Source organism: Arthrobacter sp. ISL-48 (assembly GCF_018613805.1).
GTDB lineage: Bacteria > Actinomycetota > Actinomycetes > Actinomycetales > Micrococcaceae > Arthrobacter.
Genome location: NZ_JAGGPL010000002.1, coordinates 56,778 through 111,782, shown reverse-complemented (window position 1 = coordinate 111,782; position 55,005 = coordinate 56,778). Strand labels below are relative to the sequence as shown.

The following is a 55,005-nucleotide window of genomic DNA, read 5'->3' as shown; positions in this document are numbered from 1 at the left end:
AAGACCCGTCAACCCTCCTGCAGATGTCCCAGCAGGCCGGTGCCAGCTGGTTCGCGATCGACGGCGACAAGTGGAAGGTTAATCTGCAGGACGACGCGACCATGAAGGCCGTCGACATCATCCAGCAGCTGGTGGACAACGACCTGGTGGCCCACCAGACCTACAAGGACAGGCCCGCCTTGTACTCCTACTTTGACAGCGGCCAGCTCGCCACCGTGCCGTTGGCCTGGTGGTCCATGACCGGTTACCAGACCAACTTCAAGGCGTCCCTGGGACAGTGGCAGGCAGTGGACGTCCCGCAGTTCAAGGACGCAAAGCAGTTTGTGAGCTCCGGCGTGGCCGATCCCGGCTTCGTCCCCGTCGGCTGTGAACATCCCGCCGCCGCCGTTGAATACGTGAACTGGGCCTCCACCTCGAAGGACGCCATAGAAGCCGGCAAGAACCAGAAGACTGGCTCCGTGGGCGTTCCCACCAATCTTGCCGATGTGTCCGCCTACACGGCGAACGTCGTCCCGGACAAGATTTTCGGATCCCAGCCGGCCGCTGAAGTTGGCGCCGTGATTGCGAAAGCCCAGAATGCCGCCGTCGGCAAGTTCGAGCGCGGGCCGGACTACGACGCCTGGTTCCCGGAGATGCAGGACCAGTGGGGCAAGGCCATGGCCAAGCAGATCACCCTGAAGCAAGCGATGACCAACGTCCAGGCCTTCATCGCGAAGGATCTTGACTCCAAGGGCATCAAATACGAGGTCAGCAAGTAACCATCCGGTTCTCTTCGGAGATCCGTAACAGAGAGGAGACGCGGATGTCTTCCAGAGTAGAAGTCCGTAAAAGCCTAGACGGCGCAGAACAGAAGCCCTCCAGGCAGGCACGGGCAGGTGCCTCCGCGTCTCCCCGGTTTTCGTGGCGCACGAAGCAGCGGATCAAGGGGGCGTCGTTCACGTGGCCGTTTGTCATCGGATTCGCGGTGTTCACGCTCCTGCCTGTGGTGGTCGGACTAGGCCAGAGTCTTTTCTCCTCCAAGACCTCCGGTCTGGGCTTCGGTGCGGCCACGGTCAGCTTCGCAGGGTTCGACAATTTCGCCCGGGGACTCGTGGACCCGGTCTTCTGGGACTCAATGCTCCGGGTGAGCATCTACGCCGTCGTGATTGTGCCCGTCATCCAACTAATCAGCCTCACATTGGCGCTTCTGATCGACGCAGTGAAGCGCCGGGTGGCCAACCGCTTCCGGCTGATTCTCCTGATTCCGTACATGATCCCCGGCATTGTGGCCATCATGATCTGGCTCTACCTGTACAGCCCGGTGGTGGGACCCCTCCGGCCCTTCTTCGGCTTGTTCGGGGTGCACACCGACTTTTTCTCCGGCAGCATGATCTGGGTGTCGATAGGCAACCTGGCCGTCTGGGGCTCCATCGGCTTCAACATGCTGATCCTCTTTGGCGCCCTGCAGGCAGTCCCGCGCGAAATCTTCGATGCAGCCCGGGTGGATGGTGCCTCGGAATTCCGGATAGCCATGTCCATCAAGGTGCCATACGTCCGGGGGTCGCTGGTCCTGACCGGCCTCCTCTCGATTATCGGAACGCTCCAGATCTTCAATGAGCCAACGCTGTTCCGATCTATTTCGCCCGAGTCCATCACCAAGGACTTCACTCCCAGCATGGTTATCTACAACCAGGCGTTCCAGGTTGGCAACCTGAACTACGCGGCCGCCCTTTCCATTATCCTGGCAGCGGTGGTCGGGGCTGCCTCGGTGATCATCTACCGCCTGACAAACAAGGTCGAATCATGACACTCACTTCATCGCCTTCAAAGGCCCTGGACACGAAAAAAGACACCAGGAAGATTGAGCTCAAGGCTCTTCGCCTCCGCAAAAGGCAGCTCAGGTCCATGGACAATGACGATCCGTCCGAACTTTCGGGCAAGCGGGGAAGGTCCAGCTGGATTGTCCTCGTTGGACTGGTCCTGTTTGCGCTTTACTCCGTAGGACCTGCGTGGTGGCTTTTGATTTCCGCCACCAAGTCCAAGGAGGACCTCTACACTACGGACGCGATGTGGTTCGCGGACTTCAAGCTGTTCGACAACCTGGCCTCGCTCTTCACGTACCAGGACGGGATCTTTGGTACCTGGCTGTGGAACTCGCTGCTCTACGCCTTTGCCAGTTCCATAGGCCACACAGTGGTTTCGATGGCCGCGGGCTACGGACTGGCGATGTACGCGTTCCGGGGCAAGGGAACCACCATGGGCTTTATCATCGGCTCGTTCCTCATTCCAGGCGCCCTGCTGACCATTCCGTCGTACTTGCTCTTTGTACAGATAGGAATGTACGACACCATCTGGGCGATGATCATTCCCGCGTTCTTCAGCCCCTTCGCTGTCTATTTGGCAAAGATTTACGCCGAAGGTGCCGTCCCCAGCGAACTCCTGGAGGCTGCGCGGATCGACGGCGCCGGCGAATACCGGATCTTCTTCCAGATTTCCTCACGGCTCATGACCACCGCGGGCGCCACCATCTTCCTGCTGCACTTCGTGGGCTCCTGGAACGGCTTCTTCGGGCCCCTGGTCTACCTGCGGGGAGCGGACAAGTGGCCCGTCATGCTGGGCCTGTACTCCTGGCTGCAGCGCGGCACCGATTCCACTGTGGACCTCACTGGCCTGGTGATCACCGGATCCCTGGTGGCAACCATCCCTATGGTGATCCTGATGATCGCCATGCAACGGTACTGGCGGTCCGGCGTGGCCATGGGAAGCCTGAAGTAAGAGCGGACGGCATCCGGCCGGTCACCGTTACCACACTCCAAGCCCCCAATAAAAGTCAAATGACGCCCAGACGCACGGTAGACTAGGGAAGCCCTCCGGCACGAACCACAGAAAGTCCACCACATGAATACAGCCATATTGGAACGCCCCACGGTCGGTTTGCCCACCCTGGAGGCCACAGAACTGCCGTCCATCGACCTGCACTTTTCCACCGCGGACGAGATGCATGAAGGACTGGAAAACGCTGTGGCCACGCTGATCCAGACAGCTGCCAAGGACGCCGCCTGCGGCATCCTTGTGACCCGTCTGCACCCGGGACGCTACACCGTAGCCCTGGACGAATCAGTGCCCTTCGGAGAGACGTACGAGAACATCGCCGCGTAGTTCCCAGCATTAGCGCCCGCCGAAAACACCGGTGCACGCAAAAGTCCCCGCCGCCCGGCACCTCCCTCCATGAGGGAAGCGCCGGACGGCGGGGACTTTTTTACTTCGCGCGTTATCCCAGGGATTAACTCCGTCGCACCTGCACGCCGTCTGATTTAAGGAAGAGCTGCTTTTCTGCCGGATCGGCCGGCACGAGCCACAGGACGTTCCCGCTCTTCGACACTTCTTCCACAACACCTGCCGCAATGACATGCGCGTGCTTGATGATTTCCACCTGGTCCCCGACCGTGAGCGTTCCCCAATCCGAGATGGCGGCCGAATGGGAATTGCGCCTCGACAGGACTCCCCCGCGTGCTTTCATGTGAACTTCTACCCCTTTGTATACGTTCTGCGCCACAGCCTCTTTGATGTGACTCTTACTACACCTTCAGTTCTACTACACTTCCCGCGCCCAAATTGTCTGTGTCGCCACATATTTCGAGGCGGGCCGCCTACACTGATCCGGCTGAATAATGTTTCCCCTCATGCCAGGATTCCGACGGCGGATTCGGCTGCTGCCCGCACTTCGCCAGAGGCCACCAGCCGGTCAGCCGTTTCCAGTTCCGGCGAAAGGAACCGGTCAGTCCCCGGGCCTTCGACGACGGCGCGCAGCGCACCGATGACGGCGGCACCTGCGGGTCCAGGCGTGAGCTTTCCGCCGGACAGTTGCGTGCGAATATCGATGGCGCGCGCTGAGGTCACGAGTTCGATGGCCAGCACGCGGCGCAGGTTCTCCACCGCTTTGCGCAGCTTGCGTGCAGCGTGCCAGCCCATGGACACGTGGTCCTCCTGCATGGCCGAACTCGGAATGGAGTCCACCGACGCCGGAACTGCCAGCCGTTTGTTGTCGGAGACCAGGCCTGCCTGGGTGTACTGCGCGATCATCAGCCCCGAATCCACGCCGGGATCCGCAGCGAGGAAGGCGGGCAGGCCATGGGAACGCGCCGGGTCCAGCATCCTGTCCGTCCTGCGCTCCGCGATGGAACTCAGGTCGGCCACGGCGATAGCCAGGAAGTCCAGCACATAGGCCACGGGTGCACCGTGGAAGTTGCCGTTGGAGCTCACCCGGCCGTCCGGCAGGACCACGGGGTTGTCGATCGCGGCGGCCAGTTCACGGGAAGCCACCAGGCAGGCGTGGTCCACGGTGTCGCGGACAGCACCGGCCACCTGGGGGGCGCAGCGCAGCGAGTAGGCGTCCTGGACCTTGGTGTCGTTGATCCGGTGCGAGGCCACGATCGGGGAGTTGGACAGGACCCGGAGCATGTTGTCCGCGGAGGCGGCCTGGCCCGGGTGCGGCCGGAGGGCGGCGTGCAGCTCGGGCAGAAAGACCTGGTCTGTGCCGAGCAGCGCCTCAACGCTCAGCGCGGCGGTGATGTCCGCCGTCGTCAGCAGTTGCCGGATGTCCGCGATGGCCATCAACAGCATGCCCAGCATGCCCTCGGTGCCGTTCACCAGCGCCAGGCCCTCCTTCTCGGCGAGGGTGACCGGCTCGATGCCATGGGCGGTAAGTAGCTCCGCTACGGGTGATTCACCGCGTCCGCCGTACTGCACGCCGTCGGGACCTTCCGCCTGGCCCTCGCCCATCAGCACCAAGGCACAGTGGGACAGCGGTGCAAGGTCGCCGGAGCAGCCCAGCGAGCCGAATTCCCGGACCACCGGGGTGATGCCGGCGTTGAGCACGTCCACCATGGTCTGCAGCACCACCGGGCGGACCCCCGTGCGCCCGGAGGCGAGGGTCTTGGCGCGCAGGAACATGATGCCGCGGACCACTTCACGCTCCACCGCCGGTCCCATGCCGGCCGCGTGGCTGCGGATCAGCGACTTTTGCAGCTGGGTGCGCAGCTCGTTTGGGATATGGCGGTTGGCCAGCGCACCAAAACCCGTGGAGATGCCGTAGGCGGGAACCTCGCTGTGGGCAAGGTCGTCGATGTGCGCGCGGACCTTGGCCACTGTGTCCAGGGCTTCCTGGGAGATGGTCACCTTGGCGTTGTGGCGGGCGACGGCGACGACGTCCTCGGGCGTTATGCCGCTGGAGCCAAGGGTGACGGTGAGCGGTTCGTGGGTGGTGAGAGTCATTGCTACTGGCCTTCGTTCATGGGGATGCGGACGCCGCGTTCCTGCGCGACGTCGAGGGCGCGGGGGTAGCCGGCGTCGGCATGGCGGATGACGCCCATGCCGGGGTCGTTGGTGAGGAGGCGTTCGAGTTTTTCGGCGGCGAGGTCGGTGCCGTCCGCGACGGCGACCTGGCCGGCGTGGATGGAGCGGCCGATGCCGACACCGCCGCCGTGGTGGAGGGAGACCCAGGTGGCGCCGGACGCGGTGTTGAGCAGGGCGTTCAGCAGCGGCCAGTCCGCGATCGCGTCAGAGCCGTCGGCCATGGCTTCGGTCTCGCGGTACGGGGAGGCGACAGAGCCGGAGTCAAGGTGGTCGCGGCCGATGACGATAGGGGCCTTGACCTTGCCGTCCTTGACGAGCTGGTTGAAGAGCAGACCTGCCTTGGCGCGTTCACCGTACCCGAGCCAGCAGATCCGTGCCGGCAGGCCTTCGAACTCCACGCGCTCGGCGGCGGCGTCGATCCAGCGGTGCAGGTGCCTGTTCTCCGGGAAAAGCTCCTTGATCGCCGCGTCGGTGACTGCGATGTCTTCAGGGTCGCCGGAGAGCGCAACCCAGCGGAACGGGCCCAGGCCTTCGCAGAACAGCGGGCGGATGTAGGCGGGAACGAAGCCCGGGAACTCGAAGGCCCTGGTGTAGCCGCCCTTGCGGGCCTCGTCACGGATGGAGTTGCCGTAGTCGAAGACCTCGGCGCCGGCGTCCTGGAACTCCACCATGGCCTGGACGTGCTTCGCCATGGAGGCCTGCGCCTTCTTGGTAAACCCTTCCGGATCTGCTGCGGCCTCGCGGTGCCATTCCGCCACGCTGATGCCCTCGGGGAGATAGCTCAGCGGATCGTGGGCGGAGGTCTGGTCCGTGACGATGTCCACGGTCAGCTCGCCGGCGTTATGGCGGCGCAGGATCTCCGGGAAAACCTCCGCGGCGTTGCCCACATAGCCGACGGACCAGCCGCGGCGCTCTTCCTTGGCCTTCTGCACCTTGGCGATGGCGGCGTCGAGGTCCGTTTCCACCTCGTCCAGGTAGCGTTTGCCGGCGCGACGGCGCAGGCGCGTCTCATCGACGTCGACAATCAGGCAGGCGCCGTCATTCAGGGTGACGGCAAGGGGCTGCGCGCCGCCCATCCCGCCGCAGCCGCCGGTCAGGGTCAGGGTGCCGGCGAGCGTGCCGTCCTCGTCCCCGGTGAGTTTGCGGGCGATGGCCGCGAAGGTCTCAAAGGTGCCCTGCAGGATCCCCTGGGTGCCGATGTAAATCCATGACCCGGCGGTCATTTGGCCGTACATCATCAGGCCTTCAGCCTCGAGCCGGCGGAACTCGGGCCAGTTGGCCCAGTCACCCACCAGGTTGGAGTTGGCCAGCAGCACCCGCGGCGCCCACTGGTTGGTGCGGAACACGCCCACCGGCTTGCCGGACTGGACCAGCAGCGTCTCGTCCGCCTCCATGGTCTCCAGGGTGCGGGTGATCGCGTCGAACGCGGCCCAGGACCGGACGGCCCGGCCCGTGCCGCCGTAGACCACCAGGTCATCCGGGCGTTCGGCGACCTCCGGGTCCAGGTTGTTCATGAGCATGCGGAGCGGGGCTTCCGTCTGCCAGCTCTTGGCGGTGAGCTCGGTGCCGCGGGCTGCTTTGACCGGGCGGGCACCGGTGGTGAAATCGGCGGGTGCCATGGTGGCTCCTTTTCGTCTCAGGGGAAATCCGATGGAAGTTCTGTATCAACTAAAGCCCCTTCGCACCCGGCCGGACAGGGCTTTCAGCAGGGTGATGTCCGGGATTCCAGACGCCTGCCCTTCCCCAACCCAGGTAGCACTAACCGTCGTTTTGCGGGTCCGGAACAACAGTTAGCGCCACCTGGTTGTAGGGGTGGACTGGCGGGCTACTTGGTGGGGCGGCCGTGGATGCGGACCGAGAGCTCGTCCGCTACTTTCTGCACCCTGGCCGCGAGCGCAGGCCACTGGTCCGCCGGCAGTTTCTCCTCCAGGAACGTCACGGCGACTGCCGCCGTCGGCCAGCCCACGTGGTCTGTGACGGCGGCAGCGATTGAGCCGAAGCCTGGCGTCACTTCGCCGTGTTCGGTGGCGTAACCACGCTGCCGGACGTGATCCAGGTGGGAGGATAGGGCCGAGTATTTCATGATGGCGCCCTCCACCTCGTGCCGGGCTGTGAACGCGGCGGCGTTCGGGTAGAGCGCCCGGACCTGCGACTTGGGCAGCGCGGCAAGGATTGCCCGGCCGCTGGCGGTGAGATGGCTGGGCAGCCGGACCCCGACGTCGGTCACCAGGGACGGCCTGTTCTTGGCCCGCTCCTCCACGATGTAGAGGACGTCGCGGCCGTGGAGCACCGCCAGGTGCGCGCTTTCGCCGATCACATCCACCAGGGATGCCAGCAGCGGCCGGCCCAGGCGGGACAACGGCTCCTGGCGCGAATACGCCGAACTCAGTTCGAAGGCGCTGATACCCAGCCCATACCGCTGCTCCTCATGCAGATGGAGCACAAAACCGTTCGCCTCCATCACGCCTAGGAGGTGGTAGACGCTTGAGCGAGGGAGGCCCAGTGACGTGGCAATGCTCGACGCCGCCATCGGCCCCCGCTTCGAGGCCAGCAGTTTGAGGATACGCAGGGTGTTTTCGGCAGCCGGAACCTTGGAGGCCAGTTTCGCCGTCAGAGTCGATGCAGCGCGCGCCGCACCGGAGGCAGCCGGGAAGCCCGGGGTATTGATGGTGGTTGAGCTTGGCATTTTCCTCTTCGCTTCGGGGGAGGTGTCCGGCATCCGGTACTTAAGGATGCACCCCGCCAGCCCGAGGATAGGCCAAATTGGCAATCATCTGTCTGTGATTGGAGACAGAGCTTCCCTTTGTTCGAGGTTTCAGCTGGCGCTGAGCTCCCCCTCTAAAGCCGGGGTCACAACAGTGGCGGGTACGAGCCTTGAGAGCATCTTCGCGCTTGCGGCTTCGACGAATCCTGCGAACAGCGTCTTTTCCTCCGCCAGTTGCTCTGGATGCCACTGCACGCCCAGGCAAAAGCGATTGTCAGGGTATTCGATGGCTTCAACAACCTGGTCTTCGCTCCAGGCAGCTGCAATCAGCCCCTCACCGAGGCGGTCCACGGCCTGGTGGTGTGACACTGGAACACCATCGAGGGAAGCCGTGCCGAGAAGTCCGCCGAGCCGGGAGTCCGGCCTGATTTCCACCTGGATGGCGTTGAACTGGTGCCCGCCCAGCTGATAATTGGCATTACCCACGACATCGGGAAGATGCTGGTGCAGTGTTCCGCCCAGCGTGACATTGAGCAACTGCTCACCCCGGCAAATGCAGAGAAGCGGAACGTCCTGGCGGAGGGCCTCCAGGATGAGGGCCTGCTCCCATTGATCGCGTTCCGGCCTGGGCTGGTCTGTTTCCGGATGCGGCTCCTGGCCGTAAAGCCCTGGATCAACATCCCATCCCCCAGGGATCAACAGACCGTCCAGCCTGCTGACGAGGTGCTGGATCATGTTCCCGAGGGTCGGCTGCGGTGGAAGGAGGACTGGTACGCCGCCCGCCTCGAGAATGGGTGTCAGGTATGTTTCGGGGAGGAACGCGGCGCGGACTGTCCCGCAACCATCAGTGACTGCCTTTTCCAGATACGTGGTCAGCCCAATGATCGGCTTGATCGCCGCGTCGGCGTTCACGTTCATGCGGGTTGGTCCTTCCATGGGGCGTCTTAGATCAAGGCTACGAAGAGGATGTGTACACCGTGTTTCGTCATCGTCACTTTTGCGTATCATTGCCTCCGCTCGGCCTGCAGGTAACGCGCAGATCAGGCTCCGGAAGTCGCGCCGGGGACAACCCTGAAGCGCCGGTTTGCAAGGGACGGCACCTTCACGCGGACAGCATTCAGGCGCTCTATCTCCACGTTGGCGAACACCACGCCCGGGGTTTCGCCGGCGTTGGCCAGCACCACTCCGAACGGATCCACGATGATGGAGTAGCCGGTTGCGAGTGGTCCGGTCTGATTCGCCGTGACGACATATGAGGTGTTCTCGATGGCCCGCGCCCGCACGAGGGTGTTCCAGTGGTCTTCCTTCCCCGGCCCCGTGATCCACATGGCGGGAAGCAGGAGGACGTTGGCCCCAGCGTCGACGAGGTAGCGGGTGCTTTCCGGGAACCGGAGGTCGTAGCAGGTGAGCATTCCCAGGGTCAATTCGCCGAACTGGAGCAGAGAAGGCGCCATGATCGGCCCGGGGCTGATGCCGTCGCTTTCACGGTAACCGAAGGCGTCATAGAGGTGGACCTTGCGGTAGGTACCGGAAACCACACCGCTTGAGTCAATCGAGACCAGCGTGTTCCAGGGCAGCCCGTCCGTGCCTGCCTCTGTTGTTCCCACCACTACTGGCAGGCCAAGCTCCTTCGCTCGGCCTGCTATCCCGGAGATAAAGGGGCCGGCGAGGCTTTCGGCGACAGACTTCAGGACTGCGGGGGGCTCAGTACTGGCGTAGAGGCTTGACTCGGGAAGCACCAGCAGCTCCGCCGCCCCGTCAACGGCTGCCTCCATCAAACGGTGGATGGCCCGGAGATTGTGTGCCTGATCTGTTCCGGCACTGAATTGACCTGCTGCGATGCGCATGGTGCTGCCCTTCTCGGTGTGCGCCGGGAATCTGCCCGTTCGCTGCCGGCTCGCCGCCGTCGGCTGGTCTCGTTCCTGATGTCCGCCTCAAGCGTCCCACCGGGTCCAGAGAAATTGAAGTGCCGTTCCGGCTTCGCACTTGACGCGGCTTTAGGCCTGATTCAAGGTTAACAAATAAGCATGCTTATTAATATTTCGAGGGGCCATTATGTGCGGCATAGCGGGCGAGATGGCCTTCCGGGGGGAGAGGGCAGATCTGCGTGCAGTGGAACGGATGACAGATTCCATGGCGGAAAGGGGACCTGACGGCGAGGGAGTATGGAGCAACGGCTGGGCAGCACTGGGGCATCGGCGCCTTAGCATCATTGAGCTTTCCGAAGCGGGCGCCCAGCCCATGATCGATGAGGGTGCGGGGCTGGCCCTGGTTTTCAATGGCTGCATCTACAACCACCACGAGCTACGCAGGGAACTCCAACAACACTATTTCTTCGATTCCACGAGTGATACGGAAGTGATCCTCAAGGCCTACCGGCACTGGGGAGAAGATTTCGTTGACCACCTTGTAGGGATGTTCGCGGTTGCGCTCGTAGACAACCGGCGGAACCAGCTGGTTCTCGCCCGGGACCGGCTGGGCATCAAGCCTCTCTATGTGGCACAGTCCGGTTCACGATGCAGGTTCGCTTCAACCCTGCCCGCGGTTCTCGCTGCTGGAGGAGTAGACACCGACATCGATGACACAGCTCTTCATCATTACCTGAACTGGCATTCCATTGTGCCCGCGCCCCGCACCATCCTGCGCGGGGTGCAGAAACTTCCTCCGGCTACGGTCCGGGTGCTTACCTCCGACGGCGGCCAGCGCGACAGGGTTTACTGGCAGCCTGACTATGTTCGCAGGCCTGAACATGCGCTGTGGACTGGTCACGACTGGCTCGATGCCGTCCACGCAGCCCTGCGGACAGCGGTTAAGCGCCGGCTGGTCGCGGACGTTCCCGTAGGCGTGCTCCTGTCCGGCGGCCTGGACTCGAGCCTGCTCGTGGCCCTGCTGGCCGACGCCGGCCAGACAGGACTGAGCACATTCAGCATCGGTTTCGACGGCGCCGGCGGCGAAAGGGGGGACGAGTTTGAGTACTCGGACCTCATTGCTGAGCGGTTCCGCACAAATCACCACCGCCTCCATATCCCGGTGTCGGATTTCGCGCCAGCGATCGCGGAGGCTATCGCTGCCATGCCGGAACCTATGGCCAGCCACGACGTCACGGCCTTCTATCTGCTGTCCAGGATTGTGTCAGAGCACGTCAAAGTGGTCCAGTCCGGGCAGGGCGCCGACGAGGTATTCGCTGGTTATGCCTATCACCAGCCGGCGGGTGCTGTCCCCCGGGAACGTGCCCTGGAAACCTTCACGCTTGCCTTTGCGGACAGAAGCCATGCCCAGATGATGGAGGCGGTGGAGCCGGAGTGGTTGTGTCCTTCGGACGTCAGCACGCAACGGCTGGCAATGGAGCTGGCCAAACCCGGCGCCGAGACGGCGCTCGATGCCATCCTGCGCCTGGACACCCATGTGTTGATGCCCGACGATCCCGTCAAACGGGTGGACAGCATGACCATGGCGTGGGGGCTGGAAGCACGGGTTCCCTTCCTTGACCAGGACCTTGTTACCTTGGCCGCGGCCTGCCCGCCTGAACTCAAGGTGGCTCAGGGTGGCAAAGGAGTGCTGAAGGACCTGGGCCGGAGGTTGCTCCCTTCCGCCGTTGTCGATCGGCCCAAGGGATATTTCCCCGTCCCGGCGCTTCGCCACCTGGATGAGCCATTCCTCGGCATGGTCCGCGATGCGTTGCATGCTCCCGAAGCGAAACAGCGCGGACTGCTCCGCTCCGACTATGTAGAAGGGCTCCTGGGAAGCCCCAACCAGCAGTTCACGCCCGCCAAGGGCAACATCCTGTGGTCTTTAGCGGTGCTGGAGATGTGGCTGCAGCACCAAGGAGTTGCCGGCTGACACCATCCTCGTTGCCGGGCGCACCGGGATAATGGTCCTCATGCAACCCGAATGGAGCCCCCGTATCAGCTGGACCGACCTGCCCGGCCCGGTGCAGGCAGGAATCGAGGAGATTCTCGGCGCTCCCGTGGCAGAGGCTGCCGGTCAGCAGGGAGGGTTCTCTCCGGGCAGCGCGGACAGAGTTCTCACGGCCACCGGCCGCAGGGCTTTTGTCAAGGCGGTGGGTCCACAGCCGAATGAGCAGTCGCCGGCGATCCATCGGAAAGAAGCAGCTATCGCAGCGGTTCTGCCTGACAGCGTGCCCGCTCCATCGCTGATCGGAACCTTCGACGACGGAGCATGGGTTGCGCTTGTCCTCACCGATGTGGAAGGAAGGCATCCGCATGTCCCCTGGCACTCCGCGGAACTGTCGCTGGTCCTGGACGCCCTGCTGGAACTGTCACGCACACCGGTCCCGCCGGAGCTGGAACATTTGCCGAGGCTGGAACACGAGCTAACCGAGGCATTCCAAGGGTGGACCCGTATCAGGGAGAGTACGCCGGATGACTGTGATCCCTGGATCCTCGCGAATCTGGACACCCTGGAACAGCTGGCAGGATCGGGATTGAGGGACCTGGCCGGTGAGTCGCTGGTGCATACTGACATCCGCGCTGACAACCTCCTCATCACCGCGGACAACGAAGCCATCCTCGTGGACTGGCCTTGGGCCACTGTTGGCGCACCATGGGTGGATGCCGTCACGGTGCTCGTGAACGTTCGGGTCTTCAATCCTGCCTTCGATGTTGATGCCATGCTCGATTCCCATGCCGTCTTCACCACTGCAACGCCGGAAAACGTGGACCGATTCCTGTCCGGCCTGGCCGCGTACTTCATGGACGCCGCCCGGCAACCCCCACCGCCCGGCCTTCCCACCGTCCGGGCATTCCAGCAGCGGCAGGGCGAAGCTGTGATCCATTGGCTGCGTGAGAGGCTCGCCTCGTCGGGTTCTGGTTCTGGTTCTGGTTCTTTGCGCTGACTGTCCATGGAGTTGGATAGAGTGCCCGCTATGGACGATAAAGACAGACTGCACCACTATCTGCGCGTCAGGCGGGACGACCTCTTGGGCAAGCTGAACGGGCTGAGCGAGTACGACGTCCGTCGGCCGCTCACGCCCACCGGCACCAACCTGCTGGGGCTGGTCAAGCACGTGGCAAGTGTGGAGCTCGGCTACTTCGGCGAGGTTTTCGGCCGTCCCAGCGGGCGGCACCTCCCGTGGTACGACGACGACGCCAGCCCCGACGCCGATATGTGGGTGACCGCAGCCGAAACGCGGGAGGACATCGTTGAACTGCACCGCTTCGCCGCTGCGCACAGCGATGCGACTATTGAGGCGCTGCCGTCTGATGCCCCCGGGGTGGTTCCATGGTGGCCGGAAGAGCGGCGTCACGTGACCCTGCACCAGATTCTGGTCCACATGCTTGCTGAACGGGCCCAGCACCTGGGCCACGCTGACATCCTTCGCGAACTCATCGACGGGACCGCAGGCCAGCGCCCTGGCGACCCCAACCTGTCACTTCGCAGTTCGGAAGAATGGGCCGCGCACCGTGGCTCCGTCGAGTCCGCCGCGGTGGCAGCTTTCAATACGGCGCAGCAAGAAGCAGCGAGCGGGCGCCGGGAGGAAACGGAAACTGTCAGATCTTGACAACCACCTTGCCACGCACGCGTCCCTCGTGAAGGTAGTCAATAGCGGCCGGGGCTTCGGCAAGCGGGTAGACCTTGTCGATTGCAGGCTTGACGCTGCCGGCTTCAATCAGCGATGCCAGGGCTTCAAGATCGCGGTGATTCTCAGTCGATACGAGGCCTTTGAGTTTCTGGCCGGAAAACAGGGAGGCCAATGGCGCACCGAGTGCCCTCTCGAATCCGCCGGTCAGTTTTCCGCCCGCTTCGCCGCCGACGATCACCAGCGTCCCCCGCGGTGCGAGTGCTTGCCGAAGGACGGACAGCGGCCGGTTGCCCGCGGTGTCCAGAATGACGTCATACAAAACCCCGGTGCCGGCAAAATCGTCCCGGGTGTAATCGATGACGTGGTCGGCGCCGAGGGATCGAACGAGCTCCACCTTTGCGGTGCTGCAGACTCCGGTGACCGCCGCCCCGAAGGCCTTGCCGAGCTGCACAGCAAACGATCCCACTCCCCCGCCTGCTCCGATGACCAGCACGTTCTGGCCTTGGGTGACCTGCCCGGCGTCCCGGACGGCCTGCAAGGCAGTAACAGCCGAAATGGGGGCTGCTGCCGCTTCCTCAAAAGTGAGGTTTGCGGGCTTGCGTGCCAGCCTGCCCTCCTTCGCACAAACGTACTCGGCGAAGGAACCGTCACACGTGCCAAATACTTCATCGCCGGCCTGTAAGCGGGTCACGCCGGCCCCTACTGCCTCCACGACGCCGGCAACTTCCCGGCCCCGCACGGGCACCTTGGGCTTTTTCAGCCCAAAACCAAAGAGCCGGACCAGGTACGGCAGGCCGGTCATCAGGTGCCACACACCCTGGTCGACCCCCGCTGCCCGGATGCGGATAAGCACCTCGCCGTCGCCGGGCACCGGGCGGGGGATGTCCCTCAGCTCAAGAACGTTCGAATTTCCGTACACGTCCTGAACGATTGCTTTCACGATGGGTCTCCTTCATGGTGCGGGAACTGGAACACGTCCTCGAGTGGCACGCCGAGCACGTGGGCGATCTGGAAGGCCATTTCCAGGGATGGCGAATACCGGCCCTGCTCGATGGCAATGACTGTCTGGCGGGTGACGCCCACACGTGCGGCAAGTTCGGCCTGCGTCATTTCCCCGCGCTCGAACCGCAGGCGGCGGATGGAGTTGGTGACGCGCGTCGGCTTCACCACGGCTGGAAACCCCTGCGGTAGGCAACGATCTTGGCCACGGAGCCGAGGATCGCCGACAATACGAACGTCAGGTAAATTACATTCGCGATCCAGAAATAGTCCAGCTCGGCCATGGCCATCAGCAGCGCTGCCACTCCCCCAATGACCACGAAAGACTGTCCGATGTACTCACCAAACCTGTAGATCTCCTTGTCCCGCTGGTCTTTCCTACCGGCCTCCCTGGGCGTGAAAATGCCGATCAGGGCCTGCAGGGCGATGGACGCGGCGATGGAAGCCCCGACGGTCCACAGCATCGGCGCTACGTAAGGAACCTCGGCGACGGGCATGGTTCCGGCCAGGCTCAGGACAATGACCACGTACCCGCCATAGGACCCGATTGCCAACACCCCCATGATCCAGGCGGTCTTCTCTTCGAAGGACATTTCCATTCCCGTCATTTTCGAAAGAATGTAAAGCAAAGCTGACATTCCCTAATGTAAAGAAAGTTTGACATCGTGTCAAGAGTCTTAGACCATGACGGGCGGGAGCCGAAAGATTGCCCGTCCAGTCTGAGATGAAAGACACCAACGCCCCGTGAGGCACATCACGTCGGCCGCCCAAGTGGTCTGCTGGTATGCGGTCCCCCTCCCAATGACGAGAAGGTATTCGCATGCAGCAAGCACCAGCCGCCAGGCAAGACGCCGCAAGGCAAGATACAAGGCCGGGCGCAACCCAGCCCACCGCCGCCGTCGGAAGTGTCCTGAACCGGGGACTGAACGTCCGGCACATCCGCTTTATGGCACTCGGATCGGCGATCGGCACGGGACTGTTCTACGGCTCGGCCTCAGCCATTCAGAAGGCGGGCCCGGCCGTCCTGCTCGCGTATGTCATTGGAGGCGCGGCGGTGTTCATGGTGATGCGCGCGCTCGGTGAAATGGCCGTCCGACATCCGGTCTCGGGCTCGTTCGGGCAGTACGCCAGCCGGTACCTGGGTCCGCTGGCAGGGTTTGTGACCGGCTGGACCTACGTCTTTGAGATGGCGATTGTGGCCATAGCGGACGTGACGGCGTTCAGTATCTACATGGGCTTTTGGTTTCCCCAGGTGGACCGCTGGATCTGGATCCTGGCAGTCATCTGCTTCCTCGCCGCACTAAATCTGCTCAGCGTCAAGGTGTTCGGCGAACTGGAGTTCTGGTTCTCGCTGATCAAGGTGGTGGCCATCATCGCTATGATCGCCGGCGGCGCGGCCATAATTCTCTTCGGTTTCCAGGCGGGCGGCTCAACGGTGGCGCCGGGTCTGGGGAACCTTGTGGAGCATGGCGGGCTCTTCCCGAACGGCTTTGAGGGGCTGCTGGCCTCATTCGCAGTGGTGATGTTCGCCTTCGGCGGGATCGAAACCCTCGGCATCACCGCAGGCGAGGCTGCGAATCCCAAGAAGGTCATCCCCAAGGCAGTCAACACGGTCCCCGTCCGCGTCCTGCTCTTTTACGTCCTGACCCTGGGTGTCCTGATGAGCCTCTTCCCCTGGAACGAGATCGGCACCAACGGCAGCCCGTTCGTCCAGATCTTCAGCGGCCTGGGTATCCCTGCAGCGCCGCACATCCTCAACGCCGTGGTGATCACAGCGGCTCTGTCCGCCATCAACAGCGACATCTTTGGTGCCGGCCGCATCCTGTTCGGGTTGTCTGGCCAAGGCCATGCACCGGCAGTCTTCGGCAAAGTCTCACGCCATGGGGTCCCCTGGATGACGGTGGTGATGATGGCCGGCATCCTCCTGGTGGGCGTCGTGCTGAATGCGGTCATTCCCGAGGACGTCTTCATCCTGATTGCCTCGATTGCCACGTTCGCAACAGTCTGGGTGTGGGTCATGATCTTGGCCTCGCATGTGGCCATGAAACGGGAGATTGCCCGGAACGGTCTTCCGGCGTCGGAATTCCCGTCCCCCTGGTGGCCAGCTGCGTCGGTCCTGACCATCGCATTTATGGCACTGGTCATCGCCGTCCTGGGGGCCTTCGAAGACACCCGCGTGGCGCTCTACGTTGGGGCCGTATGGCTGGGACTGCTGCTGCTTGCCTACCGGTTCTGGGTCAAAGGCAACGGACGACGCCGGGCTGAACTCGTGGACGAGACGTCACCGCTGCCGGTGGTTTTCCCAGCCCGCAGCGGCCAGTAGTCCTGGACCCAACCAGTTCAACTACGGCAGTTTCTGCCTGCCCCGGCCGGAGCTGGCAAGTCCTAGTTGCGCGCCCGGAAGGCGCGTAAATAGGACTCACCACGGTTGCTCAGACGGCGGCGACGGCCAACCGGACAGCAGCGGGCATCGGCGTGGTGGGCCGGCCGATCAGTTCCCGGAGATCGGAGCCGGTGACGTGCAGGTCGCCGCGGGCGATGCCGAGGTCCGAATCCGCGAGGATGTCGGCGAAGGGCTGCGGCACGCCGAATCCGGCCAGGAGGCCGGCGTAGTCGTCGGCCGGAAGGTCCTGATAGGTCACAGGCTTGCTGGCCGCGGCGCTGATTTCCTGCGCGAGTTCTGCGAGCGTGAACGCATGGTCCCCGCCGAGTTCGTAAATCTTGCCGGCCTGGTTTTCGGCAACAAGGACTGCTGCGGCGGCCTCGGCGTAGTCGGCGCGGGACGCAGCGCTGACCTTGCCGTCGCCGGCGCTTCCGGCAAGGGCACCCTGGGCCAGTGTGCCCGGAAGCTGGTCGGTGTAGTTTTCCAAGTACCAGCTGTTGCGGAGGATAGCGAACGGCACCCCGGAGTCCCTCAGGATGGCTTCGGTTTCCTGGTGCTCCGCCGCCAGCTTCATGCCGGTGGTGTCAGCATTGGCGATACTTGTGTAGGCAACAAGTTCGACTCGCTCGGCTTTGGCTGCCTCAATCACCGTGCGGTGCTGGTCAACCCGCTGGCCGACCTCACTGCTGGAAATGAGGAGGACTTTGCGGGCGCCTTTCAGTGCCTGAGCCACGGACGCGGGATCCGCGTAGTCCATCGGCTTGACCTGGACGCCGCGGGCCTCGAAGTCGGCCAGTTTTTCGACAGACCTGCCGGTGGCAACGATTTCCGATGCCGGGATATTGCGGTGCAGCAGGGCTTCGACGACGTGGCGGCCAAGCTGTCCGGTTGCTCCGGTGATGACGATGCTCATGGGTGTTTTCCTTTCACCGTTTGTATGGGTCATCATGCACAACGGGCCGCAGTGCAAAATACTTCCTAGAAGAGAGTACGCACTTATAGGTAAGGTACATACCTTTTGGTAAGATATGTCCATGGAAACGGATACACTGCCAGTCCACCTACCGCCGGACCTTGCCGACGGCGTGTTCCCGGCAGGGTGCCCCAGCCGGACGGTCCTCGACCACATCACCAGCAAATGGGGAGTGCTCGTCCTGGTGGCCCTTACGGAGGGCGAGCACCGCTGGAGCGAACTCAGGCGCCGGGCCGACGGCATCAGCGAAAAAATGCTGGCACAGACACTCAAGACCCTGGAGCGCGACGGCCTGGTGCTGCGGAAGTCCCAGCCAGTGATTCCGCCCCGAGTGGACTACAGCCTCACGGACCGGGGCCAGGAACTGTCCGCCTTGCTGGTTCCCCTGGTCACTTGGGCCTACGACAACGCCGACAGCATCCTCAAGGGTCAGCGGTAAGTTACCGGCCAGGGGTGAACTAACGGCAAGGGCTGACCCCAAAAGCACCCAAGTAGTGGGCCTCCGTCAAAACGAGTACCTGTTACTGGTGTGACTGGTGTGAATAACGCCTACGGTAAATGTAAGGTGCCAGCCAGGAATAGGAGGACCATCCTCTGCTGGGAGCGTTCCGGCAACCGCACCGAAGTGAGCGGCCCTGCGCCGCTTTCAAGGAGTGGTTCGCATGGTGAAAGCGCGTGTCCAGGACCTGGCCAGCATGGGCCGGCCAGTCAGACTTTCCACACTCATCGGCAAGGCCTGGGCCCGCGTCCTGGTGACCCTGGCCCCGAGGTGCCCCTACCGAATGGGGGATGCCGTGGTGGGAGAGGATCCATTCAACGGCCGGCATGAAGGGATCGTGACGTCCCGCCGCGGCTCCTCGGTGGAACTGGGAACCGCGGCGGGGGTCTTCTTCTACGACCACCGCCATTTGAGGCGGCAGGATTAGCCGCTCCGGGAGGTCGGGCGATACTCCCGCAGGATGTGAGAGAGCGTCCGCCCAAAACCCGCAGGATGTGAGAGAGCGTCGGCCCAAAACCCGCAGGATGTGAGAGAGCGTCCGGAGTTAGCGCGCTGACCAGCCGCCGTCCATGGTGTAGCTGGCCCCCGTCACCATGCCGGCGTGATCCGAGGCCAGCCACGCCACCAGGGACGACACCTCCTCCGGCTCCACGAGCCGCTTGATCGCGGATTCGGTGAGCATCACTTTGGCCAGGACCTCCGACTCGGGTATGCCGTGCACCAGTGCCTGGTCTGCGATCTGCTTCTCCACCAGCGCCGTGCGAACGTAGCCCGGGTTGATGCAGTTGGACGTGACGCCGTGCTCCCCGCCTTCGAGCGCGGTCACCTTGCTCAGCCCCTCGAGGCCGTGCTTGGCGGAGACGTAGGCGCTCTTGAAGGGGGAGGCACGGATTCCGTGCACGGAGGACAGGTTGATGATGCGGCCGAAGCCGTTGGCGTACATGTGCGGCACGGCAGCCCGGATCAGCAGGAACGGCGCCTCCAGCATGAGGGCGATGATCCGGCGGAACTCCGCGGGGTCGAAATCCTCGATGGGGCTGATGCGTTGGATCCCGGCGTTGTTCACCAGGATGTCGCAGTCCAGGCTCAGGGTGGCGAGCCTGTCCACGTCCAGCAAATCGACGGCCCAGGCGGTGCCGCCCACGTCGTCGGCCAGTGCGGCGGCACCAGCCGAGTCGACGTCGGCCACCACTACCTTCGCCCCGCGGGCCGAGAGCTCCCGGACGCACGCGGCGCCGATTCCGCTGGCGCCGCCGGTCACCAGGGCCTTGCGGCCGTTCAAACTGTTTTCCATACCAATCCCGGTTCCCATCGTGTATCAGCAGCCGTAGCAGCTCAGCGTGAGCCGGCCGGGAGGAGTCCCTCGCGGGCGGCGTCGGCCTTGTCCACTTCCTCCAGGGCGATGCCCTTGGTCTCCTTCAGGCTCAGCACCGCCACCGAGGTGATGGCGCAGGCAACCAGCAGGTAGATGGCTGTGGGTAACCACGAACCGGTGTCCTTGAGCCACTGGGTGGCCAGGAGCGGAGCCAGCGAACCGGCGAAGATGGACGTCACCTGGGAACCAAGTGAGACCCCCGAATAGCGCATCCTGGTGGGGAACAGCTCGGCCATGATGGCAGGCTGGCCGGCATACATGAATGCATGCAGGCACAGGCCGATGGTCACGGCCAACACGATCACCACGGCGTTGCGGGTATCGAACATGGGGAAGGCGAAGAACGGCCAGGCAGCGCCGGCGATAACACCGAACAGGTACACCGGCTTCCGGCCCACCCTGTCCACGAGCCGGCCAATCTGCGGGATGACCAGGAAGTGGATGACATGGGCGATCAGGAGCGCCAGCAGGAGCGAGGAGGTGTCGTACTTGTGCACGCTCTTGAGGTAGACGATGGCGAAGCTGACCACGAGGTAGTACATGATGTTCTCCGCGAAGCGCAGTCCCATTGCCTGGAGGATGCCCTTAGGGTACTTGCGGACCACTTCGAAGACGCCGTAGCTGACGGCCTGCTCCTTCTCCACCAGCGCCTTGGCCTCCAGGAAAATTGGCGCTTCGGTGACGTGGGTTCGGATGTAGTAGCCCACGAACACGATCACGGCGGAGAGCCAGAACGCTACCCGCCAGCCCCAGCCGAGGAAGGCTTCTGGGCTGAGCGTGGTGGACATGACGAACAACACCAGCGTTGCCAGCAGGTTGCCCACCGGCACGGCAGCCTGCGGCCAGCTGGACCAGAAACCCCTGGACTTGTTGGGGCTGTGCTCCGCAACCAGCAGCACGGCCCCGCCCCATTCGCCGCCCAGCGCGAAGCCCTGGATGAAGCGGAGGGCCACCAGCAAAGCGGGTGCCAGGTAGCCGATGTCAGCGAAACCGGGCAGGCAGCCCATCAGGAACGTGGCCACTCCCACGAGGACGATGGTCAGCTGAAGGGTGGGCTTGCGGCCCAGCTTGTCGCCGATCTGGCCGAACACGATGCCACCCAAAGGCCGTGCCACGAAACCAACCGCGTACGTGAGGAACGCCTGGATGATGCCGTCCAGCTCGTGTCCAGTGGCCGGGAAGAAGTACTTCCCGAACACCAGGGTTGCGGCCGTGGCGTAGAGGAAGAACTCGTACCATTCCACCACTGTGCCCACCATCGAGGCGGCCACGATCTTCTTCAGCCCGGACCCCTTGGATGCGGGTCCGGCGGCATTGTCTGCCGAGCGTTGCTCTACGCTCATGGGTTTCTCCTTAGTGTCCACATTGACACGTGCTGTGATCCACAGCACTAATGGCTCCCTCGAGTATTGCTGCACAAACATGCACCTTCAATGCCCAAAATGGCACCAGTTGTGTGCACAATTGCAGACATGAACGCCAACCCCGATGACCTGTTGGTCCTGCTGGAGGTCTCCCGCTCCGCCAAATTTACGACGGCGGCACAGGCCCTGGGACTGAACCACACCACCGTTTCACGGAGGATAGCCGCATTGGAGAAGGCTCTGGGCGGCCGGGTCCTGGCCCGCGCTGCCGGCGGGTGGGAGCTGACGGAGCTTGGCACCGCGGCCGTACGGGTGGCTGAACAGGTGGAGGCGGCGGTGAGTGCGCTGGGGCCCGCGGGGAAGGCTCCTGATCCGGTCAGCGGCGTCGTCCGTATGACGGCCACCGACGGCTTCAGCGCCTACATCGCAGCGCCCGCTGTGGCGGGTCTGCGGCGGCAACATCCGGGGCTCAGCGTGGAAGTCGTGACGATGACCCGGCGTGCACTCCAGCAGCGGTCCGGGCTGGACATCGAGGTGGTGGTGGGCGAGCCCCAGGTCCACCGGGCCGAGGCCATCCGGCTCGGCGAATACATGTTGGGGATGTACGCGTCGCGCTCCTATCTCGCCGAGAACGGAACCCCGGCCAGCGTGGCGGAACTGACTGAGCACCCGCTGGTCTACTTTGTGGATTCCATGCTTCAGGTTGACGACCTCGATGCACCCCGCCGGCTTGTCCCGGCCATGCGCGACGGACTGACGTCAACAAATGTCTTTGTCCATGTGGAGGCCACCCGTGCCGGTGCGGGCATCGGCTTCCTACCCTGTTTCATGGGCGATCTTCACGGGGACCTGGTCCGGCTGCTCCCTGCCGGCTTCGGCGAACTGCTCCCCTATTGGATGGTGCTGCGGCCCGACTCGATGCGCCGCCCCGCCGTGGCCGCCGTCGTACAGGCACTCCGGGACCAAACCGTGGCGCACCGTGAGGCACTCCTGGGAAGGACCCCGTCGACTGCTCCGTAACCGCCGTTTTCGGCCACAAAAGGGCCGCTACGGAGCAATCGGTGCAGGGTCGTGGCGGACCGGGGACCCCGCGGCGAAGGCGCGCACCTGGGCGTCGTTCCAGAGATGGGCCGGGACCGCTCCGCCCAGGAGCCGCCGGGCCAGCTGCGGGTCGCCGTCGAACGGTACATCGCTGCCGGCCATCACCATATTTCCGTAGCGCCGGCCCTTGAGCATGGCCGGATCCGCGATGATGACGGTGTGCTCAAAGGAGGCCGCAATAGTGGCGGCGTCCTCACGCGCGTTTTTCAGGTCCGGGGCGTCGCCGGAGTTCACCACGTAGATGCCGCCCGGCGCCAGGACCCGCCGGACGTGGTTGTTGAACTCCTGAGTGGTGAGCGGCCGGGGTGTCAGCGCCCCGGCAAAAACGTCCCTGATGATGAAGTCGCGGGTGTCAGAGGTGAGCGTCTCGGTGACCTCGCGGGCCTCACCCACCCGCAGGCGGAGCAGCGGAGCCTTGGGCAGATCGAACCAGCCGCGGACGTATTCAGCCAATTTTCCGTCGAGCTCCACCACTACTTGCCGGGCGTCAGGGTAGGCGGCGTGGAAGTACCGCGCCAGGGAGCAGGCGCCGCCGCCCAGGTGGAGTCCCCGCAGGCGTGCCGGCTCCCCAGCCTTCGGCCTGGGTGGCCAGCGTGATTCGATGAGCGCCGCCATCCAGCGCATGTATTCGAAGTCCAGAAAGAGCGGATCGGCGAGGTCGATGTGGGAGCTCATGACGCCGTTGATCTTCAGGAGCCAACCGTTGGAGTTGTCCTGGTCCGCGATCAGCTCGCAGTCGCCGGTATCGATGTAGTAGACGCCCTCAACCGGGCCGTCGGGCCGGGTGCCCTTGGGTACTTCCACCACTCCCGCCACCGGGCGTGCGCTGTTCCGTGCCCCTGACCTGCCGCGTTTTGCCACTATCTGTGTCCCGCTTCAGTCATGGTTCAACACTAGTTCACGCTAGCTGGCTGGCGACGCCCCTTCGCCCTCCCTGATCCGTTTGACCACCGCGGTGGTGGAGCGCTCAGCTACGTAGTCCAGAATGGCCACGCGTCCGCCGTAGTCCTCCACTGCCGGCGTTTCCTCCAGCATCTCGGGGGTGTAGTCCCCGCCCTTGGCATAGACCTCGGGCCGGAGTTGGCGGATCAGCGGAGTGGCGGTGGGGGTATCGAAAACCGTGACGTAGTCCACGCAGCTCAGCGCGGCGATCACCGCGGCTCGGTCCGTCACGCTGTTAATGGGCCTGTCGGGTCCTTTGAGCCGGCGCACCGATTCGTCGCTGTTAAGTGCCACCACCAGGACGTCTCCCAGCTGTTTGGCCTGGTTGAGGTACCGGGTATGGCCGCTGTGCAGGACATCGAAGCAGCCGTTCGTCAGCACGATGCGCTGGCCCTGGGACCGGTGCACCTCGACCTGGCGTTCGAGCTCCTCCGCGCTGAGCGCCATGTCCGCGAAGCTCTCCAGGTAGCGGCTCAGCTGGACTGTGCTGCAGACGGACGTCCCCGGCTGGTGCACCACAACGTCCGCGGCGGCCTGGGCCAGGTCCAGGCTGGTGGTCAGGGGCAGCCCGGCCGTTCGGGCCAGGGTCAGGGCAGCTACAAATGTGTCACCAGCCCCGGAAGCTTGCTTTTCGGCGGCTGGCCGCGCCCATGTCCGATGCGAGCCGCCGTCCGCCGAGAAGAGCAGGGTACCGTCCCGGTCCAGTGTGACCACCACGGCCCGGGCACCCGTGGCCTCCAGCAGCGCCTCCCGGTGCCGGCTGACGGCCTCCACCCGCCCGGGGCCGCTGGGCAGGCGCAGGTCAAGCATCCCAGTGGCTTCCTGGGCGTTCGGGGTGACGAGATCAGGACGCAACGTTGCCCACGGGCGGGGGTCATGGGCATCGATCACCGTTAGCGGCCGCGCGGCCGTTGTGCCTGGGGCGACTGTTGCCCCGGCACCGCCGGTCACGCGGGCAGTTTCCGGCCCTGCGAGTTCCAGCCCGGGGAGCGCCTCGCCGAGGCTTCGGCGTACTGGGTCAGCGAGCACGCCGGTTCCGTAATCGCACACCATCACCGCGTCCTGATGTTCGACGGCGGCACGGACCGAGGAGGCCAGCGCTGCCAGCGCCTCCTCCGGGACAGCTGTGGCCGCATCGTCAATCCGCAGCATCACCTGTCCGCCGCTGCTGATGCGGGTTTTGGTGGTGGTAATCATGTCAGGATGATCGTGCAGGTGCGTTACGTCTATGCCCGCCTCCACCAATTTTCTCCGCAGCATCACCCCGGCGTCATCCGTGCCAATGATGCCCGCCACGGAAACCCGGGCCCCCAGTGCGGCGAGGTTCATGGCGGTGTTGGCGGCACCGCCCGGAGCGTATTCCCGGGCGGTCACGTCCACCACCGGCGCCGGCGCCTCACGGCACATGCGCTCGATGTTTCCGCTCCACCAGCCATCCAGCATCACGTCGCCGATCACCAGGACGGCCCGGCTTTCAGCCGCCAGCCTCCGCGGCAGCCACTCGGACAGTGCCCGCTGGCCGGTAAGTTCACCCCGCGCGGAGGGTTGCTGCAGGCTCATTGCTGCTCCTAGTCCTGGTCCTGCGGGGGCGGCGCGGCATACGGGGGCGGCGCGGCGACGTGGACCACCTTCACGCGCGTGAATTCATCCAGGAGCTCGGGCCCGTAGCCAAAGCCATGGCCGCTCTCGCCTCGCGGCTGGGCTGCGCCGCCAGGAGCGCCACCGAAAACCTCGTTGATCTTCACGGTCCCCACGGGGAGGGCCGCGATGGCTTGCTGGGCATGGGCGATACTTCCCGTCAGCACAGTGGCGGCCAGGCCGTAGCGGCCGCTTCCCGCCAGCTTTAGGCCGTCGTCGAAAGTTTCCACCACCTGCACCGGCGCCACCGGACCGAAGGTTTCCTCCGTCATCACGTCCATGTTGTCTGCGCAATTCAGCAGTACCGTGGCGGGGTAGAAGGCACCCGGCCCGTCGGGCACCCGGCCGCCTTCCACAGCCTTCGCCCCAAGCTTTACGGCCTGCGCCACCTGGGCATGGACGGAATCCCGCAGGCGCGCATCCACGAGCGGAGCCACGGTTGCGTTGGCGTTGCGGAGCGCTGCCTCGGCCTCCAGCGCCGCGCAAAATTCAGTGGCGATGGCCTCATGGACGTAGATGCGTTCCACGGACGTGCAGATCTGGCCGCTGTTACTGAAAGCCCCGATGGCCGCCTGCTCGGCGGCCCACGCAGGATCAACGTCGCGGTCCACCAGCAGGGGATCGTTGCCGCCGTTCTCCCGGATGACGTGGGCGCCGTTAAGGACCGCGGCCTCGGCTATCTTTGCCCCGGAAGCGCTCGAACCAACATGGGCAATCACATCCACCCCGGCCTGGGTCAGGAGAGTCCCGACGCCGGCTCCTCCGGAGACGGTGACGAGAACGCCCGGCGGAAAGGACGGCGCCAGTACTTCCCCAAGGAATTCGCCCAGGCGGGGGCAGCGCTCGCTGGGCTTATGGACCACGGTGTTGCCCGTGACCAATGCGGCACCGATCAGTCCGCAGGCCACGGCCACGGGGTCGTTCCATGGGGTGAGGACGACGGCGACGCCACGTGGTTCGGCCAAGGTGTAGTCGGACGCCAGCTGATTTCCCCGGAGGCTGTGTCCGCGGTGCACGGGACCCAGTTCGGCGTACTGCTCCAAGGTGGATACCCCGGCCGCGATCCCTGCCAGGGCCTCCTCGACCGGCCGCCCGGTTTCACTGCTGTTGAGTCCGGCGAGTACCGGTGCCGCGGCCGCGAGGGCTTGTGCCGCCGCCCGCAGGCACGCGCCCCGCTCCGCCGGCGACGTGGAGGCCCACCCTGCTGCGGCACTCCGGGCCGCTTGCACGGCGTGGGTTGCCGCACCAGGCTCCGTTTCCAGGACAGTCCACAGGATTTCCCCGGTGCGGGGATCCCTGATGGTGATGGTGCCGGGACCCTCTGTGTGGTTGGTACCGGTTGGCGGTTCAGCCGTGGTTGTCATGGCAGTCGTATGCATGGAACTCCTTCCGTACGCACTTCTCCTGTGCCGTTCCTTACACCTGGTTCTGTACCCCTTGCTCCGTACCCCTTGCCGGGGCGTTTACACACAGTTCCTCACGGCCAGGAGCCTTCCTCCTCGTGGCAGATCAGCATTTCCCGGACCTCGCAGCCCGTGGGTTGGGAAAGCACGAAAAGGATGGCCTGTGCCACGTTGCCCGGGTTGTTGAGCCGGGAGTCGTCCTGGGGTTTGTACTGCTCGGTCCGGTCATCAAAGAAGTGCGTCTTCATGCCGCCGGGGATCATGGTGGTCACACCGATTTCCCCGCCGGTCTCCGCGGCCAGGGCATGGCTGAAGCCCACCACGCCGAACTTGGAGGCGCAGTACGCCGTGGCATCGGCCACCGCCCTCTTGCCCAGGGTGGAAGCGACAGTCACCACCCGGCCGTGGGAGGTTTTCAGGTAAGGCAGGGCAGCCCGGACCACGGAAACCGTCCCCATCAGGTTGACGCCGATCACCTTCTCCCACTCGTCGGCGGCGACGTCCGCCAGCTTGCCGCAGCGGTCGATTCCGGCCGCGGTAACCACGGCGTCCAGCCCACCCAAGGACTCTGCGGCATCCTGGACGGCCTGTTCCACCGACGGGCGGTCCGAAACGTCCACTTCGAACGCTTTCACGGCGGCGACAGTGCTGATATCGCGGTCCAGCACCACCGGCGTGCCGCCGGCCTTAAGGACGGCCTCGACGACGGCGGCCCCCAACCCGGAGGCACCTCCGGTGACGAGGATCCGGCCGGGCCAGGATGTCTCTGTGTTCATGGTGTTCCTTTCGCTCAGGACTTCTCGTGAGGTCTTTTGTTGGGAACTTCTTGTTCGGGACTACTTTGCGGGGAGATGTGCGGTAAGCGCGGGCTTTAGCTGACTTTGGCCAAAGCGTCCGCCAGGCCAGTGGTGGAGCGGGCCGGATGGTAGGGGACGGTGACGCAGCGCCCGCCCCAGCTCTCCACCAACTCGGCTTCCGGAAGGCGGGCTCCCCGGTAGTCGCCGCCCTTCACCCAGATGTCCGGGCGGAGGCGGTCCAGCGCGGTCTCCGGGGTGTCCTCGCCGAAAATCATCACGGCGTCCACGCATTCCAGCGCCAGCAACAGCTCGGCCCGGTCCTGCTGGTTCATGATGGGGCGCTGCTCGCCCTTCAGGCGGCGCACTGAGTCATCCGCGTTCAGGCAGACAATGAGGCAGTCGCCCAGTTCGCGCGCGGCGGCGAGGGACCTGACGTGGCCTGCGTGCAGCAAGTCGAAACAGCCTCCGGTGGCCACCACCATGCCGCCGTTCTCCCGGACGCTGCGGGCCAGCAACAGTGGCTCGGTGGTCCGGTGCCTCCGTTTGCCCGGCGAAGGAGGATCCGGTAATGACGCAACACCGCCGGCCGCCAGGAAGTCAGCGGCCTCATGAACTGCCAGCATTGCGGCATCCTCAAGGTCGCGGCCGCCCACCAGATGGACGGCCAGGCTGGCGGCCAGCCTGTCACCCGCCCCGCAGGGATCAGCCACCTCAACCCGGGGCGCCGGAACCCGCCGGGGTGCCCCGCCACGCTGCCGCAGCAGAACAGCCCCGCGCTCCCCCGTGGTTACCAGGACGGCGTGGCTGCGCCACATGTCCAGCAGGATTCCGGCCACTTCACCGGCTCCGTCCGAGGAGTCTCTCCCGACTGGCCGGGAGGATGTGTTGCCCGTCCCCTTGGGCGCCTGCGAAAGCTTGTGCGCCTGCGAAAGCTTGGGCGCCTGCGAAAGCTTGTGCGCCTCCGAAAGATTGGGCGTGACCACCGAGACGCCGGGCACGGGAGCCTCACCCGCGGGATGTGGATCCCAGACGATGGGCACATCATCGGCCAGCCGCGCCAGGAGTTCCCTCAGCTGGGGGTTGGCTGCCAATCCGCGGCCGTAGTCGGCGACAATGATCGCTTCGGCGTTCTCCACGGCCCGCAGCATCGCGGAGGTGACGTCCGGCACCGGCGTCCTGCCGCAGCCCTGGTCGAAACGGACCACTGGGTGCGATCCGGCCCGGACCCGGGTCTTGACCGGTGTTGGAAAGCTGGTGGGACCGGACACGATCCGGACGCCCGAGAGTGCCTCCTCAAGCTGCCGGCCGGCGTCGTCGTCTGCCAGAACCGTCACGAGGGTGACGGGCCAGCCGTCCTCGGCCAGCATTCGCGCCACCAGACCGGCTCCGCCGGCACGGCGCCTGATGCCAGAAACGTCGACCACCGGCACCGGGGCATCGGGGCTCAGGCGTGTGGCCTCGCCGGAGAGGTCCACATCGAGGAGAACATCGCCCACCACCACGATCCTCATGGCCTGCTATCCCATTCACTTGCAGACATGCCGGCGCTGCGCCGGCTGACCTCCAGGTCGAAGGCCCGGCAGATGCTGTGCAGGGCAATCAGGTGACCCTCCTGGGCATTGGCATTGAGGGCGTCGATCATCACCGCCTCGTCGCAGGCTGTTGCCAGGGCGTTGGGCCCCGGGCCGGTCAGCGCCCAGGTGGTGATGTTGAGCCTGGAGGCTGCTTCCACTGCCCGCAGCAGGTTGGGGCTTTTGCCGCTCGTGGACAGCAGGACCAACACGTCCCCGGACCGGCCGTGGGCACGGACCTGGCGGGCGAACAGCTCGTCGTAGCCGTAGTCGTTAGCAATGGCCGTCACCGCCGAGCTTTCCGCGTGCAGCGAGATCGCGGAAAACGGGATACGTTCGCCGTCGAACCGTCCCACCAGTTCAGCGGTCAGGTGCTGGGCCTCGGCCGCGGATCCGCCGTTGCCGGCGGCCAGGAGCCGTTGCCCCCGGAGCAGCCGCTGCGCGAGCTCGACGCCCCAGGCCGCCAGCGTGCCGGACTGGCTGCGGAGGGACTCCAAGGCAGGAAGGACGTTGTCCAGGTGCAGACGCACGGCATTCGCGGACGCAGGGTCCACGAAGGCTGGACTGCCTTGTGCGGAAGGCAGCGGGGAAGGCGCCCGGGAAGGCAGCGGTGAAACACGGCCGGGTGGGCGGGCGTCGGGAAGCGCAACGGCCGGGAGATCGGCCTCACGAAGGGACCATTCGGCAGTCACAGCGCAGCTCCTTCCATCGGGACCCTGCCGGCCGAGATTCCTGCGGCCGCCAGCTGATACGCCTTTTCAGTTTCGGCGGCCACCCGGTCCCACGAATACCGCGAGCTCGCACGGTGCTGCCCGGCCGCCCCCAGTTCGGCCCGAAGCGCCGGATCGCCCAGCAGGAGGGCCAGCGCCGACGCGATTGCCTCCGGGTCCCGCGGCGGCACGTGCAGCCCGGTGTTGTGGTCCACCACAGTGTCACGGAGGCCGCCCACGGCCGCGGCCACCACGGGCACGCCGCAGGCCATCGCTTCCAGCGGAACGATGCCAAAAGGCTCATACCAGGGGGAGCAAACCACAGCGTCGGCGCTCCGGAAGATCCCGGGCATGGCGGCCCGTGGCACCTGCCCCTGAAGTGACACTTTGTCCGAAACGCCCAGTTCAGCGGCTAGGTCCAGGAGCCGCCGCACTTCCCGGTCGGAGTACAGGGCACTCGAGTCGCCGCCGCCGCCCACGATGAGGAGTTCGACGTCGTCGAACCCGGCGTCGCTGAGGAGCGGAAGTGCCCGGATCACCAGGTCCACACCCTTGCGGGGAACCAGCCTGCCGACGGAGAGAATGCGGTGGCTGCGAGGCTTTGGGTCCGAGGATCCGGTGGCGGAAAAGAGGCCAAGGTCCACGCCGCATGGGGCAATCGATATTTTGCCGGTCTTGATGCCCATGGATTTGAGTTCGAACACCTCATCTGAGCAGGTGGCGATAATCCGGTCTGCGGAGCGTGCCACGCCGGGCTCAAGCCAGCGGCGCTCAGGGGGGCTGGTGTCTTCAAGGCCCTGGTGCCTGCGCTTGACAGTGCCGAGTGCATGGAAGGTCTGGACGACGGGGACGCGGTAACCTGCGTTTTCCCTGCGTGCCGCATCGAGTGCTGCCAGCCCGGACATCCAGAAGTGGCCGTGGACCACGTCCGGTGGCCGCTGGCCCCAGTCCCGGGCGATGCCGTCCGCCAGCTCCCCCATGAAGGGAAGCAGTTCATCCTTGGGGATGTGGCAGGCCGGTCCGGCCTCCACGTGCACCACTTCCAGCCGGCGCCCCACTTTCACCCTGTACGGAAGCTCCGTTGCATCCCTCCGGGTGTAGACGGTGACGTTGTGGCCCCGCTTGGCCAGCGCAGCTGACAAGGCTGCGACATGGACGTTCTGGCCGCCGGCGTCCACCCCGCCGAGTGCCGCCAGCGGGCTGGCGTGTTCTGAAACCATCGAGATCTTCAAGGGGTGTTCCTCTCTCGCGCCGGAACAAGGATCTGCTCTTCCGGACGTTCGTTATCGGAGTGCCGCGGACGGGCGCGCAGGTCTGCCAGGAAAACATCCCAGCGGTCCAGGAACTTGCCCAGGCCGTAGCGTGCCAGCGCCGCCTCCCTGGCCGCGGCGCCCCGCCGTCGTGCTTCTTCCGGGTTGGCAACCAGCCGCCGGGCGCAGCGGAGCAACTCGTCGACGTCAGCCGAAACGGCGCCCGCTTCCGGTGGCACCGCCCGCGGCGCTTCGGTGGTGGCCAGGGCAACGACGGGCATGCCCAGATGCATGGCCTCCAGGAGGGACAGGCCCAGGGACGTCCAGCGCATGGGATGCACGTAGACCCGGCAACGGGCCAGTTCGCGGTGCAGTTCGCTGGTCTTCAGGTCCCCGCGGGAGGTGAGCCGCAACTCCTCGACTCCCGCGGCAAGGGCCAGCCCCTCTGTCTTCATGCCGAACACCTGAAGCGGGGCGACGGAGGCGAAGGCGGGAAGGAGGTCCGTCCCCGTCACCCTTCCCCTGCGCACCGGTTCGTTAACCACGATGCCCAGCTCCGGCAGTTCGCCCGTGTAGAGCTGCCCGGGGTCCGGGATCCCATGCTCGATCACCAGGGTCGGGACCGAGCCGCTGTCCCAGGCGAGCCTGTTGAAGTGCGTCACGTGCACCAGGGGGATGTCCGACCGGTCCGCAAGCGGATGCCGGGTGAACGGGAAATCGCCCTTTGGCGTGTTGTGTTCCACATACACGGCCGGCAGGTCGGCACCCGGCTGCCGTCCCAGTGCCCTGGCCGTTTCGGCGATTTCCTCCGGACGCTGAAGAACGACGGCGTCCACCTGGTCGGCGTCGAGGTCCGCCAGTGTCACTTCCCGCACTGAGTCCGGCCAGTCCCTGCCGGCACGGCCGAGACCCCAGGGGCCACCCTCCGGGAGGACAGGCAGCAGGTATTCATGGGGTCCCCGGACAAAGGCGTCCGTCCAGGACCCGTGGACATGCCATAGCAGGATTCTCATCGGTCGCGGGCCTTTCTCCTGGTACTTACGTGGGTACTGAAGGACGAGACACCGCCGATCAGCCGCTCCACCGCCTGTACAACCTCCTCGGGTGAGACGGAGTCCAGGCAGGGGTGCCCCGGGACGGGACAGACACGGGCCCTGGTGAGCCGGCACTCGGCGTTTTGGTCGCCGAGGAGTTCAAGGGGAACGCCGTAGGGGGCCCAGCGGACGGCCGGGACCACCGGGGAAAAGAGGCAGGCAACGGGAGTTCCCACGGCCGCGGCCAGGTGGGCAGGCCCAGTGTTACCGGTGACCACGGCGTCTGCCCGGGCAAGGACCCCGGCCAGGGTGGCCAGGTCGGTGCGCCCGCCCAGGTCAAGGGCCGACGGGCCCGCCACGGTAGCCGTCAGCGGCGTTTCGTCCGGACCGCCAGTCACCACCACCCGATGACCGGCACCTTCGAGGAGCTCGACGGCGGCGGCGTGGTGCAGGGGCGGCCAAGCTCTGGCCGGGACCGCGCTTCCCGGGTGGACCACCACATACGGGCCGGCGCCCACCAACTCCTGCACGTCCGGAACCGGACCCACCCGCAGCTTTCCGTCGTCGCCCGCCGGCAGTCTGAAGCCGGCTGCCCGGGCGATCCCCAGCGCGCGCTCGGCCTCTGGCTGGTCCTCGGGGAAGTCTTCCCCGGGCTTCAGCCTGACATCCAGTAAAGAGCCACCGTAGTCAGTGGAGGCGCCACTGATCCGCTCTACGCCCGCCAGCCGTAGCAGCAGTGCCAGTGGCAGCGGGGACTGATGGAAGGACGTCAGGATTACCGCCTCGGTGATCCTGGAGTTGCGCACGTAGTCGATCAACCTGTCCGCGTGCGGCCCCGTCATTTTGGGGGCAGGGTTCACGATCCACGGGCAGTCCCAGCTGTACACCTCAGCGACGCCGGGCAGCATGGCCGCCGCACCCTCGCCTTGGCGGCCGCACAACATCACCACGTGGTTGGGCCGGCTTCCGTCCGGCTGCCGGCCGTTGGCCACGGCGCGCACCGCCGGTCCAGCCAGCAGCACGTCGCCAAGGCTGTCCTGCCGAGCCACCAGGACACGTCCCATCAGGTCCCCTCCAGCAGCATGCCCACAGCCTGGGCGAGATCTTGTGCCACGAGCCGGGACTCGCTGACTTCCTCGGCCCGGGTCACTGGTGTAGGGACCAGGACTCCCGTGGCTCCTGCGGCCTCCGCCGCCCGGATGTCAGTGCCGATGTCCCCGATTAGTGCCGCCTCCGATGTTTCGATGCCGAGTTTCCGGCAGGCGCTCTGCACCATACCCGGCGCCGGCTTGCGGCACGCGCAGCCGTCCTCCTCTGAGTGCGGGCAGATCTCCCACACGTCAAAAGGCCCCAGGAGCTCCTCCACCTTTGCATTGACGCTGTCCACGTCAGCGGCGGTGATGACGCCGCGTGCCACGCCGGACTGGTTACTCAGCACGCCCGTCGCCAAGCCCCGCGCCCGGAGTGAATCCAGCACCTCCTTGGCGCCCGGCATAGGACGGACCAAGCCGGGATTACCGTTGTAAGGCACATCGACCACCAGGGTTCCGTCCCGGTCGAACAGAACAGCCCTGAGTTGAGGAGTTGCGGAGCTTCCCATACCCACGTTGTTCCCCTGTGCTGCTGCTCCTAAACAGCCTGGGAAGCTTTTCTCCGGATTACCGCGCCATATCAGTGCAGGTCAGGGCCGAAAGCGTCCGAGTGCGGCCCTGCAGCCGGACGTGTCAACAGGACCTGGAGGCCCTTCGCCTGACGTTGACGCGGGAACTGGCGTGGTGCGGCGACCCATTCATAGACAGCCCTGACCCGGCCATTCTGTGGGCCACGGACGGCGACGTTCTCTGAGCCGCGGAATCGGATTCTGCAGAGTCGCTGGCCTCGAGGAGCCTACGTTGGAGGTCAACGAGGACGCGGGCCAGACGGCGCGAAACCTGCATCTGTGACATTCCCAGCCGCTTGCCCAACTCCACCTGCGTCTCTTCGCAGAAGTACCGTCGGTACAGCAGCTCCCGGTCCGCGGAATCCAGCTCCTGCATGGCGTCCCGAAGGCATGCCAGTTCTTCCAGCCGCTCTATGGGCATGTCAGGTGAGGCGAGCATCTCGCCGATAGGGGGCGAGTCGCCGTGGGCATCGACGGCGTCGAGCGAGTCCGGGTGCAGGCTGCTGGAGGCGCAGATGGCCTCCTGCGCCTCGGCTGCGTCCACGCCGAGATGCTGGGCAAGTTCAGAGACCCTAGGGATTCGGCCCAGCGTCTGCGCCAGCTCGGGTTCCGCACGGAAAATGCGGGAGCGAAGATCCTGGATGTGCCGGGGCGGCCTGACCACCCAGCTGCGGTCCCGCAAATACCTCTTCAGTTCGCCGGTGATGGTGGGCGCGGCATAGGCGGGAAAGCTGTCACCTTTGGTCTGGTCGAAGCCACGAGCAGCCTTCACAAGGCCGAGATAAGCCACCTGATTAAGGTCGGCGCGCTCCCGGCCGCGGGCTTCGAAACGCGCAGCCAGGGCCTCAGCCAGGTCCAGGTAGGCCAGGACCAGCTCGTTTTCGAATGTTTGTCGTAGCCGTCCGCTTTTGGGAACCGAAGCTTGCGGAGAATGATCCGGCGGCAGCAGCTGGATGGGTGAAGTTTCCATGGCAAGTGCAGCAAAAAAATCAGGCATTGTCGGTGGTTCCTTCGGGTCGGGGGGCCGAAAGCCTGCGGCAAGACTTAGAAGTAGGAGAACATAAGCCTGCTTATAAAACAATGCTTTCCGGATATAGGCTCGACGTGCTGGTGGAACCACCAGCCACACGCGAAGGAGTCCTCCATATGCGTATTGCCATCGTAGGAGCCAGCGGAAATATGGGCACCGCGTTGCTTCGAAACCTTCAAGGCCAGCTGGCAAAAAGACCTGGAAGCCTGGAGCTGGTTGGTGTCAGCCGGCGGCTCCCGGACACCGCACAGCCTCCCTACGCCGGCGTGGAGTGGCACACCCTGGATGTGGGCCAGGACGACGATTTACCGCGCCTGCGTTCGGCCCTCGCGGGAGTGGATGCCGTGGTCCACCTGGCCTGGCAGCTGCAGCCAAACCGGGACCTGGACATCCTGCACAGGACGAACGTCACTGGGACCGGCAACGTACTGGAAGCCGCCAGGGAAGCAGGCGTAGGGCACATCGTGTGCGCTTCATCGGTCGGCGCCTACAGCAAGGCGCCAAAGGACCAGAGAACAGATGAATCTTGGCCGGCAGGTGGAATACAGGGCTCACACTACAGCCAGCACAAAGCCGAACAGGAAGCCCTGCTGGACCGGTTCGAGACGGAGCAGCCGGACGTGAAGGTTGCGAGGCTCAGGCCGGGCCTGATCTTCCAGCGGGACGCAGGGAGTGAAATCGGACGATACTTCCTGGGCCCTCTCCTGGCCAGGCTGCTGCCGCGGCGGGTATGGACCCCGGTCCTCCCGGTACCGGACGACCTGATTTTCCAAGCCGTCCACGCCGACGATGCCGCCGAGGCGTATTGGCAGGTGCTGGACCGGGGTGAGTCCGGAGCGTTCAACATCGCTGCGGAACCAGTCGTCACCCCGCAGGAACTGGCCCGCCTTCTCGGTGCCAGACGGATTCTTCCCATTCCAGTGGCACTGCTGCACGCATTAGCCGCACTCACATGGCGGCTCCGCCTCCAGCCGACAGACCCTGGATGGGTGGACATGGCCGCCGGAGCGCCCGTCATGGACACTGGACGGGCGCGCCGCCTCCTCGCCTGGGAGCCGCGAATATCGTCCATCGATGCCATAGTCCAGGTTTTGGACGGCATCGGAGCGGGGGACGGAGTCGCTCCTTCCCCCGCCCTGAAGCCGAGGAACTGACCGCTCCCCGAGCTAGGTGGCGCCGCTAGATGCCTGAACGCGGATTGTCGCGGTCGGTCCGGACATCGGTGGTCCCGGCGTCCCGGTCAGTCCTGATGTCGCCAGTCCCGGCGGTCCGGGCATCGTCCGTCCGCGCATCGCCCATCCGCGCATCGCCCATCCGGTCGTCTTCCGTCTGGGCAATCCGGGTGTCGCCAGTCCGCGCATCGTCCGTCCGCGCATCGGTCCGGGCGTCCCTGTCCGAAGGTACGTCCGGATCGATGGCGTCAGCTTTCCTGCTGTGGCTGGCAACGTCTTCACGGAGGGAGCTGGCAGCTGCCGCCTTCTGTTCTGCTTCCTGCTTCAGCCTGGCGGCTTCGACCTGCGCCTGCTCGGCGTCGGCCCGGGCGCGGGTTGCCCGGACCTCATTTTCACGGGCATCCAGCTCGATGTTCTGCGCCTTCTGGCGGATTTCCGCGGCCTTTTCCCGGTGCGATTCGTCACGCTTCTGCTGTATCGCCTTACGGCGCCGTCCCGTCAGCAGCAGCACAATAAGCACCACTACAACGATGCCGACAACCACCCAAACCCAAGATGTTGTATCCAAAGCCATCCACCTCTTTCCAGTTCGCTACGACCGGATCCGAGTTAATGCCAGGACGGCAAGGGCCCCGGAATCCGTTTGAAAGTTATTTAGCAAGGGTACTTACTTTCTGTTAGTAATCATGCTTACTATTTTACGGCCAGTATCGCTGGTTCTTGATCAACAACCGGCCTTCTTGGAAAGAGAGAGCAAAGATGACAGAGAACCAATGGCCCGAGGACCCGGCTTACACAGTTCCTCCGACCACCCCAGGGACCATGGGCGAGCGCAGTGCTACGACCTTCCCGTCCGCTGCGACTCCACCAACAGGCGACACCTACGAAACCTCCCGCAAGGATGCCATGAAGGAGGAGGCCGGCGATGTTGCCCGGAGGGCAGCGGACTCAGCCCAGACCGTGGCCGAAACGGCTAAGACTGAGGCGGCAAACGTCGCCTCTGAAGTGAAGGCGAACGCCAAAGACCTTCTCCACCAGGCCCGCAACGACCTCACCCAGCAAGCAGGCACCCAGCAGCAAAAGGTTGCTGACGGCCTGCGGTCGGTCTCGGACGAACTGCACGCTATGGCGCGCGCGTCCGACCAGCCCGGCGTCGCCTCTGACCTTGTCCGCCAGGCTGCTGAACGTTCCTCCTCCGTGGCTTCCTGGCTGGACGGCAGGGATCCCGGCTCGCTCCTGGACGAAGTCAAGACCTTCGCCCGGCGGCGCCCCGGCACCTTCCTGCTCCTTGCGGCCGGCGCCGGAGTCCTCGCCGGACGGCTCAGCCGCAGCCTGAGTGCAGGCGCACCCGGATCTACCTCCGCTTCCGGATACACCGGGCAGTACAGCGGCGGCCAACACTCCGGCGGCCAATACACCGGAGAGCAGTACAGCGGAGAGCAGTACGGTGCCGGCCAGGCCGGCCCCGGCGGCTATTCGCCCGCTGGCGGCGGGGCAGTCCCGCCACCACCGGTTCAGCTTCCTGCTCCGGGCACCACCACGGCAGGATTCGACGGCGGCGCCCCGGGAAGCAGCTATGCCGACACCACCAGCACGGCCAGTCCGCTGGACAGCCCGCAATTGGTAGAGGAAGCCTGGTCCGGCAACAGGACGGCCGACGACCCGTTGGGCGACCGCGAGTTGGCCGATGATCCCATGGGCACGGACCCCCTCACCCGGGACCGCTCCGCGGACGGCCAGACTGGCAGGCCGTGATGACCAGCCAGATACCCGAGACTCCCGGAGAAGCTGCGCACGCGAAGGCGGACAACAATTCCTTGGGCGATTTGCTGGGAGAGGTCACCCGCGACCTGTCCACGCTCATGCGTCAGGAACTGGAACTCGCCAAAGCTGAACTGAAGCAAACCGCGACCAGGGCCGGCAGGGGCGGCGGTCTGCTCGCCGGCGCCGGCGTTGCCGGGCATTTCGTCCTGCTGTTCCTCTCCATTGCCCTTTGGTATGCCTTGGGTTTGCTGATGGGGCTGGGCTGGTCCGCGGTGGTCGTGGCCCTGATCTGGGCCATCATTGCCGCCGTTCTGGCCTCGATGGGGCGCAAGGAACTCAAAACGGTTCAGGGCATGCCCCAGACCGCCGAAACACTCTCTGAAATCCCCCCAACCCTAAAACCAGGTGAGGTAAACCGATGAGCGACAACCCGGACGCGATCCGTTCAGACATTGAAGCAACCCGCGCCCGCCTGGGCACCAATGTGGATGCCGTGGCGGACAAAGTCACCCCCTCCAACATCGTCCACCGGCAAACGGACAAGGTGAAGGATGCCGTCTTTGGAGTGAAGGAGAAAGTCATGGGAGTAGCAGACGACGCTACTGCACGTATGCATATGGGCACTAGCAGCACCGGCAACCCAGTCGGCTCCGCTCTTGGCGATGCCGGCTCCACCATTGGTGAGGCACCGCAGCAGGTCATGTCCAAAACCCAGGGAAATCCGTTGGCCGCAGGTCTCATCGCCTTCGGCGCCGGCCTGCTGCTGTCTTCACTGATCCCGGCCAGCGAGAAGGAACGCGAAGCGGCGGACTCCCTCAAGACAGCCGCCGAACCGCTGACTACCGAACTGACCGAGGCAGCGAAGGAGATGGCGCAGGGTTTGAAGGAACCCGCACAGGAAGCCATGGAAAACGTCAAGGCAACAGCCACCGACGCCGCCGAGCACGTCAAGGAGGAGGGGCAGATGGCCACCGCCGATGTGAAAGACAGGGCAGCGGACGCCAAGGACCACGTACAGAACACCTGACACCGCGACGCCAGATACCAACAGCGCCACAGACAGGCCGGCTCCGCCTCCGCGGTGGGCCGGCCTGTCTGTTGTTACCCTTTTCGAGAGGACAACCCATGGCCACTCACGACGAACCCGAGACCAGTACCGCAAAGGCGGGCAGGGCTCCGGCCCCGGACGATCCCAGGAAGCCGGACAGCCCCACGGAAGTCAGGAAACCGTCCTGGAAGTACATTGCCCAAAAGACCCTCAGGGAGTTCACCCAGGACCAGTGCCCCGACTTGGCGGCCGCACTCACGTACTACGCCGTGCTGTCGCTGTTCCCCGCACTCCTGGCCCTGGTCTCGCTCCTGGGCATCTTCGGCGACGCACAAAAAACGACGGCGGCACTCCTGGAAATCGTGCAGGGCATCGCTCCGGGGTCGACCGTGAATACCGTCCGCGGCCCGATCGAGGAGCTGGCCGGATCACCCGCCGCAGGTTTTGCGCTGGTCATTGGACTGGCCACCGCACTCTGGTCCGCCTCCGGCTACGTCGGTGCGTTCGGCCGCGCCATGAACCGCATCTATGAAGTGGACGAGGGCCGCCCCTTCGTGAAGCTCCGCGGGACCATGCTGGCCATTACCCTGCTGGCCGTCGTTATCGTGGCCCTGCTCGCCGGCATGCTGGTGCTCAGCGGACCGGTGGCGGAAGCCGTGGGCGGTGCCATCGGTCTCAGCGGGGCTTTCCTCACGGTCTGGAACATCGCGAAATGGCCCGTCATCGTGGCGCTGGTCATCGTGATCATCGCTGTTCTGTACTACGCCACACCGAATGTAAAGCAGCCCAAGTTCCGTTGGATGAGCCTGGGCTCGTTGATCGCCTTGGTGATCTTCCTCCTGGCCTCCCTTGCCTTCGCCTTCTACGTAGCCAACTTCAACAGTTACAACAAGACCTATGGCGCGCTCGGTGGCGTGATCGTGATGTTGCTCTGGCTCTGGATCCTGAACATGTCGCTGCTGTTCGGTGCGGAGTTCGATGCCGAGATGGAGCGCGGACGCCAGCTCCAGGCAGGCATCGAGGCGGAGGAGACGCTCCAACTGCCGCCGCGGGACACAAAGAAGAGCGAGAAGCTCCAGGAACAGGAACAGGAGGACATCCGGAGGGGGCGCGAGCTGCGGGAACGCTATAACGGCAGCAGTCCTGAGAATAACAGTGCCGACAAAGGCGGCAAAGAACGGGGAACTGGCGAATAGACGGACCATCCGGATGGAAACAGCAGGGCTAGGCAGGGCCTCTAAGTTGGAGGAAAATTAGGTGAGAAGCAGGTCCTGTGAAGTTTCCCGGGTCAGGTATGGCCCGGGTGCCAGGCGGGGTCGGCGGTGAGATGGCCTCTTCTGAGACCGAGGCCAGTCCCCCCAGTCGCCGTCGGCCCCCTCGATTCACCTCATTGGTTCCAACCCTTTTTGGCCCGCGAAGCAGATTCAACGGGCTCGCGCTGCCCACCAGTTCATCCTTCAGAGGACCCGGGCAAGGGCGAACCCGTCCCATCCTTTGGACCCGACCGTCTGGATCACGGTGGCATCGAGCTGCGGGTGGTTTCCCATCAGCTCCAGCGCGCCGATGATTCCCGGCGCATTGACCTGGTCCATGGATGGGTCCAACACGGCTCCTTCCCAGATGGCGTTATCTAGCACCACGGTGGTTCCGGGCCGGCCCAGGCGGACGGCCCAATCGAGGTAGCTGGTGTTGTTTTCCTTGTCCGCGTCAATGAAGACAAAATCGAAGGGCTCCTGGTCCTCCGCCTGCAGGGCGGCTAACGAATCAAGGGCAGCCCCGACGCGGATCTCCACTTTGTGCCCCAACCCTGCTGCATCGACGTTGGACCTGGCCACGTCCGCATGTTTGGTGAGATATTCGCACGTCACCAGCTTGCCGTCGTCGGGAAGTCCCTCAGCCATCCAGATGGTGCTGAACCCGGCCAGCGTACCGATCTCCAGGACACGGCGGGCACCGGACAGCTGGACCAGGAGCTTCAGGAGCTTGCCTGCGTTCGGCGCCACTTCTATGGCCGGCATCCCGGCGTCGACGGCGGACTGCACCGCTCGCTCCAAGGCTTCGTCAGGATGCACCACGGTGACCGTCAGGAAATCTTCGACTGCCGCCCACGCGGGCTGGGGCTTGTGCTCAAACATGGCCATAGTCTGGCACGCACGATGGAGTGGGTCTAGGCACCCCGCCGTCGTGCTGACCGAAGGCCGGTCTCAGGAACCGCTGGCGATTGCCTGCTCCAGCCGGTCCACTTTTGCGGTCAGCTCGCCGCCGTAACCGGGGCGGATATCAGCTTTGATGACAAGCGACACGCGGCTCCCGAACTGGCCTACGGCCTCGGTGGCCCTCTTCACCACGTCGAATACTTCGTCCCACTCGCCTTCGATGGTGGTGAACATCGAATCTGTCTGGTTGGGCAGACCCGATTCCCTGACGATTTTCACAGCGGCGGCGACGGCGTCGTGCACTGACGCATCGGAGGGGCGGGACCCGCCCGAGGGCGTGCCGGACGGGGCGACCGAAAATGCAAGCAACATGGAGCCAGTCTGCCACGGCGACGGTCAGGGTACACATGCCTGTTGCCCGCACGGTATGCGTCATAAAGCCGCCTACCCTCCAGTAACAGTGAACGCACCGGGCTGCGTTGCTAACCTGATCGCATGGATCTCGCAGTCGCCCGCAAACCGCTCCGTGCAGATGCAGCTCGGAATGTGGACAAAATCATCACTGCGGCCCGTGAGTGTTTCCGCGATTTCGGCCCCGATGTGCCGCTGCAGACGATCGCGGCCACGGCCGGAGTGGGCCCCGCCACCCTGTTCCGCAACTTTGCTGACAAAGAGGAGCTGGTCCTCGCCGCCCTCAACCGGCAACTTAGGCTCACTGTGGATCCCGTCATCGACGACGCCCTCGCGGACAGAGACGCTGCTGAAGGCCTGCTCCGGGTCATTGAAGCGATCATGGCCGCGGCCAGTGATAACGCAAACCTCCTGGGGGCCGTTGCCGGTCGTCGTGAACTGCTCACCGGAATCACAGGCTCGCTGATCGATTCGATCGGCATCCTACTGGGCCGGGGCCAAGGGCAGGGCACACTGCGGACTGACATCTCCATGACGGACATGTTCCGGCTGCTGGCCATGCTTATTGGGGTCGTGGATACCATGGAGCCCGGATCCGACGCCTGGCGCAGGCCTGTCGCGCTCATCGAGGACGCCATCCGCAGCGAACGGCCGCACAGGCCGTTGCCCGCCCATGTGCCGTTGCCGGCCAGCCAACTCCAGGGACCGCAGGTCCCAGGCATACCGCCCCGGGGCTCACGGCTCAGCTAATCCTGCTTTTGGGACCGGCGCTTGCCGGGGCCCGGCGCATGAGGGACCAGCCCTGTCGGGGCCGGTGCCCTGCCCATTGTGGGTCGTGCAGGAGTTGGAATACACTCAGGTAGGGTTACGCAGCCAGCCTCTGAATTCCCCGATGGAGCGACCCATGAAACACGTCCTGCGTTATCGAACCAGTCCGGTCACCTCGCGATGAAAAGCTCGCAGCTCTCCCAGTTCATCAGCGATCCCCGCGGGCCGGAAGAAGTCCTCCCCACCCTGCCGGCGGAAGAGCTTGCCAATTTGTTGGATGCTCTTTACCAGAACCTTGATACCCCCACACCGGAATTCGGTGCACAGGTATGGTACGAGCTGGGCGTCGAAGAAAGCGCCCGCCGGGCTGTCTCGCCAAGCGACGCGGCACATGGCGTCGCCTAGGTAATCCCTGCCGCGACTGGAGCCAAGCTAGCTCACTGGCATCGGAGAAAGCTAGCTTGTGCTGCCGTCCGCTGCAGCGCTGCTGCTCTGCTCGTCGGTGTCCTCGTCATCGTGATGATCAGCATCATCGTGATGGTGGGCGTGTTCCTTGGCTTCCATCAGATGCTGCTGCAGCTTTTCTTCGGCATCCCGCCGGCGGCGGGCAGTGTCACGAAGTTCCCGGGTTGATTGGGACCCGCTCGGATCGACATATGCCAGGCGCGGCTTTGAAAACGGTTCGGCACCGGGGCCACGGGTCTCGGCCACTTCTCCGGCACTTTCGCTGTCAGTCTCCGGCTTGTCAGTGTCTCGCTCTGGATATTCATTCATTGCGATTGCTCCTTTCGGCCGCAAACCTGCTGCGGCCCTCTCTCCAGTGGACCACAGATCAGTGCAGGAGAAGGCTAATCTTTACGTGTTGACCCCCGGCTGCGTATTTCGTCGCGCACGGCAGCGTAGAGGGCCGCTGCGTGTGACCCCTGGCCGATGTCCATGGCGAGCCGGAGACGCTCGGCGAGGAAGTCCAGGTCAGCGGAGGGGACCTCGGAGAGCGAACTAAACCGGGCGAAGAAGCGTTTGACGGGCATTCCAGCGCGACGCTTGGCAGCAGCAAAGCTGCGGGTAATTCCGGATCTGTCACCGGCTGTGTGCAGTTGGTTTTCCATGTCACCACTCATGCTGAAGCTCCATGGCCAGCTGCATAGCCAGAGCTTCATAGTACAGTGCTTGTGACCCGAGTCACCAGAGAACGGTCAGTTCCACCCGATCATACGCAGCAACGCAGCCGTACAAGCACCTGCTATAACCACCAGCAGGAAGGGCGCCCGGAAAGCGAGGGCGACAGCTGCGGCCGCGAGTGCGCCAACACGTGCATCGGCTGCGAGGGACTGGCCTGTCGCTACCGTGTTCACAACGGTCAGTGACGCCAGCAGGCCGATGGTCATGGTACCGGCCACACGGGACACCCGGGGATCCTTTAGGAACCTGGCGGGCACAAAATAACCCACCACCTTCCAGGCATAGGCAAGGGCACAAGCCAGCAGCAACCAGATCCAAAGATTCATGCGCCCGCCTGCTGTGAGTCCTGGCGCCTGTGATGGTGTTCGGCGTAGGGATCGACGTCGGGCTCCAGCCCTTCGTCGCTACGCCCGTGGCTGAACCATCCGGCCAAGGCTGCAACCACTGCGGCGACCAGGATGGGCACGCCCGCCGGAACGAACGGCACGACGAGCACCGTGGCCAGGGCGCACACCACCGCAATTGCCACGGGTTCGCGCCCTTTGAGCCTCGGCCACAGGAGGGCCAGGAAGGCGGCGACGGCCGCACCGTCCAGCCCCCACTGTTTGGGGTCGCCCAGCCCGCTTCCCGCTAGAGCGCCCACCGCCGTGAAGAGATTCCACAGCACGTAAATGCCGATGCCAGCTGCCCAGAAGCCGCGCTGCTGCTCAGCAGGATCACTCTGGCCGGTACTGGTCGCCGTCGACTCGTCGATGGTGAGCTGGGCGGCCACGTATCTGCGCCACCCTTTCGGATGGAGGAGTGCATTCAACTGCATCCCGTAAATGCCGTTACGCATACCCAGCAGCGTGGCGGCGCCCATGGCGGCTACGCCTGAGCCACCGCCAGCCACCACTCCTATGAACGCGAACTGCGAGCCACCACTGAACAGCAGCAGGCTCAGCGCGATCGTCTGCCAGAAGCTGAGGCCCGAGGTGACGGAGAGCGCACCGAAGGAAATCCCGTAAAGACCTGTTGCGATGCTGATGGAGAGGCCCACTCTGACGGCGGGCGATGCCAGGAGCTTCATGGCTCCACTCAATCACAGCTCACGCTTGCCGTTGACAATTGCCGCCGTTAAGCAACAGCCGGCAACCATTCACCTAATCCGGCAGTTGGAGCTGCAGGCCGGCTGGCTGGATCTGTGCCAGGACCCTGGCTGGAGTGTTTGTGGTGATCTCGTGGATACCCAGGCCCTGGCACAGTGCCACGTCCCGTTCGGAGTCCACCGTCCATACCCGAAAGCGACGGCCGGATTCCAGCCAGCGCTGCACGGTGCGGGCGTGTTCGCGGACATAGGTGATACCTGGGCCTGCCAGCCGGACCTCGCATTCATCAATGATCCGTTCGCCTTCCAGCTGCGCAGCCTTCATAACGTTGGCTATGGCGCCTCCGGTCAGCGACCCCAGGCCAAGCTCCTCCCGGATTTCGTCCACATCGATCTCGTCCACCAGCTGGCAGATAAACTCCGCAGGGACCGACTGGAGGAGGTGCCTCACGGAATCCGGACTGAAGCTCATAAAGGTCACTGTGATGTTGTCCAGCGAGGAGGTGCCGGCGTCCCAGCCTTCACTCCGGAGCACGTCCAGCACGCGGTCCTCAAGCTTGAGCTGGAAGGGACTGGGATGTTTGAGTTCGATAGCGAGCCGGATGTCCCGTCCGGCGTCGCGAAGAACGTCCAGGAGCTCCGAAAGGGCAAGGAACTGCTCGGACCGGGCACCGTATTTCTCCGGAATCCGGGCACCTTTCCAGGACGAGAAGTCAAGGAGCCTCAATTCATCCAGAGTGCGCTCGGCAACGGGGCCGGTCCCATCGGAAGTGCGGTCCAGGTTGGCGTCGTGGAGCAGCACAACGTGCTGGTCCCGGGTCAGGTGGACGTCGCACTCCACGCCATCTGCGCCGTCGGCCAGGGCCTGGAGGTAGGCGGCCCGTGTGTGTTCGGCGAACGCCGCGCTGGCACCCCTGTGGGCAAAGACCAGGGGCCTCTTCGGCAGAGACTCGTCGATTGTCATGAGGACACGCTAGTCGGTCCCGCCAACGCGTGCGGGACTAGGCTGGGCACATGCAGGTGAATTCTGAGCCAATTACCAGGGAAGTCCCGGACCGGACCGCCGGCTCCCCGCCGCTGTCGCCCAAGGCGAGGGCCGCCGTCGTCGGCCATCAACTCAGTGAAGCGGACGCCGAAAAGGCGGCAGCGCTGCGGAAAATGAAGCTCGTGGCGCTGGGCCTGCTCATCGCCATGGCGGTCATTTTTGTGTTCGCGTTCGCGCTGCAGAAGGACTATACGTGGCTGCAGTATGTACGGGCGGCAGCTGAGGGCGGGATGGTGGGCGCGCTGGCCGACTGGTTCGCGGTCACCGCCCTGTTCAAGTACCCCATGGGAATCAAAATCCCGCACACTGCCATTATCCCGCGCCGCAAGGACCAGATCGGGGCGTCGCTGGGTGAGTTCGTTGAGACCAATTTCCTGTCCGAGCAGGTGGTCCAGGATAAGCTCGCCAGCGTGAACATCGCCCGAAAGGCTGGCGAATGGCTGGCCGGCCCGGGCGGGGCGGAACGCGTTGCAAAGGAGGGTGCTGCCGTCATCCGCGGTGCGTTCAAGGTCCTGAACGACGACGACGTCCAGGCAGTGATCGAAGGTCTGGTCCGCAAGCATCTGCTGGCTCCGCCGTGGGGACCTCCGGTGGGCAGGATGGCGGAGCGCATTTTTGCTGACGGGCATCATCACAAGCTGGTGGACCTGTTGGTGGACCGGGCGGCGGACTGGGTTGACGACAACCATGAGACCATCAGCCGGCTGGTCTCGGACCGTTCCCCCACTTGGGTTCCACAGTTCGTTGACGGGCTCGTGGGCGACAAGGTGTACGTGGAGATCCTGAAGTTCACGCGCGCGGTCCAGTCCGACCCCAACCATCAGGTGCGGCTCTCGATCGACAAGTACCTCAACGATCTCGCGCAGGACCTGCAGTTCGATCCGGCGATGATTGCCCGCGCCGAGGACATCAAGGCGCAGGTTTTGGGCGATCCCGAGGTCCGTGAACTCGCCTCCCGCACGTGGGGGACGGTGAAGGGCGCCCTGCTGAGCGCAGTGGACGATCCGGACAGCGATTTGACGGTGAAGTTTAAAGCCGCGGTCCGCGACTTCGGTTCACGCCTCGTCAACGATGCCGAGCTCGCCGGAAAGGTCAACGCCTGGATCGGCGACGCTGCGGGCTATCTGGTGAGGACCTACCGCTCGGATATCGCGGGCGTGATTACGGAAACCGTGGCGCGCTGGGACGCCGAGGAGACGTCGCGGAAGATCGAACTCCAGGTGGGCAAGGACCTGCAGTTCATCCGCATCAACGGCACCGTAGTTGGCTCCCTCGCCGGGCTGGCCATCTTCGCCGTGGCGCACCTGGTGTTCGGCTGATCTTCGGTTGACGCGGCCCCCGCCCTTCCGGCGAACGTACACTTCTGGTGCACGTCGCAACCACTTTAGAAAAACTTCGCGAATCCTTCTCTGGAGGCGTCCGCAGGCGCTTAATTGTCGGCGCCTCCTGACATCCTTTGGGTATGGATGGAACGGGTGTTTGGACGACGGAAAGCAGGGACGCCTTCCAGGCTGTCGCCGCTGCCGTTGCCGCGCTCGACCGGCCGGGCGGACCTGACAATGATGCCGCCGAGCGGGAGTCGGATCCGTTGCGCCGCCATGTCGATGCCTGCCTGGACCGGCTGGCCGGGATCGCCCGCCTGGAAGCCATGACGGCTGCCCTGAAGGTGCGGACTGCCGCTGAGTTTGTCGAAGGCACCCAGGCCGTGGCGTCCCCGGCGGCATCACCGCAGGAGCACACCGCCCAGGAAATGGCGGTGGTCGCGGAGGTCGCCTGTGTCCTGACGGTCAGCGAACGGGCTGCCGGGGCGCTCCTGGCCGAATCACAGACACTGACAGCTGCCCTGCCGCTCACCCTGGCCGCGTTGCAGGCCGGTTCCATCTCGTGGCAGCACGCCCGTTTCATGGTCGACGAAACAGCCAACCTCGACCCCTCCGCCGCCGCGGAGTTGGAGGCGCATTTCCTGGACCCGGCCGCCCCGAACCCGGCCCGCGGCTGCCCGGCCGGGGACCTGGTCCCGTCCCGGTTCCGGGCCAACGCCCGTACCTGGCGGGAGCGGCACCACTCGGTGTCCATCGAGGAACGCCACATCCGCAGCGCCGCCGACCGACGCCTGGAATATACCCCGGACCGGGACGGCATGGCCTGGCTCTCGGCCTACCTGCCCGCCAATCAAGCAGCGGGGATCTGGGACCGCGCCACCACCGCCGCCCGGGCCATGCAAGGCCCCGGCGAGGCCCGGACCCTGACCCAGCTCCGCGCCGACACCGCCGCCAACTGGCTCCTCGCCGGCAAAACCGCAGATGGGACTGCGTCCCCCAGGGCGCAGGTCCTGCTCACGGTCCCGGTGTTCTCCCTCCTGGGCCTGACGGATGAACCCGCAACCCTGGACGGGTACGGGCCCATCCCTGCGTCCATGGCACGGGCACTCGTCGCCGACGGCGCCGACTCCTTCCACCGGGTCCTCACCGACCCCCGAGACGGAGCACCGCTGGAAATCGGCCGCACCAGCTACCGCATCCCCACAGCAATGCGCCAATGGCTCCGCCTGCGGGACGGGAAATGTCCGTTCCCGGGCTGCAACAACCACTCCCTGGACAACGAAGCCGACCACCTCCTCGCCTGGGCCGATGGCGGCACCACCGGCATCACCAACCTCGGCCAGCCCTGCCACAAACACCACAGACTCAAACACACCAGCGCGTGGAAACCCACCCCGGCCACCCAAAATAAGCCGCCCGGGTGGGTATCACCCAGCGGCCGCCACTACCAAAGCGAACAACAAGACTGGGAACCACCAGTGTGGCCCGCCGAGTTCTTTCTCCTTGGCCCTGTCGCACGTCCACCGGAGAAACCAGAACATCCCGAAGATCCCAGTCCGGACAGGGAACCCGCCCCTGCCCATGGGGCTCCGAACCTGACCGGGATGACGGTCTGGAACTTAGGCCGCCTCCGCAAAGGCGCCAGAACCCAGCCCTACCGTGACCTCACGCTTGCGTGTTGTCCACGAGTTCGCGGTGCCGTCACGTCGTGAGCAGGCCGTGAGTAGATCGCTGGTCTTGGAGTGATCGGATGTGGTGGCGTCGGCAGCCCCGGTTAGCTGATGGTGAACAAGTTGCTCCGTGCGGCGGTGAGCCCGCTGGAGGTTGCGTCCAGGGTGTAGCTTCCCCTTTTGTCGATTTTGCAACCGGTAAAGGCAGCCACACCGGAGACGGCGTTTATTGTGGTTGTGTTTGTGCAGGTCAGGTTTGCATTGCCGCCGGATCCCGTGATGCTCAGGGTGACTGCGGCGGCGCTGGTGGTAACCGTGTTCCCGCCGAGGTCCTGGACGGCCACTACGGGCTGGGTGGCGAACACGCTGTTGGCCGCGGCGCCGGAGGGCTGTGTGGTGAATGCGAGTTTGGCTGCCGGCCCGACTGTGATGGTGAAGCTGGTGCTGGCGGCCGCTGTGAGCGTGCCGGAGGTTGCCGTCAGGGTATAAGTGCCCGTCTTGTCGATTTTGCAGCCGCCGAAGGATGCCACGCCTGCTACCGCGGTCACGGGGTTTGTTGTGCAGGTCAGGGTCGCACCCGCCGGTGTAGTGATGCTCAGGGAGACGGAGTTGGTGCTGGTGGCGGTGTGGCCGCCGGCGTCCTGGATGGTCACGACAGGTTGGGTGATGAATGCGATCCCGCCCGTGGAGCCGGAGGGGCTGGTGGTGAAAGTAAGTTTTGTAGCAGGTCCGGCTGTGATGGTGAAGGTGCTGCTGACGCCGGTGCTCAGCCCGCTGGAGGTTGCGGTCAGGGTGTAGGTGCCAGGCTTGTCGATGCTGCAACCGGCAAAACCGGCCACACCGGAGGCTGCGGTCACGGGGTTTATTGTGCAGCTCAGGACGGCGCCGGCCGGGTTGGTGATGCTCAGTGTGACGGGCGCGGTGCTGGTGGTGGTGTTGCCGCCGGCGTCCTGGACGGCCACTACGGGCTGGGTGGCGAAGACAGTGCTGTATGTGGTGTTGGACGGGCTGGTGGTGAATACGGGTTTCGCGGCCGGTCCGACAGTTATGGTGAAGCTGGTGCTGGCCGTGGCCGTAAGGCTGCCCGACGTGGCGGTGAGGGTGTAGGTTCCGGTTTTGTTGATGTTGCAGCCGGCAAAGGTGGCCACGCCGGCGACGGCCGGCTTGGGGTTCGCCGTGCAGCTCAGGGCCGCACCGGCGGGGGTGGTGATGGTGAGGGTGACGGAAGCAGTGCTGGAGGTGGTGTTGCCGTTGACGTCCTGGACGGCCACCACGGGCTGCGTTGGGAAGGCCATGCCGCCCGTTGAGTCGGTGGGGCTTGTGGTGAAAGCGAGCTTGGTGGCCGTGCCGCCGGTGATGTTGAAGCTGGAGCTGACGCCTGCGGCGAGCGTTCCGGAGGTCGCCGTAAGGGTCCGGGTTCCGGTCTTGCTGATCTTGCAGCCCGGGAAGGACGCGATACCGGAAGAGGCGGATTTGGGGTTGGTGGTGCAGGTGAGGTTGGCTCCGCCGCTGGGTGCCGTGATTTTCAGCGTGATTGGAGCGGTGCTCGTGGTGATGGTGTTGCCACCGGCGTCCTGAACGGCCACCACGGGCTGGACGGCCAAGACCGTGTTGACCTGGGTGTCGGTCGGTGAGGTGGTGAATCCGAGTTTGGCGGCCGGGCCGATCGTGACGGTAATGCTGGTGCTGACAGCGTTGGTGAGGGAGCCGCTGGCCGCGGTCAGTGTGTAGGTGCCCGGCCTGTTGATGCTGCAGCCGGAAAACGCGCTGACACCCGAGATCGCGGTGACGGGGTTCGTGGTGCAGGTCAGCGCGGCGCCGCCGGGTGTGGTGATGCTGAGGGTGACGGGCGCGCTGCTGGTGGTGATGGTATTGCCGCCAGCGTCCTGGACGGCCACCACGGGCTGGGAGCTGAAGGCGATGCCGCCGGTGGAGCTGGTGGGCTGGGTGGTGAAGCAGAGTTTTGTAGCCGTTCCCAGGGACACGGTGAAGTTCACGCTGGTGGCCGTGAACCCGGCGCCGCTGGCGGTCAGAGTATACGTTCCGGCTTTGTTGATGCTGCACCCAGAGAAGGCCGAGATACCGCCGGCGGCGGTGACCGGGTTCGCAGCGCAGCTTAGGACCGCACCGGCCGGGGAACCGGTGATGCTGAGGGTGACAGGTGCGGTGCTGGCTGTCGTGTTGCCGCCGGCGTCCTGGATGGCCACCACGGGCTGGGTGAAAAAGGCTACGCCGCCGCTGGAGGCGGAGGGCTGGGTGGTGAATCCCAGCTTGGTGGCTGCGCCGGCGGCGATGACGGTGGTGTTGCTGAGTGTGTAGATGAGTCCGGTGGAGGTGGCGGTGAGTGTGTAGGTGCCGGTCTTGTCGATGCTGCAGCCATTAAAGGCGGCGACACCGTTGACAGCCACCACGGCGGAGGCGGTGCAGCTCAGGAACGCACCCGAACTTCCGGTGAGTGTCAGGTTCACGGTGGCACTGGAGGTGGTGACGGTGTTGCCGCCGTCGTCCTGGATGCTGACGGCGGGCTGGGTGGCGAACGGTGCGCTGCCGGTGGAGCCGGAGGGCTGGGTGGTGAAGGCCAGTCTGGTGGCCGGTCCGGTGGCGATGGTGACGCTGGTGCTGACGGTGGTGAAGCCGGCGCCGGTGGCGGTGAGGGTGTAGGTTCCGGCCTTGTTGACGCTGCAGCCGGTGAAAGCCGCGATTCCGGAGGCGGCCGTGACGGGATTCGTGGTGCACGCCAGGGCTGAGCCGGCCGGGGATCCCGTGATGCTCAGGGTGACGGCGCTGGTGCTGGTGGTCACGGTCCGTCCGGAGCTGTCCTGCACGGCTAAAACAGGCTGGGTCTCGAAGGCGGTGCCGCCGGAGGAGCTTGTGGGGTTGGTCGTGAAAGCGAGTTGGGCGGCCGGACCGGCAACCGTGAACGGCGCGCTGATGGCGCTGGTCAGCGGCGCAGAAGTGGCGGTCAGGGTGTAGCTGCCGGCGCCGGAGACGTTGCAGCCCGAAAAGCTCGCAACGCCGTTCACGGTGGCCGCCGATAGGCAGCCGCTGAGGGTCCCGCCTGAAATGGACAGGGTCACCTGGGTGGGCGCCTGTGTGGTGACGATGCTGCCGTTCACATCCGTGACGGCGACGGCGGGCTGGGTCGGCAGCGCAACGCCGGAGGTGGAGTTGGAAGGCTGGGTGATGAACACCAGCTTCGTTGGCGTGCCGGGGGGTGTGACCCCGACGCTGGTGCTCAGGGCACTGGGGGCTGTCCAAGTGCGGTAGACGGAGGTGACTGAGTACCGGTAGGTGCCAACCGGTACGGTGAGATCATCGCAGGAGAGGGCGGTAGTGGTGGCGGTCTTGCTGGTGCCGCAAGCCGCCCCGGTGGAGCCGTTGCCAGTCAGGGTGCGGGTGACGTAATAGCCGGTGGGCTTGGGTGTTCCCGTTGCCGCGGTCCAGCTCAGATGCACCGTTCCGGTACTGGTCGCCGGGACAATGACGTTCGTTGGCGGCTGCAGCGTGCCCATTGAGGAGGAACCGGTGCCGGACCCCGGACCGGTGGAGTACGAAAAGGCGGGCCCGGCTCCCGGTGCAAGCAGGGCCGCGAGGGCAAGGATGATGACGACTACGGCACGCTGCGCGCGCTCAAGCCCTCCTGCCACCTCCGCCGGTTCCACGAAATGCACCTCAGTCCTCCATCAACTGCGGATGGCCCAGGCCTGGCCACCGGTGGGCGGGCTCCGTGTAGAGACCCGCCGCTACCGGTTCCGCTAGTTCGACGTAAGCGTCAGTGTGACCGTGGCGCTCTTGCAGGCGTCCTGGTTGATGGCCGTGTCGGTGAAGGTCAGCGTCCCCGTACCGGCAAGGGCAAAGTTTGTGCTGCTTGCCGGCACTGTTGTGTTGGATGCGACGTTGGAGATGGTGAAGTCCGCCGGGAGGCACAACGGATCACTGGTGCTCACGACGTGACTGATCGTCCCGACCCGAAGACTGGAGGTGCCGGCGTTGTTCGCGGTGTAGGTCACCGAAACGCTGGCGCCGGGGGTGAGCCCAGACGCGAACGTGGCGTTCAGCACGACTGTACCGTTGGAAGCGGCGTTGGGAGCGGAAAAAGTGCCCCCGCCGGTAGTGGTCCAGAACGCATAGGCTCCACCGCCGATAATCAGGAAAGAAGCGGTCACGGCCGCGGTTGTCTTCTTGCTGAACTTGCGAACGAACTTTTTCTTTGGCGCGGTGTTTTCCACGGTGTTCCCCATCTGGTGTGAGACCAAGTCCGTGCGGGCATAAGATTTCCGAGAGATACCGTCACTTGCCCCCCACGAGCTGCGAACGGTTCTCCTCAGGAATGCCTCCACCCCAAGAGTATGGGTGGACTTAGGTGCACCTTAGCACCGGCGTCATAACAATGACAGGGCTGTAATATTCCACCGCCGCGGTCATCCTGCGTTAACATTCCCGTCCCGCTGACAAATCTGTCGCGTTAGACGCCGCAGACCGCGGCAAGCACGGAATCGGTCTTGGACTGACCTGCGGAAAGCCTTCACTCGAAAGGCGAAGACCCTGCGGAAATCCTTCGCTGAAAACAGGGAAAATTCTGCCGGAGACCGCCGTCCACGGCAGCTCCTACCGCCTCTAGGCGAAGGACTCCAGCTCCACGCCCGCCGCCTCGAGCCCAGCCCGGACACTGGCGGCCAGCTCAACAGCGCCTGGGGTGTCCCCATGGATGCACAGCGAATCCGGGCTGACCTGCACTACTGTCCCGTCCACTGCCACCACCTCCCCCTTCATGGCAAGGCGCACTGCCCGCTCAACAATCGAGTCGACGTCGTGCAGCACGGCACCTTCCTCTGAGCGCGGCACCAGAGTCCCGTCCGGCCGGTACGCGCGGTCCACAAAGGCCTCGACGAACACCGGGTGGCCGGCCTCCTTGGCCTGAATCAGGAGCTCCGAGCCCGGCAGTCCCAGGATCGGCAGGCCGGGGTCGTACGCCTGGATGGCGGCCACCACGGCGGAGGCCTGCTCGGCGTCGTGGACAAGACGGTTGTACAGCGCGCCGTGCGGTTTCACGTAGTCCACGGATGCACCCACGGCATGCGCCACGCCGTCGAGCGCGCCCAACTGGTACAGGACATCGCCGAAGAGTTCGTCGAAGGACATGTCCAGAGAGCGCCGGCCGAATCCGGCCAGGTCCCTGTAGCCCACATGGGCGCCGACGGTGACGTCCAACTCGAAGGCGGCACGGCAGCTGTCCAGCATGGTGACGGGATCGCCGGCGTGGAAGCCGCACGCCACATTCGCGCTGGTCACCAGTCGGAACATGGCGGCGTCATCTCCCATGTTCCAGGAGCCGAATGATTCCCCGAGGTCAGCGTTAAGGTCCAAGTTTTTTGCCTTCCAGCGTTTGGTTGTCCGGTGCGGCGGCGGTGGCCTTGAGCTCTCCCGGAATGGTGTCCGGCATGGGGCCGAAGGCTTCCCTGGCATTGCGGGCGACAGCCCGGCCCATCATGAGGTTGCCGGCACCGCCAACAACTGCCCCGATGCCGAACGGAAGCGCCCGGCCGAAGAATGCCGTGCCCTGGCGTTTAAGCAGGTTTCTGAGGAAGGCCTTCTGGATCTTGTGCCGGACGACGCCGAAACCGGAGACCGGCATTGACTTGGAAAGGGCGTTGCCCCACGCCTGGGTGGCGGTTGCCCCTTTGCCCGTGGCCTGGCCGCTCAGTGTGCCCAGCAACGCGGTTCCCTCCTCGCCCAGCATGATGGCCATGACCATCGTGCTGGCCTTTTCCGGGTTCGTCAGGCGGATGCCGTGGAGCTCGGCGAGCGATGTGGCATACAGGGCGGTCGCTTCAAGGAAGCCCACTGTTGCTACGGCAGACAGCCCCAGAGACGCGACGGTCCCGACACCTGGCACCACAGCGGTGGCACCGACGATCGCGCCGCCGCCGGTCACTGCCCGGAGGTAGTCGCGTTCGAGCGTGGCGGCGAGCTGCGCGGCGCTGGCCCGCGGATGCCTGCGCTGCAACCTGCGGATATTGGCCAGCACCAAGGGTCGCTGGATCTCCACTGCCCGGAGCAGCATGTTGTGGACTCCGGGTTTCGGCTTGCCGTCGGCGTCGAACACCGCGTTGTGGGCGGTTTCCTGTGCGATTCGTACTGCCGGATTCCTGCGCTTGGCCATGGTCACCTCTGCTTCTGTCCTGCTTCCGTCCACCGGCAGTTCCGGCTGCGGCCCCTGCCTTAACACTAAGGGTGCTTAACACTAGCCGGTCCCCTACATCACCCAGGATTCGGCCACCGCTATGTAGCCTGACGACGAGGGACCCCGCGGTCCCGGATAGACACTTGCGGCACCAGGCCACTCGACTCCGAACTCGGCCAGCCGGCCGCTGCTGCACGGCAGATAGACGTTGCTGAGGGCTGCCGAATTGGTCCCCAGCTTGAAGTCTGGAGAGGAAAAATGCCGCCGGTCCAGGATTCCGGAGAGTTCCATTTCGGCTTTGCGGCCGGTTGCGCGGAATCCGCGCTCCAGGTCCAGGCCGACGTCGAACTCGTCCTGGGTGTGCGTGATCCCGCCCAGTGGGAACCTGGCAGCCTCAGGGAAATACCGGGTCAGCTCGGTGGCCAGCGTGGCAGCGAAATATTCGTTGGTTCCGTAGCTTCGCCAGCCCTGCAGGGTGGCCACGAGCAAGACATTTCCGGCGCCCCAACGGGACCATTCCGCCATCCAGAACGATGCGAAGCAACTGGCCGCCTCCCCGGGGATCTGCGCGCCGTGGGCATCCACAGGGTGCAGCGCGAGGCCGGGATTCGCCCCTACGAAGGCCAGGCTGCGCCGCCACGATGCGGCCGGAATACTCTCCATGTTTCGAGCCTAGGCGTGATGGCGGAAATCCAGCGGTAGGCGTCGCCGCGTCCCCGGCAGGGCCCTTGGCCTTGCCGGCCCGGCCGGTGTCTGCCTGCCCGGCTCGTGGCCTGCCTGCGCCCCTGCAAATCCCATTCCCCCGCCAACTGTCCGAGCCTAGACTTACCCCATGCCCACACCCAAAGCCCTGCGGCCTTTTGCGCACCGTGAGTACCGGGTCCTGA

57 protein-coding genes (2 of these 57 running past the window's edge) are annotated in these 55,005 nt (G+C 64.9%); 21 read left to right on the top strand and 36 right to left on the bottom strand.

Features of this window, described 5'->3' with window-relative positions; translation table 11 throughout:
- The 4 genes from J7E83_RS02840 to J7E83_RS02825 all read left to right on the top strand — a co-directional run.
- Positions 1-758, top strand: the 3' portion of a protein-coding gene (locus J7E83_RS02840) for an ABC transporter substrate-binding protein (protein ID WP_214958921.1). Its footprint begins 580 nt before the window's first position; the window shows 758 of its 1,338 coding nt (coding positions 581-1,338); its start codon lies beyond the left edge, outside the window; its stop codon occupies positions 756-758.
- 44 nt (positions 759-802) lie between these two features.
- Positions 803-1,786 (top strand): carbohydrate ABC transporter permease, encoded by a 984-nt coding sequence (locus J7E83_RS02835; RefSeq protein WP_214958920.1) that lies wholly within the window; start codon positions 803-805, stop codon positions 1,784-1,786.
- On the top strand, positions 1,783-2,754 hold the full coding sequence (locus J7E83_RS02830) for a carbohydrate ABC transporter permease (protein WP_214958919.1): 972 nt from the start codon (positions 1,783-1,785) through the stop codon (positions 2,752-2,754). Before J7E83_RS02835 ends, J7E83_RS02830 begins: the two co-directional genes overlap by 4 nt.
- 123 nt (positions 2,755-2,877) lie before the next feature.
- Positions 2,878-3,138, top strand: coding sequence for a hypothetical protein (locus tag J7E83_RS02825; protein ID WP_214958918.1), 261 nt, complete (start codon positions 2,878-2,880; stop codon positions 3,136-3,138).
- A gap of 124 nt (positions 3,139-3,262) precedes the next feature.
- On the opposite strand, the gene J7E83_RS02820 is transcribed toward J7E83_RS02825, so the two are convergent.
- From J7E83_RS02820 to J7E83_RS02795, 6 genes are all read right to left on the bottom strand, one after another.
- On the bottom strand, positions 3,263-3,499 hold the full coding sequence (locus J7E83_RS02820) for a hypothetical protein (RefSeq protein WP_214958917.1): 237 nt from the start codon (positions 3,497-3,499) through the stop codon (positions 3,263-3,265).
- A 161-nt stretch (positions 3,500-3,660) separates the two neighbouring features.
- Positions 3,661-5,253 carry a histidine ammonia-lyase gene (hutH, locus tag J7E83_RS02815; RefSeq protein WP_214958916.1) on the bottom strand — a complete coding sequence of 531 codons (1,593 nt, stop codon included), beginning with the start codon at positions 5,251-5,253 and terminating at the stop codon, positions 3,661-3,663.
- Between the two features lie 2 nt (positions 5,254-5,255).
- On the bottom strand, positions 5,256-6,953 hold the full coding sequence (locus tag J7E83_RS02810; protein WP_214958915.1) for a urocanate hydratase: 1,698 nt from the start codon (positions 6,951-6,953) through the stop codon (positions 5,256-5,258).
- Between the two features lie 206 nt (positions 6,954-7,159).
- On the bottom strand, positions 7,160-8,020 hold the full coding sequence (locus J7E83_RS02805) for an IclR family transcriptional regulator (protein ID WP_251043391.1): 861 nt from the start codon (positions 8,018-8,020) through the stop codon (positions 7,160-7,162).
- A gap of 129 nt (positions 8,021-8,149) precedes the next feature.
- Complete coding sequence (locus J7E83_RS02800) at positions 8,150-8,956, bottom strand: gamma-glutamyl-gamma-aminobutyrate hydrolase family protein (RefSeq protein WP_214958914.1); 807 nt, start codon at positions 8,954-8,956, stop codon at positions 8,150-8,152.
- A gap of 122 nt (positions 8,957-9,078) precedes the next feature.
- Positions 9,079-9,885 (bottom strand): carbon-nitrogen hydrolase family protein, encoded by an 807-nt coding sequence (locus J7E83_RS02795; RefSeq protein WP_214958913.1) that lies wholly within the window; start codon positions 9,883-9,885, stop codon positions 9,079-9,081.
- Between the two features lie 208 nt (positions 9,886-10,093).
- On the opposite strand from J7E83_RS02795, the gene J7E83_RS02790 reads away from it, so the two are divergent.
- From J7E83_RS02790 to J7E83_RS02780, 3 genes are read left to right on the top strand one after another with little or no spacing between them, the layout of a single operon-like run.
- Positions 10,094-11,878 carry an N-acetylglutaminylglutamine amidotransferase gene (locus J7E83_RS02790; RefSeq protein ID WP_214958912.1) on the top strand — a complete coding sequence of 595 codons (1,785 nt, stop codon included), beginning with the start codon at positions 10,094-10,096 and terminating at the stop codon, positions 11,876-11,878.
- A 40-nt stretch (positions 11,879-11,918) separates the two neighbouring features.
- Complete coding sequence (locus tag J7E83_RS02785; protein ID WP_214958911.1) at positions 11,919-12,893, top strand: aminoglycoside phosphotransferase family protein; 975 nt, start codon at positions 11,919-11,921, stop codon at positions 12,891-12,893.
- 30 nt (positions 12,894-12,923) lie between these two features.
- On the top strand, positions 12,924-13,559 hold the full coding sequence (locus J7E83_RS02780) for a DinB family protein (RefSeq protein WP_214958910.1): 636 nt from the start codon (positions 12,924-12,926) through the stop codon (positions 13,557-13,559).
- Here the strand turns inward: J7E83_RS02780 and J7E83_RS02775 are convergent.
- The 3 genes from J7E83_RS02775 to J7E83_RS02765 are packed head-to-tail and all read right to left on the bottom strand — an operon-like array spanning position 13,549 to position 15,187.
- Complete coding sequence (locus tag J7E83_RS02775; RefSeq protein ID WP_214958909.1) at positions 13,549-14,520, bottom strand: NAD(P)-dependent alcohol dehydrogenase; 972 nt, start codon at positions 14,518-14,520, stop codon at positions 13,549-13,551. The two genes, J7E83_RS02780 and J7E83_RS02775, sit on opposite strands and share 11 nt — an antisense overlap.
- On the bottom strand, positions 14,517-14,750 hold the full coding sequence (locus tag J7E83_RS02770) for a helix-turn-helix transcriptional regulator (protein ID WP_214958908.1): 234 nt from the start codon (positions 14,748-14,750) through the stop codon (positions 14,517-14,519). Before J7E83_RS02770 ends, J7E83_RS02775 begins: the two co-directional genes overlap by 4 nt.
- Complete coding sequence (locus tag J7E83_RS02765; protein WP_214958907.1) at positions 14,744-15,187, bottom strand: hypothetical protein; 444 nt, start codon at positions 15,185-15,187, stop codon at positions 14,744-14,746. Before J7E83_RS02765 ends, J7E83_RS02770 begins: the two co-directional genes overlap by 7 nt.
- A 212-nt stretch (positions 15,188-15,399) precedes the next feature.
- On the opposite strand from J7E83_RS02765, the gene J7E83_RS02760 reads away from it, so the two are divergent.
- Positions 15,400-16,902, top strand: a complete 1,503-nt coding sequence (locus tag J7E83_RS02760) for an amino acid permease (RefSeq protein WP_214958906.1) — start codon at positions 15,400-15,402, stop codon at positions 16,900-16,902.
- A gap of 109 nt (positions 16,903-17,011) precedes the next feature.
- Here the strand turns inward: J7E83_RS02760 and J7E83_RS02755 are convergent, their stop codons facing one another.
- The gene (locus tag J7E83_RS02755; protein WP_214958905.1) at positions 17,012-17,875 is read right to left on the bottom strand and encodes an SDR family oxidoreductase; all 864 of its coding nucleotides are present in this window, start codon (positions 17,873-17,875) and stop codon (positions 17,012-17,014) included.
- Between the two features lie 121 nt (positions 17,876-17,996).
- On the opposite strand from J7E83_RS02755, the gene J7E83_RS02750 reads away from it, so the two are divergent.
- A complete protein-coding gene (locus J7E83_RS02750) occupies positions 17,997-18,374 on the top strand; it encodes a helix-turn-helix domain-containing protein (RefSeq protein WP_214958904.1) in 378 nt (125 codons plus the stop codon).
- Positions 18,375-18,597: 223 nt separating this feature from the next.
- Positions 18,598-18,861 (top strand): hypothetical protein, encoded by a 264-nt coding sequence (locus J7E83_RS02745; protein ID WP_214958903.1) that lies wholly within the window; start codon positions 18,598-18,600, stop codon positions 18,859-18,861.
- Between the two features lie 117 nt (positions 18,862-18,978).
- Here J7E83_RS02745 and J7E83_RS02740 read toward each other — a convergent pair whose 3' ends face one another.
- Both J7E83_RS02740 and J7E83_RS02735 read right to left on the bottom strand, forming a co-directional pair.
- Positions 18,979-19,728 carry a 3-hydroxybutyrate dehydrogenase gene (locus J7E83_RS02740; protein WP_214958902.1) on the bottom strand — a complete coding sequence of 250 codons (750 nt, stop codon included), beginning with the start codon at positions 19,726-19,728 and terminating at the stop codon, positions 18,979-18,981.
- Between the two features lie 41 nt (positions 19,729-19,769).
- A complete protein-coding gene (locus tag J7E83_RS02735; RefSeq protein ID WP_214958901.1) occupies positions 19,770-21,152 on the bottom strand; it encodes an MFS transporter in 1,383 nt (460 codons plus the stop codon).
- 129 nt (positions 21,153-21,281) lie between these two features.
- On the opposite strand from J7E83_RS02735, the gene J7E83_RS02730 reads away from it, so the two are divergent.
- On the top strand, positions 21,282-22,193 hold the full coding sequence (locus tag J7E83_RS02730) for a LysR family transcriptional regulator (protein WP_214958900.1): 912 nt from the start codon (positions 21,282-21,284) through the stop codon (positions 22,191-22,193).
- A gap of 27 nt (positions 22,194-22,220) precedes the next feature.
- On the opposite strand, the gene J7E83_RS02725 is transcribed toward J7E83_RS02730, so the two are convergent.
- The 11 genes from J7E83_RS02725 to J7E83_RS02675 form a co-directional block, all read right to left on the bottom strand.
- The gene (locus J7E83_RS02725; RefSeq protein WP_214958899.1) at positions 22,221-23,135 is read right to left on the bottom strand and encodes a spermidine synthase; all 915 of its coding nucleotides are present in this window, start codon (positions 23,133-23,135) and stop codon (positions 22,221-22,223) included.
- A 42-nt stretch (positions 23,136-23,177) separates the two neighbouring features.
- Positions 23,178-24,776, bottom strand: a complete 1,599-nt coding sequence (gene rfaE2, locus J7E83_RS02720) for a D-glycero-beta-D-manno-heptose 1-phosphate adenylyltransferase (RefSeq protein ID WP_214958898.1) — start codon at positions 24,774-24,776, stop codon at positions 23,178-23,180.
- Positions 24,777-24,784: 8 nt separating this feature from the next.
- The gene (locus tag J7E83_RS02715; RefSeq protein ID WP_214958897.1) at positions 24,785-26,233 is read right to left on the bottom strand and encodes an aldehyde dehydrogenase; all 1,449 of its coding nucleotides are present in this window, start codon (positions 26,231-26,233) and stop codon (positions 24,785-24,787) included.
- A gap of 98 nt (positions 26,234-26,331) precedes the next feature.
- Positions 26,332-27,033, bottom strand: coding sequence for an SDR family oxidoreductase (locus J7E83_RS02710; protein WP_214958896.1), 702 nt, complete (start codon positions 27,031-27,033; stop codon positions 26,332-26,334).
- A 95-nt stretch (positions 27,034-27,128) separates the two neighbouring features.
- Positions 27,129-28,565, bottom strand: coding sequence for a PfkB family carbohydrate kinase (locus J7E83_RS02705; RefSeq protein WP_214958895.1), 1,437 nt, complete (start codon positions 28,563-28,565; stop codon positions 27,129-27,131).
- The gene (locus tag J7E83_RS02700) at positions 28,562-29,317 is read right to left on the bottom strand and encodes an SIS domain-containing protein (protein ID WP_214958894.1); all 756 of its coding nucleotides are present in this window, start codon (positions 29,315-29,317) and stop codon (positions 28,562-28,564) included. The genes J7E83_RS02705 and J7E83_RS02700 overlap by 4 nt, the downstream gene beginning before the upstream one ends.
- Entirely contained in the window at positions 29,314-30,567 is a 1,254-nt protein-coding gene (locus tag J7E83_RS02695) for a glycosyltransferase (protein ID WP_214958893.1), read from the bottom strand. The genes J7E83_RS02700 and J7E83_RS02695 overlap by 4 nt, the downstream gene beginning before the upstream one ends.
- Positions 30,564-31,598 (bottom strand): glycosyltransferase, encoded by a 1,035-nt coding sequence (locus tag J7E83_RS02690; protein ID WP_214958892.1) that lies wholly within the window; start codon positions 31,596-31,598, stop codon positions 30,564-30,566. Before J7E83_RS02690 ends, J7E83_RS02695 begins: the two co-directional genes overlap by 4 nt.
- On the bottom strand, positions 31,595-32,683 hold the full coding sequence (locus tag J7E83_RS02685) for a glycosyltransferase family 9 protein (RefSeq protein ID WP_214958891.1): 1,089 nt from the start codon (positions 32,681-32,683) through the stop codon (positions 31,595-31,597). Before J7E83_RS02685 ends, J7E83_RS02690 begins: the two co-directional genes overlap by 4 nt.
- Positions 32,683-33,219, bottom strand: a complete 537-nt coding sequence (locus tag J7E83_RS02680; protein ID WP_214958890.1) for an HAD-IIIA family hydrolase — start codon at positions 33,217-33,219, stop codon at positions 32,683-32,685. Before J7E83_RS02680 ends, J7E83_RS02685 begins: the two co-directional genes overlap by 1 nt.
- 124 nt (positions 33,220-33,343) lie before the next feature.
- On the bottom strand, positions 33,344-34,276 hold the full coding sequence (locus J7E83_RS02675; RefSeq protein WP_214958889.1) for a sigma-70 family RNA polymerase sigma factor: 933 nt from the start codon (positions 34,274-34,276) through the stop codon (positions 33,344-33,346).
- Between the two features lie 149 nt (positions 34,277-34,425).
- Here J7E83_RS02675 and J7E83_RS02670 point away from each other — a divergent pair, with 149 nt between their 5' ends.
- On the top strand, positions 34,426-35,463 hold the full coding sequence (locus J7E83_RS02670; RefSeq protein WP_214958888.1) for an NAD-dependent epimerase/dehydratase family protein: 1,038 nt from the start codon (positions 34,426-34,428) through the stop codon (positions 35,461-35,463).
- A gap of 25 nt (positions 35,464-35,488) precedes the next feature.
- Here J7E83_RS02670 and J7E83_RS02665 read toward each other — a convergent pair whose 3' ends face one another.
- On the bottom strand, positions 35,489-36,049 hold the full coding sequence (locus J7E83_RS02665) for a hypothetical protein (protein ID WP_214958887.1): 561 nt from the start codon (positions 36,047-36,049) through the stop codon (positions 35,489-35,491).
- 191 nt (positions 36,050-36,240) lie between these two features.
- On the opposite strand from J7E83_RS02665, the gene J7E83_RS02660 reads away from it, so the two are divergent.
- The 4 genes from J7E83_RS02660 to J7E83_RS02645 all read left to right on the top strand — a co-directional run bounded on the left by J7E83_RS02660 (position 36,241) and on the right by J7E83_RS02645 (position 39,489).
- Positions 36,241-37,236, top strand: a complete 996-nt coding sequence (locus J7E83_RS02660; protein ID WP_214958886.1) for a hypothetical protein — start codon at positions 36,241-36,243, stop codon at positions 37,234-37,236.
- Entirely contained in the window at positions 37,236-37,667 is a 432-nt protein-coding gene (locus J7E83_RS02655) for a phage holin family protein (protein WP_214958885.1), read from the top strand. Before J7E83_RS02660 ends, J7E83_RS02655 begins: the two co-directional genes overlap by 1 nt.
- Positions 37,664-38,272, top strand: a complete 609-nt coding sequence (locus tag J7E83_RS02650; protein ID WP_214958884.1) for a DUF3618 domain-containing protein — start codon at positions 37,664-37,666, stop codon at positions 38,270-38,272. Before J7E83_RS02655 ends, J7E83_RS02650 begins: the two co-directional genes overlap by 4 nt.
- Before the next feature lie 98 nt (positions 38,273-38,370).
- Positions 38,371-39,489: a YihY/virulence factor BrkB family protein gene (locus J7E83_RS02645; RefSeq protein WP_214958883.1), complete on the top strand. Its 1,119-nt coding sequence runs from the start codon at positions 38,371-38,373 to the stop codon at positions 39,487-39,489.
- A gap of 261 nt (positions 39,490-39,750) precedes the next feature.
- Here J7E83_RS02645 and J7E83_RS02640 read toward each other — a convergent pair whose 3' ends face one another.
- Together J7E83_RS02640 and J7E83_RS02635 are read right to left on the bottom strand one after the other, a co-directional pair.
- Positions 39,751-40,428: an O-methyltransferase gene (locus tag J7E83_RS02640; protein ID WP_214958882.1), complete on the bottom strand. Its 678-nt coding sequence runs from the start codon at positions 40,426-40,428 to the stop codon at positions 39,751-39,753.
- A 69-nt stretch (positions 40,429-40,497) separates the two neighbouring features.
- The gene (locus J7E83_RS02635) at positions 40,498-40,821 is read right to left on the bottom strand and encodes a thiamine-binding protein (RefSeq protein ID WP_214958881.1); all 324 of its coding nucleotides are present in this window, start codon (positions 40,819-40,821) and stop codon (positions 40,498-40,500) included.
- Positions 40,822-40,944: 123 nt separating this feature from the next.
- On the opposite strand from J7E83_RS02635, the gene J7E83_RS02630 reads away from it, so the two are divergent.
- Both J7E83_RS02630 and J7E83_RS02625 read left to right on the top strand, forming a co-directional pair.
- Complete coding sequence (locus J7E83_RS02630) at positions 40,945-41,610, top strand: TetR/AcrR family transcriptional regulator (RefSeq protein WP_214958880.1); 666 nt, start codon at positions 40,945-40,947, stop codon at positions 41,608-41,610.
- 198 nt (positions 41,611-41,808) lie between these two features.
- The gene (locus J7E83_RS02625; RefSeq protein WP_214958879.1) at positions 41,809-42,033 is read left to right on the top strand and encodes a hypothetical protein; all 225 of its coding nucleotides are present in this window, start codon (positions 41,809-41,811) and stop codon (positions 42,031-42,033) included.
- A 51-nt stretch (positions 42,034-42,084) separates the two neighbouring features.
- Here the strand turns inward: J7E83_RS02625 and J7E83_RS02620 are convergent, their stop codons facing one another.
- The 5 genes from J7E83_RS02620 to J7E83_RS02600 form a co-directional block, all read right to left on the bottom strand.
- On the bottom strand, positions 42,085-42,402 hold the full coding sequence (locus J7E83_RS02620) for a hypothetical protein (RefSeq protein ID WP_214959221.1): 318 nt from the start codon (positions 42,400-42,402) through the stop codon (positions 42,085-42,087).
- Positions 42,403-42,476: 74 nt separating this feature from the next.
- Complete coding sequence (locus J7E83_RS02615; RefSeq protein WP_251043390.1) at positions 42,477-42,749, bottom strand: hypothetical protein; 273 nt, start codon at positions 42,747-42,749, stop codon at positions 42,477-42,479.
- A 75-nt stretch (positions 42,750-42,824) separates the two neighbouring features.
- Positions 42,825-43,136 (bottom strand): AzlD domain-containing protein, encoded by a 312-nt coding sequence (locus J7E83_RS02610; protein ID WP_214958878.1) that lies wholly within the window; start codon positions 43,134-43,136, stop codon positions 42,825-42,827.
- Positions 43,133-43,879 (bottom strand): AzlC family ABC transporter permease, encoded by a 747-nt coding sequence (locus J7E83_RS02605; protein ID WP_214958877.1) that lies wholly within the window; start codon positions 43,877-43,879, stop codon positions 43,133-43,135. The genes J7E83_RS02610 and J7E83_RS02605 overlap by 4 nt, the downstream gene beginning before the upstream one ends.
- 73 nt (positions 43,880-43,952) lie before the next feature.
- The gene (locus J7E83_RS02600) at positions 43,953-44,861 is read right to left on the bottom strand and encodes a glycerophosphodiester phosphodiesterase family protein (RefSeq protein ID WP_214958876.1); all 909 of its coding nucleotides are present in this window, start codon (positions 44,859-44,861) and stop codon (positions 43,953-43,955) included.
- Positions 44,862-44,911: 50 nt separating this feature from the next.
- Here J7E83_RS02600 and J7E83_RS02595 point away from each other — a divergent pair, with 50 nt between their 5' ends.
- On the top strand, positions 44,912-46,261 hold the full coding sequence (locus J7E83_RS02595) for a DUF445 domain-containing protein (protein WP_214958875.1): 1,350 nt from the start codon (positions 44,912-44,914) through the stop codon (positions 46,259-46,261).
- Between the two features lie 143 nt (positions 46,262-46,404).
- Positions 46,405-47,976, top strand: a complete 1,572-nt coding sequence (locus J7E83_RS02590; protein ID WP_214958874.1) for an HNH endonuclease signature motif containing protein — start codon at positions 46,405-46,407, stop codon at positions 47,974-47,976.
- A gap of 62 nt (positions 47,977-48,038) precedes the next feature.
- On the opposite strand, the gene J7E83_RS02585 is transcribed toward J7E83_RS02590, so the two are convergent.
- The 5 genes from J7E83_RS02585 to J7E83_RS02565 all read right to left on the bottom strand — a co-directional run bounded on the left by J7E83_RS02585 (position 48,039) and on the right by J7E83_RS02565 (position 54,781).
- A complete protein-coding gene (locus tag J7E83_RS02585) occupies positions 48,039-51,596 on the bottom strand; it encodes a hypothetical protein (protein WP_214958873.1) in 3,558 nt (1,185 codons plus the stop codon).
- Positions 51,597-51,689: 93 nt separating this feature from the next.
- Positions 51,690-52,163 (bottom strand): hypothetical protein, encoded by a 474-nt coding sequence (locus J7E83_RS02580; RefSeq protein ID WP_311379565.1) that lies wholly within the window; start codon positions 52,161-52,163, stop codon positions 51,690-51,692.
- A 388-nt stretch (positions 52,164-52,551) separates the two neighbouring features.
- Positions 52,552-53,301 carry a LamB/YcsF family protein gene (locus J7E83_RS02575; protein ID WP_214958871.1) on the bottom strand — a complete coding sequence of 250 codons (750 nt, stop codon included), beginning with the start codon at positions 53,299-53,301 and terminating at the stop codon, positions 52,552-52,554.
- Complete coding sequence (locus tag J7E83_RS02570; RefSeq protein ID WP_214958870.1) at positions 53,291-54,097, bottom strand: hypothetical protein; 807 nt, start codon at positions 54,095-54,097, stop codon at positions 53,291-53,293. Before J7E83_RS02570 ends, J7E83_RS02575 begins: the two co-directional genes overlap by 11 nt.
- A gap of 93 nt (positions 54,098-54,190) precedes the next feature.
- Entirely contained in the window at positions 54,191-54,781 is a 591-nt protein-coding gene (locus J7E83_RS02565; RefSeq protein ID WP_214958869.1) for a hypothetical protein, read from the bottom strand.
- Between the two features lie 169 nt (positions 54,782-54,950).
- On the opposite strand from J7E83_RS02565, the gene J7E83_RS02560 reads away from it, so the two are divergent.
- On the top strand, positions 54,951-55,005 hold the start of the coding sequence (locus J7E83_RS02560) for an MFS transporter (RefSeq protein ID WP_214958868.1). Its footprint extends 1,274 nt past the window's final position; the window shows 55 of its 1,329 coding nt (coding positions 1-55); its start codon is at positions 54,951-54,953; the stop codon falls past the right edge of the window.

What these genes read in the sequence shown, in the direction of transcription:
- J7E83_RS02835 (WP_214958920.1), top strand. Translation starts at nt 803, where the DNA reads ATGTCTTCCAGAGTAGAAGTCCGTAAAAGCCTAGACGGCGCAGAACAG.
- J7E83_RS02830 (WP_214958919.1), top strand. Translation starts at nt 1,783, where the DNA reads ATGACACTCACTTCATCGCCTTCAAAGGCCCTGGACACGAAAAAAGAC.
- J7E83_RS02825 (WP_214958918.1), top strand. Translation starts at nt 2,878, where the DNA reads ATGAATACAGCCATATTGGAACGCCCCACGGTCGGTTTGCCCACCCTG.
- J7E83_RS02820 (WP_214958917.1), bottom strand. Translation starts at nt 3,499, where the DNA reads ATGAAAGCACGCGGGGGAGTCCTGTCGAGGCGCAATTCCCATTCGGCC.
- hutH (WP_214958916.1), bottom strand. Translation starts at nt 5,253, where the DNA reads ATGACTCTCACCACCCACGAACCGCTCACCGTCACCCTTGGCTCCAGC.
- J7E83_RS02810 (WP_214958915.1), bottom strand. Translation starts at nt 6,953, where the DNA reads ATGGCACCCGCCGATTTCACCACCGGTGCCCGCCCGGTCAAAGCAGCC.
- J7E83_RS02805 (WP_251043391.1), bottom strand. Translation starts at nt 8,020, where the DNA reads ATGCCAAGCTCAACCACCATCAATACCCCGGGCTTCCCGGCTGCCTCC.
- J7E83_RS02800 (WP_214958914.1), bottom strand. Translation starts at nt 8,956, where the DNA reads ATGAACGTGAACGCCGACGCGGCGATCAAGCCGATCATTGGGCTGACC.
- J7E83_RS02795 (WP_214958913.1), bottom strand. Translation starts at nt 9,885, where the DNA reads ATGCGCATCGCAGCAGGTCAATTCAGTGCCGGAACAGATCAGGCACAC.
- J7E83_RS02790 (WP_214958912.1), top strand. Translation starts at nt 10,094, where the DNA reads ATGTGCGGCATAGCGGGCGAGATGGCCTTCCGGGGGGAGAGGGCAGAT.
- J7E83_RS02785 (WP_214958911.1), top strand. Translation starts at nt 11,919, where the DNA reads ATGCAACCCGAATGGAGCCCCCGTATCAGCTGGACCGACCTGCCCGGC.
- J7E83_RS02780 (WP_214958910.1), top strand. Translation starts at nt 12,924, where the DNA reads ATGGACGATAAAGACAGACTGCACCACTATCTGCGCGTCAGGCGGGAC.
- J7E83_RS02765 (WP_214958907.1), bottom strand. Translation starts at nt 15,187, where the DNA reads ATGACGGGAATGGAAATGTCCTTCGAAGAGAAGACCGCCTGGATCATG.
- J7E83_RS02760 (WP_214958906.1), top strand. Translation starts at nt 15,400, where the DNA reads ATGCAGCAAGCACCAGCCGCCAGGCAAGACGCCGCAAGGCAAGATACA.
- J7E83_RS02755 (WP_214958905.1), bottom strand. Translation starts at nt 17,875, where the DNA reads ATGAGCATCGTCATCACCGGAGCAACCGGACAGCTTGGCCGCCACGTC.
- J7E83_RS02750 (WP_214958904.1), top strand. Translation starts at nt 17,997, where the DNA reads ATGGAAACGGATACACTGCCAGTCCACCTACCGCCGGACCTTGCCGAC.
- J7E83_RS02745 (WP_214958903.1), top strand. Translation starts at nt 18,598, where the DNA reads ATGGTGAAAGCGCGTGTCCAGGACCTGGCCAGCATGGGCCGGCCAGTC.
- J7E83_RS02740 (WP_214958902.1), bottom strand. Translation starts at nt 19,728, where the DNA reads ATGGAAAACAGTTTGAACGGCCGCAAGGCCCTGGTGACCGGCGGCGCC.
- J7E83_RS02735 (WP_214958901.1), bottom strand. Translation starts at nt 21,152, where the DNA reads ATGAGCGTAGAGCAACGCTCGGCAGACAATGCCGCCGGACCCGCATCC.
- J7E83_RS02730 (WP_214958900.1), top strand. Translation starts at nt 21,282, where the DNA reads ATGAACGCCAACCCCGATGACCTGTTGGTCCTGCTGGAGGTCTCCCGC.
- rfaE2 (WP_214958898.1), bottom strand. Translation starts at nt 24,776, where the DNA reads ATGAGCCTGCAGCAACCCTCCGCGCGGGGTGAACTTACCGGCCAGCGG.
- J7E83_RS02715 (WP_214958897.1), bottom strand. Translation starts at nt 26,233, where the DNA reads ATGCATACGACTGCCATGACAACCACGGCTGAACCGCCAACCGGTACC.
- J7E83_RS02710 (WP_214958896.1), bottom strand. Translation starts at nt 27,033, where the DNA reads ATGAACACAGAGACATCCTGGCCCGGCCGGATCCTCGTCACCGGAGGT.
- J7E83_RS02705 (WP_214958895.1), bottom strand. Translation starts at nt 28,565, where the DNA reads ATGAGGATCGTGGTGGTGGGCGATGTTCTCCTCGATGTGGACCTCTCC.
- J7E83_RS02690 (WP_214958892.1), bottom strand. Translation starts at nt 31,598, where the DNA reads ATGAGAATCCTGCTATGGCATGTCCACGGGTCCTGGACGGACGCCTTT.
- J7E83_RS02685 (WP_214958891.1), bottom strand. Translation starts at nt 32,683, where the DNA reads ATGGGACGTGTCCTGGTGGCTCGGCAGGACAGCCTTGGCGACGTGCTG.
- J7E83_RS02680 (WP_214958890.1), bottom strand. Translation starts at nt 33,219, where the DNA reads ATGGGAAGCTCCGCAACTCCTCAACTCAGGGCTGTTCTGTTCGACCGG.
- J7E83_RS02675 (WP_214958889.1), bottom strand. Translation starts at nt 34,276, where the DNA reads ATGCCTGATTTTTTTGCTGCACTTGCCATGGAAACTTCACCCATCCAG.
- J7E83_RS02670 (WP_214958888.1), top strand. Translation starts at nt 34,426, where the DNA reads ATGCGTATTGCCATCGTAGGAGCCAGCGGAAATATGGGCACCGCGTTG.
- J7E83_RS02660 (WP_214958886.1), top strand. Translation starts at nt 36,241, where the DNA reads ATGACAGAGAACCAATGGCCCGAGGACCCGGCTTACACAGTTCCTCCG.
- J7E83_RS02655 (WP_214958885.1), top strand. Translation starts at nt 37,236, where the DNA reads ATGACCAGCCAGATACCCGAGACTCCCGGAGAAGCTGCGCACGCGAAG.
- J7E83_RS02650 (WP_214958884.1), top strand. Translation starts at nt 37,664, where the DNA reads ATGAGCGACAACCCGGACGCGATCCGTTCAGACATTGAAGCAACCCGC.
- J7E83_RS02645 (WP_214958883.1), top strand. Translation starts at nt 38,371, where the DNA reads ATGGCCACTCACGACGAACCCGAGACCAGTACCGCAAAGGCGGGCAGG.
- J7E83_RS02640 (WP_214958882.1), bottom strand. Translation starts at nt 40,428, where the DNA reads ATGTTTGAGCACAAGCCCCAGCCCGCGTGGGCGGCAGTCGAAGATTTC.
- J7E83_RS02635 (WP_214958881.1), bottom strand. Translation starts at nt 40,821, where the DNA reads ATGTTGCTTGCATTTTCGGTCGCCCCGTCCGGCACGCCCTCGGGCGGG.
- J7E83_RS02630 (WP_214958880.1), top strand. Translation starts at nt 40,945, where the DNA reads ATGGATCTCGCAGTCGCCCGCAAACCGCTCCGTGCAGATGCAGCTCGG.
- J7E83_RS02625 (WP_214958879.1), top strand. Translation starts at nt 41,809, where the DNA reads ATGAAAAGCTCGCAGCTCTCCCAGTTCATCAGCGATCCCCGCGGGCCG.
- J7E83_RS02620 (WP_214959221.1), bottom strand. Translation starts at nt 42,402, where the DNA reads ATGAATGAATATCCAGAGCGAGACACTGACAAGCCGGAGACTGACAGC.
- J7E83_RS02615 (WP_251043390.1), bottom strand. Translation starts at nt 42,749, where the DNA reads ATGAGTGGTGACATGGAAAACCAACTGCACACAGCCGGTGACAGATCC.
- J7E83_RS02610 (WP_214958878.1), bottom strand. Translation starts at nt 43,136, where the DNA reads ATGAATCTTTGGATCTGGTTGCTGCTGGCTTGTGCCCTTGCCTATGCC.
- J7E83_RS02605 (WP_214958877.1), bottom strand. Translation starts at nt 43,879, where the DNA reads ATGAAGCTCCTGGCATCGCCCGCCGTCAGAGTGGGCCTCTCCATCAGC.
- J7E83_RS02600 (WP_214958876.1), bottom strand. Translation starts at nt 44,861, where the DNA reads ATGACAATCGACGAGTCTCTGCCGAAGAGGCCCCTGGTCTTTGCCCAC.
- J7E83_RS02595 (WP_214958875.1), top strand. Translation starts at nt 44,912, where the DNA reads ATGCAGGTGAATTCTGAGCCAATTACCAGGGAAGTCCCGGACCGGACC.
- J7E83_RS02590 (WP_214958874.1), top strand. Translation starts at nt 46,405, where the DNA reads ATGGATGGAACGGGTGTTTGGACGACGGAAAGCAGGGACGCCTTCCAG.
- J7E83_RS02570 (WP_214958870.1), bottom strand. Translation starts at nt 54,097, where the DNA reads ATGGCCAAGCGCAGGAATCCGGCAGTACGAATCGCACAGGAAACCGCC.
- J7E83_RS02565 (WP_214958869.1), bottom strand. Translation starts at nt 54,781, where the DNA reads ATGGAGAGTATTCCGGCCGCATCGTGGCGGCGCAGCCTGGCCTTCGTA.